Source organism: Pandoraea terrigena, from assembly GCF_902459705.1.
Lineage (GTDB): Bacteria > Pseudomonadota > Gammaproteobacteria > Burkholderiales > Burkholderiaceae > Pandoraea > Pandoraea terrigena.
The window spans coordinates 798,880-855,172 of sequence record NZ_CABPRU010000001.1 but is presented as its reverse complement, the minus strand read 5'-3'; the positions used below and the strand labels follow the sequence as shown (position 1 = coordinate 855,172).

55 protein-coding genes (2 of these 55 running past the window's edge) are annotated in these 56,293 nt (G+C 61.8%); 32 read left to right on the top strand and 23 right to left on the bottom strand.

Annotated features, from left to right (window positions below; genetic code table 11):
* The 3 genes from PTE31013_RS24710 to PTE31013_RS03910 all read right to left on the bottom strand — a co-directional run.
* Positions 1-307, bottom strand: partial view of a Spy/CpxP family protein refolding chaperone gene (locus PTE31013_RS24710; protein ID WP_174978413.1) — the start only. 380 nt of this gene lie to the left of the window's left edge; only the first 307 of its 687 coding nucleotides appear in the window; its start codon is at positions 305-307; its stop codon lies off the left edge, out of view.
* Between the two features lie 152 nt (positions 308-459).
* Positions 460-714: an SHOCT domain-containing protein gene (locus tag PTE31013_RS03915; RefSeq protein WP_246173877.1), complete on the bottom strand. Its 255-nt coding sequence runs from the start codon at positions 712-714 to the stop codon at positions 460-462.
* 354 nt (positions 715-1,068) lie between these two features.
* The gene (locus PTE31013_RS03910) at positions 1,069-1,926 is read right to left on the bottom strand and encodes an alpha/beta hydrolase (RefSeq protein ID WP_150611608.1); all 858 of its coding nucleotides are present in this window, start codon (positions 1,924-1,926) and stop codon (positions 1,069-1,071) included.
* Between the two features lie 125 nt (positions 1,927-2,051).
* Here PTE31013_RS03910 and PTE31013_RS03905 point away from each other — a divergent pair, with 125 nt between their 5' ends.
* From PTE31013_RS03905 to PTE31013_RS03880, 5 genes are all read left to right on the top strand, one after another.
* A complete protein-coding gene (locus PTE31013_RS03905) occupies positions 2,052-2,825 on the top strand; it encodes an AraC family transcriptional regulator (protein ID WP_150611473.1) in 774 nt (257 codons plus the stop codon).
* Positions 2,826-2,945: 120 nt separating this feature from the next.
* Positions 2,946-3,410 carry a RidA family protein gene (locus PTE31013_RS03900; RefSeq protein WP_150611472.1) on the top strand — a complete coding sequence of 155 codons (465 nt, stop codon included), beginning with the start codon at positions 2,946-2,948 and terminating at the stop codon, positions 3,408-3,410.
* Positions 3,411-3,656: 246 nt separating this feature from the next.
* Positions 3,657-4,277, top strand: coding sequence for a pyridoxamine 5'-phosphate oxidase family protein (locus PTE31013_RS03890; RefSeq protein WP_174978412.1), 621 nt, complete (start codon positions 3,657-3,659; stop codon positions 4,275-4,277).
* 204 nt (positions 4,278-4,481) lie between these two features.
* On the top strand, positions 4,482-5,855 hold the full coding sequence (locus tag PTE31013_RS03885; protein ID WP_150611471.1) for an MFS transporter: 1,374 nt from the start codon (positions 4,482-4,484) through the stop codon (positions 5,853-5,855).
* 352 nt (positions 5,856-6,207) lie between these two features.
* Positions 6,208-7,920: a SulP family inorganic anion transporter gene (locus PTE31013_RS03880; RefSeq protein ID WP_150611470.1), complete on the top strand. Its 1,713-nt coding sequence runs from the start codon at positions 6,208-6,210 to the stop codon at positions 7,918-7,920.
* 187 nt (positions 7,921-8,107) lie between these two features.
* Here PTE31013_RS03880 and PTE31013_RS03875 read toward each other — a convergent pair whose 3' ends face one another.
* Positions 8,108-8,746 (bottom strand): LysE family translocator, encoded by a 639-nt coding sequence (locus tag PTE31013_RS03875; protein ID WP_150611469.1) that lies wholly within the window; start codon positions 8,744-8,746, stop codon positions 8,108-8,110.
* A 266-nt stretch (positions 8,747-9,012) separates the two neighbouring features.
* On the bottom strand, positions 9,013-9,942 hold the full coding sequence (gene argC / locus PTE31013_RS03870; RefSeq protein WP_150611606.1) for an N-acetyl-gamma-glutamyl-phosphate reductase: 930 nt from the start codon (positions 9,940-9,942) through the stop codon (positions 9,013-9,015).
* Between the two features lie 136 nt (positions 9,943-10,078).
* Between argC and PTE31013_RS03865 the strand changes: the two genes are divergently transcribed.
* Positions 10,079-10,963, top strand: a complete 885-nt coding sequence (locus PTE31013_RS03865; RefSeq protein WP_150611468.1) for a LysR family transcriptional regulator — start codon at positions 10,079-10,081, stop codon at positions 10,961-10,963.
* Positions 10,964-11,084: 121 nt separating this feature from the next.
* Complete coding sequence (locus PTE31013_RS03860; RefSeq protein WP_246173876.1) at positions 11,085-11,408, top strand: GNAT family N-acetyltransferase; 324 nt, start codon at positions 11,085-11,087, stop codon at positions 11,406-11,408.
* A gap of 48 nt (positions 11,409-11,456) precedes the next feature.
* On the opposite strand, the gene PTE31013_RS03855 is transcribed toward PTE31013_RS03860, so the two are convergent.
* Positions 11,457-12,377, bottom strand: a complete 921-nt coding sequence (locus tag PTE31013_RS03855; RefSeq protein WP_150611466.1) for an alpha/beta fold hydrolase — start codon at positions 12,375-12,377, stop codon at positions 11,457-11,459.
* Between the two features lie 104 nt (positions 12,378-12,481).
* Here PTE31013_RS03855 and PTE31013_RS03850 point away from each other — a divergent pair, with 104 nt between their 5' ends.
* Positions 12,482-12,850, top strand: a complete 369-nt coding sequence (locus tag PTE31013_RS03850; protein ID WP_150611465.1) for a MerR family transcriptional regulator — start codon at positions 12,482-12,484, stop codon at positions 12,848-12,850.
* A gap of 335 nt (positions 12,851-13,185) precedes the next feature.
* Complete coding sequence (locus PTE31013_RS25230) at positions 13,186-13,320, top strand: hypothetical protein (RefSeq protein ID WP_281351786.1); 135 nt, start codon at positions 13,186-13,188, stop codon at positions 13,318-13,320.
* Between the two features lie 172 nt (positions 13,321-13,492).
* Here the strand turns inward: PTE31013_RS25230 and PTE31013_RS03845 are convergent, their stop codons facing one another.
* Positions 13,493-14,215, bottom strand: a complete 723-nt coding sequence (locus PTE31013_RS03845; RefSeq protein ID WP_150611464.1) for a carbonic anhydrase — start codon at positions 14,213-14,215, stop codon at positions 13,493-13,495.
* A 223-nt stretch (positions 14,216-14,438) separates the two neighbouring features.
* Here PTE31013_RS03845 and PTE31013_RS03840 point away from each other — a divergent pair, with 223 nt between their 5' ends.
* Positions 14,439-15,287 (top strand): hypothetical protein, encoded by an 849-nt coding sequence (locus tag PTE31013_RS03840; protein WP_150611463.1) that lies wholly within the window; start codon positions 14,439-14,441, stop codon positions 15,285-15,287.
* A 472-nt stretch (positions 15,288-15,759) separates the two neighbouring features.
* Positions 15,760-16,503, top strand: coding sequence for an SDR family NAD(P)-dependent oxidoreductase (locus PTE31013_RS03835; RefSeq protein WP_150611462.1), 744 nt, complete (start codon positions 15,760-15,762; stop codon positions 16,501-16,503).
* Positions 16,504-16,661: 158 nt separating this feature from the next.
* Here PTE31013_RS03835 and PTE31013_RS03830 read toward each other — a convergent pair whose 3' ends face one another.
* A complete protein-coding gene (locus tag PTE31013_RS03830) occupies positions 16,662-17,558 on the bottom strand; it encodes an oxidoreductase (protein WP_150611461.1) in 897 nt (298 codons plus the stop codon).
* Positions 17,559-17,598: 40 nt separating this feature from the next.
* On the bottom strand, positions 17,599-18,813 hold the full coding sequence (locus tag PTE31013_RS03825) for an MFS transporter (RefSeq protein WP_150611460.1): 1,215 nt from the start codon (positions 18,811-18,813) through the stop codon (positions 17,599-17,601).
* Between the two features lie 129 nt (positions 18,814-18,942).
* Here PTE31013_RS03825 and PTE31013_RS03820 point away from each other — a divergent pair, with 129 nt between their 5' ends.
* Positions 18,943-19,893 (top strand): LysR substrate-binding domain-containing protein, encoded by a 951-nt coding sequence (locus tag PTE31013_RS03820; protein WP_150611459.1) that lies wholly within the window; start codon positions 18,943-18,945, stop codon positions 19,891-19,893.
* Positions 19,894-20,176: 283 nt separating this feature from the next.
* Here the strand turns inward: PTE31013_RS03820 and PTE31013_RS03815 are convergent, their stop codons facing one another.
* The 4 genes from PTE31013_RS03815 to PTE31013_RS03800 form a co-directional block, all read right to left on the bottom strand.
* Positions 20,177-20,938 (bottom strand): MBL fold metallo-hydrolase, encoded by a 762-nt coding sequence (locus PTE31013_RS03815; protein WP_150611458.1) that lies wholly within the window; start codon positions 20,936-20,938, stop codon positions 20,177-20,179.
* A gap of 67 nt (positions 20,939-21,005) precedes the next feature.
* Positions 21,006-21,878 (bottom strand): alpha/beta fold hydrolase, encoded by an 873-nt coding sequence (locus tag PTE31013_RS03810; RefSeq protein ID WP_150611457.1) that lies wholly within the window; start codon positions 21,876-21,878, stop codon positions 21,006-21,008.
* A gap of 52 nt (positions 21,879-21,930) precedes the next feature.
* On the bottom strand, positions 21,931-22,626 hold the full coding sequence (locus tag PTE31013_RS03805; RefSeq protein WP_150611456.1) for an alpha/beta fold hydrolase: 696 nt from the start codon (positions 22,624-22,626) through the stop codon (positions 21,931-21,933).
* A 38-nt stretch (positions 22,627-22,664) separates the two neighbouring features.
* The gene (locus PTE31013_RS03800) at positions 22,665-23,324 is read right to left on the bottom strand and encodes an HD domain-containing protein (RefSeq protein ID WP_150611605.1); all 660 of its coding nucleotides are present in this window, start codon (positions 23,322-23,324) and stop codon (positions 22,665-22,667) included.
* Positions 23,325-23,597: 273 nt separating this feature from the next.
* Between PTE31013_RS03800 and PTE31013_RS03795 the strand changes: the two genes are divergently transcribed.
* Entirely contained in the window at positions 23,598-24,563 is a 966-nt protein-coding gene (locus tag PTE31013_RS03795) for a GlxA family transcriptional regulator (RefSeq protein ID WP_150611455.1), read from the top strand.
* A 725-nt stretch (positions 24,564-25,288) separates the two neighbouring features.
* Here PTE31013_RS03795 and PTE31013_RS03790 read toward each other — a convergent pair.
* A complete protein-coding gene (locus PTE31013_RS03790) occupies positions 25,289-26,212 on the bottom strand; it encodes an AraC family transcriptional regulator (protein ID WP_150611454.1) in 924 nt (307 codons plus the stop codon).
* A 191-nt stretch (positions 26,213-26,403) separates the two neighbouring features.
* Between PTE31013_RS03790 and PTE31013_RS03785 the strand changes: the two genes are divergently transcribed.
* Positions 26,404-27,168 carry an SDR family NAD(P)-dependent oxidoreductase gene (locus PTE31013_RS03785; protein ID WP_150611604.1) on the top strand — a complete coding sequence of 255 codons (765 nt, stop codon included), beginning with the start codon at positions 26,404-26,406 and terminating at the stop codon, positions 27,166-27,168.
* A 36-nt stretch (positions 27,169-27,204) separates the two neighbouring features.
* On the opposite strand, the gene PTE31013_RS03780 is transcribed toward PTE31013_RS03785, so the two are convergent.
* On the bottom strand, positions 27,205-27,990 hold the full coding sequence (locus tag PTE31013_RS03780; RefSeq protein WP_150611453.1) for an IclR family transcriptional regulator: 786 nt from the start codon (positions 27,988-27,990) through the stop codon (positions 27,205-27,207).
* A 287-nt stretch (positions 27,991-28,277) separates the two neighbouring features.
* Between PTE31013_RS03780 and PTE31013_RS03775 the strand changes: the two genes are divergently transcribed.
* Genes PTE31013_RS03775 through PTE31013_RS03765 form a run of 3 tightly spaced genes read left to right on the top strand, consistent with a single transcriptional unit; the run spans position 28,278 to position 31,796 of the window.
* On the top strand, positions 28,278-29,906 hold the full coding sequence (locus tag PTE31013_RS03775) for an AMP-binding protein (protein ID WP_150611452.1): 1,629 nt from the start codon (positions 28,278-28,280) through the stop codon (positions 29,904-29,906).
* Positions 29,899-30,678 (top strand): enoyl-CoA hydratase/isomerase family protein, encoded by a 780-nt coding sequence (locus tag PTE31013_RS03770; protein WP_150611451.1) that lies wholly within the window; start codon positions 29,899-29,901, stop codon positions 30,676-30,678. The genes PTE31013_RS03775 and PTE31013_RS03770 overlap by 8 nt, the downstream gene beginning before the upstream one ends.
* A gap of 53 nt (positions 30,679-30,731) precedes the next feature.
* Positions 30,732-31,796, top strand: coding sequence for an ABC transporter substrate-binding protein (locus PTE31013_RS03765; RefSeq protein ID WP_150611450.1), 1,065 nt, complete (start codon positions 30,732-30,734; stop codon positions 31,794-31,796).
* Positions 31,797-31,812: 16 nt separating this feature from the next.
* Here the strand turns inward: PTE31013_RS03765 and PTE31013_RS03760 are convergent, their stop codons facing one another.
* Positions 31,813-32,715 carry a LysR substrate-binding domain-containing protein gene (locus PTE31013_RS03760; protein WP_150611449.1) on the bottom strand — a complete coding sequence of 301 codons (903 nt, stop codon included), beginning with the start codon at positions 32,713-32,715 and terminating at the stop codon, positions 31,813-31,815.
* A 150-nt stretch (positions 32,716-32,865) separates the two neighbouring features.
* Between PTE31013_RS03760 and mdcA the strand changes: the two genes are divergently transcribed.
* The 9 genes from mdcA (at position 32,866) to mdcH (ending at position 40,384) form a co-directional block, all read left to right on the top strand.
* Complete coding sequence (mdcA, locus tag PTE31013_RS03755; RefSeq protein WP_150611448.1) at positions 32,866-34,527, top strand: malonate decarboxylase subunit alpha; 1,662 nt, start codon at positions 32,866-32,868, stop codon at positions 34,525-34,527.
* The gene (locus PTE31013_RS03750; protein WP_150611447.1) at positions 34,527-35,435 is read left to right on the top strand and encodes a triphosphoribosyl-dephospho-CoA synthase; all 909 of its coding nucleotides are present in this window, start codon (positions 34,527-34,529) and stop codon (positions 35,433-35,435) included. Before mdcA ends, PTE31013_RS03750 begins: the two co-directional genes overlap by 1 nt.
* Positions 35,436-35,446: 11 nt before the next feature.
* On the top strand, positions 35,447-35,749 hold the full coding sequence (locus PTE31013_RS03745; RefSeq protein WP_150611446.1) for a malonate decarboxylase subunit delta: 303 nt from the start codon (positions 35,447-35,449) through the stop codon (positions 35,747-35,749).
* Positions 35,750-35,761: 12 nt separating this feature from the next.
* Positions 35,762-36,619: a biotin-independent malonate decarboxylase subunit beta gene (locus PTE31013_RS03740; protein ID WP_150611445.1), complete on the top strand. Its 858-nt coding sequence runs from the start codon at positions 35,762-35,764 to the stop codon at positions 36,617-36,619.
* Entirely contained in the window at positions 36,616-37,485 is an 870-nt protein-coding gene (mdcE, locus tag PTE31013_RS03735; protein ID WP_150611444.1) for a biotin-independent malonate decarboxylase subunit gamma, read from the top strand. Before PTE31013_RS03740 ends, mdcE begins: the two co-directional genes overlap by 4 nt.
* Before the next feature lie 131 nt (positions 37,486-37,616).
* A complete protein-coding gene (madL, locus tag PTE31013_RS03730) occupies positions 37,617-38,015 on the top strand; it encodes a malonate transporter subunit MadL (protein ID WP_150611443.1) in 399 nt (132 codons plus the stop codon).
* A gap of 13 nt (positions 38,016-38,028) precedes the next feature.
* Positions 38,029-38,793, top strand: coding sequence for a malonate transporter subunit MadM (madM, locus tag PTE31013_RS03725; protein ID WP_150611442.1), 765 nt, complete (start codon positions 38,029-38,031; stop codon positions 38,791-38,793).
* Entirely contained in the window at positions 38,790-39,449 is a 660-nt protein-coding gene (locus tag PTE31013_RS03720) for a malonate decarboxylase holo-ACP synthase (RefSeq protein ID WP_150611441.1), read from the top strand. The genes madM and PTE31013_RS03720 overlap by 4 nt, the downstream gene beginning before the upstream one ends.
* On the top strand, positions 39,446-40,384 hold the full coding sequence (gene mdcH, locus PTE31013_RS03715; protein WP_150611440.1) for a malonate decarboxylase subunit epsilon: 939 nt from the start codon (positions 39,446-39,448) through the stop codon (positions 40,382-40,384). The genes PTE31013_RS03720 and mdcH overlap by 4 nt, the downstream gene beginning before the upstream one ends.
* 74 nt (positions 40,385-40,458) lie before the next feature.
* On the opposite strand, the gene pdxR (PTE31013_RS03710) is transcribed toward mdcH, so the two are convergent.
* The gene (gene pdxR / locus PTE31013_RS03710; protein WP_150611439.1) at positions 40,459-41,994 is read right to left on the bottom strand and encodes a MocR-like pyridoxine biosynthesis transcription factor PdxR; all 1,536 of its coding nucleotides are present in this window, start codon (positions 41,992-41,994) and stop codon (positions 40,459-40,461) included.
* Positions 41,995-42,292: 298 nt separating this feature from the next.
* Between pdxR (PTE31013_RS03710) and tauA the strand changes: the two genes are divergently transcribed.
* The 4 genes from tauA to PTE31013_RS03690 all read left to right on the top strand — a co-directional run bounded on the left by tauA (position 42,293) and on the right by PTE31013_RS03690 (position 46,861).
* Positions 42,293-43,351: a taurine ABC transporter substrate-binding protein gene (gene tauA / locus PTE31013_RS03705; protein WP_150611438.1), complete on the top strand. Its 1,059-nt coding sequence runs from the start codon at positions 42,293-42,295 to the stop codon at positions 43,349-43,351.
* An 81-nt stretch (positions 43,352-43,432) separates the two neighbouring features.
* Positions 43,433-44,257 (top strand): taurine ABC transporter ATP-binding protein, encoded by an 825-nt coding sequence (locus PTE31013_RS03700; protein ID WP_150611437.1) that lies wholly within the window; start codon positions 43,433-43,435, stop codon positions 44,255-44,257.
* A 140-nt stretch (positions 44,258-44,397) separates the two neighbouring features.
* Entirely contained in the window at positions 44,398-45,213 is an 816-nt protein-coding gene (locus PTE31013_RS03695) for an ABC transporter permease subunit (protein WP_150611603.1), read from the top strand.
* Between the two features lie 244 nt (positions 45,214-45,457).
* The gene (locus PTE31013_RS03690; RefSeq protein WP_150611436.1) at positions 45,458-46,861 is read left to right on the top strand and encodes an amino acid permease; all 1,404 of its coding nucleotides are present in this window, start codon (positions 45,458-45,460) and stop codon (positions 46,859-46,861) included.
* A 284-nt stretch (positions 46,862-47,145) separates the two neighbouring features.
* On the opposite strand, the gene PTE31013_RS03685 is transcribed toward PTE31013_RS03690, so the two are convergent.
* The 4 genes from PTE31013_RS03685 to PTE31013_RS03670 form a co-directional block, all read right to left on the bottom strand.
* The gene (locus PTE31013_RS03685) at positions 47,146-48,033 is read right to left on the bottom strand and encodes an ABC transporter permease (RefSeq protein ID WP_150611435.1); all 888 of its coding nucleotides are present in this window, start codon (positions 48,031-48,033) and stop codon (positions 47,146-47,148) included.
* Between the two features lie 3 nt (positions 48,034-48,036).
* Positions 48,037-49,299 (bottom strand): ABC transporter permease, encoded by a 1,263-nt coding sequence (locus PTE31013_RS03680; RefSeq protein WP_026132276.1) that lies wholly within the window; start codon positions 49,297-49,299, stop codon positions 48,037-48,039.
* A gap of 104 nt (positions 49,300-49,403) precedes the next feature.
* The gene (locus PTE31013_RS03675; protein ID WP_130024892.1) at positions 49,404-50,438 is read right to left on the bottom strand and encodes an ABC transporter substrate-binding protein; all 1,035 of its coding nucleotides are present in this window, start codon (positions 50,436-50,438) and stop codon (positions 49,404-49,406) included.
* 57 nt (positions 50,439-50,495) lie between these two features.
* The gene (locus PTE31013_RS03670; RefSeq protein ID WP_425495524.1) at positions 50,496-51,632 is read right to left on the bottom strand and encodes an ABC transporter ATP-binding protein; all 1,137 of its coding nucleotides are present in this window, start codon (positions 51,630-51,632) and stop codon (positions 50,496-50,498) included.
* A 168-nt stretch (positions 51,633-51,800) separates the two neighbouring features.
* Here PTE31013_RS03670 and pdxR (PTE31013_RS03665) point away from each other — a divergent pair, with 168 nt between their 5' ends.
* Both pdxR (PTE31013_RS03665) and gabT read left to right on the top strand, forming a co-directional pair.
* The gene (pdxR, locus tag PTE31013_RS03665; protein ID WP_150611434.1) at positions 51,801-53,309 is read left to right on the top strand and encodes a MocR-like pyridoxine biosynthesis transcription factor PdxR; all 1,509 of its coding nucleotides are present in this window, start codon (positions 51,801-51,803) and stop codon (positions 53,307-53,309) included.
* 233 nt (positions 53,310-53,542) lie between these two features.
* Positions 53,543-54,826: a 4-aminobutyrate--2-oxoglutarate transaminase gene (gene gabT, locus PTE31013_RS03660; RefSeq protein ID WP_150611433.1), complete on the top strand. Its 1,284-nt coding sequence runs from the start codon at positions 53,543-53,545 to the stop codon at positions 54,824-54,826.
* Between the two features lie 66 nt (positions 54,827-54,892).
* Here the strand turns inward: gabT and PTE31013_RS03655 are convergent, their stop codons facing one another.
* Both PTE31013_RS03655 and PTE31013_RS03650 read right to left on the bottom strand, forming a co-directional pair.
* Positions 54,893-55,870 carry a CobW family GTP-binding protein gene (locus PTE31013_RS03655; protein WP_246173875.1) on the bottom strand — a complete coding sequence of 326 codons (978 nt, stop codon included), beginning with the start codon at positions 55,868-55,870 and terminating at the stop codon, positions 54,893-54,895.
* Between the two features lie 5 nt (positions 55,871-55,875).
* On the bottom strand, positions 55,876-56,293 hold the final stretch of the coding sequence (locus PTE31013_RS03650; RefSeq protein WP_150611432.1) for an amidohydrolase. 1,250 nt of this gene lie beyond the right edge of the window; the window shows 418 of its 1,668 coding nt (coding positions 1,251-1,668); its start codon lies off the right edge, out of view; the stop codon is at positions 55,876-55,878.

The following is a 56,293-nucleotide window of genomic DNA, read 5'->3' as shown; positions in this document are numbered from 1 at the left end:
TCATCCCTGGGCCCATCCCGTAGCCGCCCCAACCGCCCATCATCCCTGGGCCCATTCCGTATCCGCCCCAGCCACCCGTCATCCCGGGTCCCATTCCCCACCCGCCGGGGCCGTAGTTGGGGCCGTCGCCAACGCCACCTTGCTGCCAGGCGCCCATACCGTTTCCGCCCATCATCCCTGGACCCATGCGATAACCGCGACCGGAGGCGGGCGGGCCTGCGTTGTCCGTGGTCTGCGCCGATGCCAGGGGGGCCGCGAGTGCAAGCATTGGGGCAACCACCAAGGCCAGCAGGATTCGTTTTTTCATGATCTTCTCCATTGTGTGAGAGAGACGAATGTCGTGGAACCGTGACGTCGTTCCACTCGAAAGTGGATTGATGGAAGTCACGGCGGGCTGAACCTTGTCCGGTCGCAACGGGGCAGATGGCGTGGGAGGACCAACGCCACGACCCGCGTTATTCAGCGCTCCAGGTCTGCACGCCGCTTCTTGTACTCTTCGCTGTCGATTTCACCGCGCGCATAGCGCGCATCAAGAATGTCGAGCGCGTCAATGCCTGGCGTTGATCGCTTGCGCCCATCATCCCGGGAGCGACCGCGCAGGACGACCACCAACGCGATCACGCCAACGACCACCAGGAACATGAAGAGCCAGCCGAAGCCCCCCATCATCCCGTAACCGTAGCCGAACCCACCAGGCTGGTTGAACCACATCATGATCGCTCCTCGGTACGCACTGCGCGATCCATCCGGAGCGAACGCTCCGGGTCTCGCCCCATTGGAAAGATTACTCGGTGCACCAGATAATCCTTTGCGCTGGATCAACGGCCGGCGGGATCGGTCGGCCAGGTGCCGGGCGGATCGTCGCCGCGTGCGTGGAACTGGTAGCAGACGCAACGGCTCGCAGCGTCTGCGACGTGCGGTGATCCCAACCGCGTTGCCTTGCTGATCAAGAAACGTGGCGTGTCGGTCGCGCAAGCCGCGACTGCGACCCATGCGCTGTCGCCGGCCAGCGTCGGTCCGTTGGGAATGGATCGCCACGCATGGCCGGACGTGCAATGACGGTGACGATTATCGGGCGTCGATCATCGCGAGAATCGCGCTCGAAAGGTCGCTCCCCGCTTCACCCACTCGGTCAACGGCATCGAAGTGATGGCCGTCACGCTGGCGCACGATCCGGACGTCCAGACCATGGTCGTTCAGTATCGTCTGGAACTGGGCCTGAAGCCGATGAAATTCATCCGACTCGTCTCCACCCACGCTGAGAATGTAAGACAGCGGCACTTTAGGGAGATGACGAATTGGGCTGAAGGCGATCACTTCATCTTCATCGAGCCGAACCGCCTTGTTCAGATAGCACAGGCGTATCGGCTCGAGATCGTACAGACCGCTGATCGCGCACGCGCCCTTGATCAGATCGGAGGGGGCGTCGTACGACGCCCAGTCAGTGCCTGCCAACGCAGCCGTCAAATGACCGCCAGCCGAGCTGCCGCAAACATAAATCGCATTGCGATCGATTCCGAGGTTCACGGAATTTCGGTACAGATGCAGGACGGCCCGGCGATTGTCCTCGACGATATCGCCCATCCGGACATCCGGCGCCAAGCGGTAGTTCACGACTGCAAAGTTGATGTCATTCGCCTGATAAAGACCGGCCAGCGCGCTGAAATCGGATTTGTCCAACGATTGCCAGTAACCGCCATGAATGAATACGAGCGTTGGCCGACCGTGCCCCTGCGCGGGAAACAGGTCGTAGGTCTGCTTCACATCGCTGCCGTACGCGACATCCTCCCTGAAGGTACTGGCGCGACGGAACGCTTCACCTGTGCGGGCCCAACGGGAAAAAACTTCGAGATGATCGGGAATGCCTGCGCGAACGTTGTACTGACGATCCAGCGCCTCTTGATCAAATGAACGGTAAACCGGCATGCTAGCCTCACTTATCGGAATGGAAGTCAATGTCGCGCCGTATCGTGACGGCGCAAATTCCGAATCTAAGAGACATACGACGCAGCGGCGCGCGGACAAGTGTCAAGCGATGACGAGGTTACGCCATGTTCGGAAAAAGTGAGGATCGAGACGATTACCAGCAGATCGCGCGGCCAGTGGGCGGTATGGCTCGCGACCTTCCGGATCGATTCTTTATCGATTATCACGAACACATCCGTGGTCAGTTGATCTATGCAAGCACGGGCGCCATTGTCGTCACCACCGCGAAAGGCAACTGGGTCGTACCCTCGCTTCGTGCCGTCTGGGTACCGCCGCGCGTCAGGCACTGCATGCAAGCGGTCGGCGCTATCGAAATGCGCACGCTCTATTTCGATGGCGACCATGCCCCGCTTCGCTCACCCGATTGCTGTGTGGTGTCGGTGTCGCCACTGCTGCGCGAACTCATTGACGCCGTCACTCGGATGCCCGTCGACTATGCGCTCAATAGCAGGGATGCCGCGGTCGTTGATCTGTTGTTTCATGAGATTCGGCCGCTGAGCGTCGAGCCGCTTCACCTCCCCATGCCGTCGGACGAACGCATCGCCCGCATTTGCCGATGGATTCTTTCGAATCCCGCGGAAGAGACATCCGTCGCGGCCTGGAGCAAAGTCGCCGGTGCAAGCGAGCGCACCATCATCCGGTTGTTTCCCGAGCAGACCGGCATGACCTTTACGCGCTGGCGACAACAGGCTCGATTGCTCGTGGCCGTGCAGATGCTGAGCGCACAACATTCCGTGACGGACATCGCCTCGTCCCTCGGCTATGACAGTACAAGCGCTTTCAGCGCGATGTTTCGCAAGGCGCTCGGTTGCACGCCGACGGAATTTTTCAAGCCCTGAGTCGCCTGACGGCGATTGGCGCAATCGCGATAAACGTCTGCGTGGCCGCTACATTTTCCTCGGCCTGGATCCTCCAGAATTGACAGGCCGCCGCAGCCGCGGCGTCATTCTGGAGATCTCATGAACATTTACGAGCGCATCACCGCGGCAGGGCTGGCATTGCCGAGCCTCACGGTGGCACCGGCACCTTTCAGGCCCTTCAAACTGCACGGCAACACGCTCATCGTGTCCGGGCAATTGCCAGTGCGAAACGGCGTGCCCGCTTGGGTGGGCAAGGTGCCCGCCGACGTTTCAGCCGATGACGCGAGAAGCGCGGCGAGGCTGTGCGTCATGAACCTTCTTGGTTGGGCTCAGGTTGCCACGGACGGACAACTCGATCGCGTTGAGAACGTGCTCCGGGTGGGCGGATTCGTCGCGACGTCGGAAGGATTTGCCGACGCCCCATCTATCGTGAACGCCGCATCAGAACTATTGACGCAACTTTTCGGCAAATCGGGAGAGCACGCCCGCATCGCTATTGGTGTGGCAAGTCTGCCATTCAATGCGCCCGTCGAGGTGGAAGCCACATTTGCTCTCGCCTCATGAACGCCTCCCCTGGATATGCCGATGTCCTTGTCGACGAAGCACGGGAGGGTCGTTGGGCACCCACGATCCGCCACTTCCCCGCCTTCGAGGCCCTCACGGATATCCCGCTCGCCTTCTCTCTCCTTCCCTTGTCGTTTCAACGGTTTGTCCTGGCGGTCCAGGAGATCACGGCGTGTCGTGTCGCAGGCACTGGGGCCGGGCCCGCGCGAGAGCAACGACTCATCATTTCAAAAGGAGACGTCGATCATGACGCCTGAGTACCTCGATAACGTCATGCGCCGGACCGACCTGGCGTGGACCGATTGGCCAGCCATCGAAGCGTTCTTGCGAGACGAGCTGATCTGTCGTGTAGCCGTGAATGACACGCCTTTTCCCTACGTGGTACCACAGAGTTTTACGTTCACTGGCGACGCCTTCCTGATTCACTGTTCGCGCTTCGGAAAATTTTCCCGACTGATCCAGGAAGATCCACACATCGTCATCGTGATCGATCGACCCATCGCGTTACTCAAAGCGCCCAAAGGGCAGAACACGAGTCTTGAGTACTACAGCGTTATCGCGCGATGCAAGGCTTCGACCCGCATGCAAACGCAGGACGTGATCGCACATCAGAACGAAGCGTTGGGAAAATTTCGCCCGGAGAACGACTACACCGCTATCGAACCGGGCGCAGCGAATCAGATCGTGGCCATTCGATGTCAGATCGAACGCCTCAGCGCGAAGAAGCGCATTCTCGCAGACGGGCAGTATTCGCCGCCGGGTCAGCCGCAAGCGCCTTACCTTCGCTATCCGTTCGAGCGAGGGGCGTCTGTGTCGGGCCTCCCTGACGGAGCGTTCGATCCTCATCGCTTCCGTCGCACGAAATGATCGCTAGGGAAGACGCATTGGCACGAGCGCCACCGCTTGCGTTGCGTCGCGTGATCCCGCCGCTTCCCATCTTGGCGTAACTCCGATTGCATGCGACATTTCCCCGCGCGCCTCACTAGTTTTGGCGGCCGACATTGGTGAATGTCAGTACCGACTCCCGGTACCGACATATTCAGCGGAATAGGTCAAAACGGAGGAGGTTGAATGAAAATGCAATCGATTGAAATCGGCCGCGTCACGGCAGCCCAACGCCTGGAGCGACTGCCCGTCTGCGGGTATCACCGATGGCTGTTTCTTGTCATAGCGCTGGCGTTCTTCTTCGACAACATCGATCTGGCCACGATGACGTTCGTGCTCGGGTCGATCAAGGCGGACTTCGCGCTCACCAATGTGCAGGCCGGGATGATCGGGAGTGCGAGCTTCGTCGGTATGGCGATCGGCGCAATCTGCTCGGGCATTGCTGCAGACCGATTCGGACGAAAGCCAGTGTTTCAGATCAGCATGGTGGTCTGGGGGCTGGGCAGCGTGCTGTGTGCCACCGCATCGGGGCCGGTCGAGTTGAGCGCCTTTCGGTTATTGCTCGGTATCGGCATGGGGATGGAGTTGCCGCTCGCGCAAACCTTGCTCTCGGAGTTCATTCCCACAGACAAGCGAGGCAAATATCTGGCTTTGATGGACGGGAATTGGCCAATCGCCTTCATCAGTGCCGGACTGCTTTCCTACTTTGTGCTGGCCCACCACGGCTGGCGCGTCCTGTTCGCCCTGGAGGCCGTTCCCGCGTTGTTCCTGTTTGTCGTTCGCCGCTATGTACCGGAGTCGCCGCGTTGGCTGGAGTCGCAGGCGCGGTATGCCGAGGCTGATGCCGTTGTGGCACGTGTAGAGCAGTCGGTAATGCGCCGCCTTCACTTGCATGCGTTGCCGTCGATTTCGCCGACCGCCGCGGAGGGTCCGCGTGAAGAACGCGGCATGCGTGTCATCTGGTCGGAAAGCTACCGCGTTCGCGCACTGGTCGTCGGCGCGCTCTGGTTCTTTGCGCTGCTTGGATTCTACGGTTTGAACACATGGCTTGGCGCGCTGCAGCAGGCGCGCGGGGTCGCGGTGACTCAGTCCGTTCTGTTCACGGTCTGCATTTCGCTCGGCGGCATTCCCGGCTTCCTTGTCGCGGCGTGGGCGGTCGAACGGCTCGGGCGAAAGCTAACATGTGTCAGCACCCTCGTTGGCGGCGCGTTCGCCACGTACGTTTTCGGCCAGGTGTTGCAGGCGGGAGCCGCCCAGTGGTCGAGTTATGCAGCGGGCGCGAGCATGCAATTCTTCGCATTCGGTATGTGGGCGGTCCTCTACGCGTATACGCCGGAACTGTTTCCCTCGAGAGCGCGCGCCACGGGATGCGGATACGCCTCGTTCTGCGGTCGGATCGGCGCGTTGCTGGGCCCGACCCTCGTGGGGGCAATCGTCACGTGGTCGACGAGCGACGCCGTGTTTCTGTTCGGAGCGATTTGTTTCGGCATTGCCGCCGCGTGCGTCTGGTTCTTCGGCATTGAAACGAGGGGGATTCAATTGGAGACTGTCTCGACCTGATCTGCTCGCCCGCGCGTGGGTGCCGGGCGTAATGCTTCGCCCCCCTCTCGTCACTGCGCCGTGGTGAAGGGGGGCGACTATCCGCCTGAACTCGTCGCGGATGCACGCGTTCGACGCGTGGCGTGCGACGTCTGCTATCGGGAAACTACGGCCGGTCGCAAGCACTCCGACACCGCCACTAGCGCGTCGGGTTCACTCAGCCGACGCACGCCTGCAATCCGGAAACCTAAACTCACGAGAGCCGTAATAAGCACGAGGAATCTCGTACCGAAAAAATCCAGAGATAATAGCGTCTCCGTTTGTGACGCCTCGACGGTTATCAACCGCCGTATATTCGATAACGCCTCTGGATATGACTATCGATACCGGACACGCCGCCGCCGTACAGCTTCAGAATCCGTCAAGTTACACGAGTTCGTCCGAGCCGCCTCCACCGCGAAAGGTTCGCATTGCGCGCGACATACTCGCAGGCGTTTCGATAGCAGGACTCTTGCTGCCTGAGGCCATTGCCTATGCGAATATCGCTGGGCTGCCACCGCAGGCGGGCCTGATTGCACTGCTCACAGGTCTTGTCGTCTATGCGTTGGCGGGCAGTAGTCGATTCGCGATCGTGTCGGGAACCTCCTCGTCAGCAGCGGTGCTTGCCGCCACCGTGGGGGCCAGCGCCGGGGGCGTCGGCGCGCAGGTCGCATACGCCGCCGCCCTCGTCGCCGCGACCGGCATCCTTTTCCTGTTGGCCGGCGCGGCACGATTGGGCGCTATGTCGGACTTTATCTCGAAGCCCGTCTTGCGCGGTTTTGCGTTCGGCCTGGCGCTGACAATTGCCATCAAACAACTGCCAACGATCCTCGGCGTGCAATCGCATTACAGCGATACGCTGCGAATCGCCTTCGATCTTGTCCACCAGGCCCCCAGTTGGAATTGGTATGGCGTCGCACTTGGCGTGTCCGCGCTGGGCATCCTTTTCGGGCTGGGGCGAAGTGCCCGCATGCCGGCGACGCTGGCTGTCATGGTGCTCGGGATCGCATCGGGGTACTGGGTCGACTGGCAGGGACATGGCGTTGGAACCGTCGGCCTGATCGATCTGCACAGTATGACTTTCGGCCTGCCCAGGTTCGACCGCTCACAGTGGCTGCAAACCGCAGAACTCGCATTTGCGCTGATGCTGATTCTCTATGCGGAATCGTATGGGTCGATCCGCAGCTTCGCGCTAAGGCATGGCGATATCGTCTCGGCGAACCGGGACCTGGTGGCGCTTGGCAGCGCGAATCTTGTCTCAGGATTACTGCACGGGATGCCGGTGGGTGCGGGCTACTCGGCCACGTCCGCCAATGAAGCCGCCGGCGCGCAGACCCGACTCGCGGGTTTGTGTGCGGCGGCGGTCATCGCGCTGATCGTCCTGATGATGCTCCAGCAGTTATCCCGCACGCCTGAGCCGGTGCTCGCTGCGATAGTCATTTACGCGGTCAGTCACTCACTGCACCCGAACATATTCAAGCCGTACTGGACGTGGCGACGCGACAGACTGGTCGTGATAGCGGCGCTGCTTGCCGTGCTCGTGTTTGGCGTGCTCCACGGCTTGCTGGTCTCCATCGGGGTGAGCCTTATCCTCGCGCTGCGCAATTTGTCGGAGCCGGCTGTCTCGGTGCTCGGGCGCCTAAGAGACAGCCACGATTTCGTCGATATCTCCGCACACATGGATGCGTCACCGATCCCCGGCATCACGATCGTGCGGCCGGAGGTACCGCTCTTCTTCGCCAATGCCGAACGCGTGCTCAGCAAGGTACGCTTGATGCTGCGAGGGCAGTCCACGCCAGTGCAGACGGTGATACTGAGCCTCGAGGAAACGCCCGATGTCGATAGTTCGGCAATCGAAGCACTGCGCATATTCTCTGCCGAATTGGCCTCACGTGGACAGCAGCTGCTTCTGGTGCGGCTTAAGCCGCGCGCGCTGACCGCGCTCGAGCGGGCGTCCGACGCGACGCTGCCGCGTAGCGCACTGTGGGAGTTGAGCGTCGATAAATGCGTGCAGTCGCTTGAACCTGAAATGAACGAGAAGCGCTGACGACAACACCGGAGGCGAGGTGCTTTCACGGCATCTTTTGCTGTAAGACGACGGCGCGCCCGCGAGGCTGCGACGCGGCAGGTCATACAGACCCGAATGCTGGTTTCAGCAACGACCGCGCTCATGCAACCTTGGATTCCGTTGATTCGCGCGGAAGCAAGTCGACGGCATATGCCATCAAACAATGTCAGATGCCAGACTTGGACGCGTTAAGAATTAATCGCAGTCCGAGCGCTGCAATGGCGACGGCAGCAACCCGATCGACCCATTTCTTTGCTCGCAGATACACTTCGCGTGGGCCCTTGCTCGAAAAGCAGAGCGCAACGATCGTGTACCAGCCGCATTCGACCGCAAACACCAGGGGCGGCAGCACGAAATAGCACCAGAGCGGCGGATGCTGCGGGAGCAATGCGGCAAAGATACTGCCGTACCAGATGGCTGTCTTGGGATTGCTCAGCTGAGTGCTCAGGCCAATCCAGAACGATTTGCGTACACTGCCAGACAGGGTTACAAAAGTGTCATCGACGGTGATCGGACTGCCAGCACCACGCCATATTTTCGACGCAACGTAAATTAGATACGCACCGCCCGCGAGTTTTAGGCCGATATAGAGCCATTCGACGGACTGCAAAAGGGTGTAGAGCCCGGCGAGTGCGACGCCGCCGAAGAAAATACCCCCCACGCCCATTCCTAGCGCAGTCGCCAGCCCATCACGACGAGACAGGCCGATGGCGTTGCGCGCGACGAGTACGAAACTTGGTCCCGGGATCATGGCGCCTAACCACAGCGCGACGAGAACGGCGAAAACGGCAGCCAATGCGGTCATCGTGGACTCCTTGGAACTGGAAATCGGACGTGCAAGCACGCATTTTGGCACAGTCGCGGGGGCCTCACGTCGCGGGAGGTCGCGCAGCTTGGCCTGCGCGAGCGCAGCGCGCTTCGTAGTTGACCATATGGCGAACGACGAGGCGGCGGATCAGCCCCCCTGCACATCGACCGATGACGGTTTGCCGTTGGACGGCCACAAACAGATGCGGCAACCATCGTTGGCACATCTGTTCGTGGCCGAACGTCATTCCAAGCCAGCGACAATTATTGCGACGCGAGCATCAGGTTCAGGTTCTGAACCGCAGCGCCGGATGCGCCTTTGCCAAGATTATCGAAAACGGCTGTTAGCAAGACTTGTCCGTCGTCCCCGTTATGAAACACGCTTAAGTGCATGTCGTTCGTACCGTTCAGGACTTGTGGATCCAGGTGTTCCACGGCGCTCGATTCGTGCAGCGGCAAGACGCGCACGTGAGTCGCGTCAGCATAGTGGCCTGCAAGCAAGGCGTGTAGCGCGGCGCCGCCCACACCGGGCGCCAGCAGCCGCACCGCCAGGGGCACCGTCAGCACGATGCCCTGACGGAACGCGCCGTATGCCGGAACAAAAATGGGACGCTGCGCGAGCCCGGCGTGCTGCTGGATCTCCGGCGCGTGCTTGTGCGCGAGTTTCAGGCCATAGACCTGGTACAAAGGCGCGTTGGCGGCTCCCGCCCCCTCGTATTCCTCCACGCCCGCCCGTCCGCGCCCGGAGTAGCCGGATACCGCATGAATGCTGATCGGGTAATCGCGCGGAATGAGCCCGGCCTGCACCAACGGGCCCAGCAAGCCAAGCGCACCGGTCGGGTAGCAACCGGGGTTGGTAACCCGGCGTGCGCTTGCAATTCGCTCGGCCTGCCCCGGCGCCATCTCCGGGAATCCGTAGATCCAGTCCGGATGAGTACGGTGCGCGGAGCTGGCGTCGATGACCCGAACCGCAGGATTGACAATTGCGGCCACGGCCTCGCGCGCCGCGGCATCCGGCAAACAGAGGATCGCGATGTCGCACGCGTTGATGAATTCTGCGCGACGCCGCAAATCTTTGCGCTCCGCACCAGCAAGCGTCGTCACTCTGATGTCGGTCCGGCTACGCAGCCGTTCCTGGATTAGCAACCCGGTGGTACCTTGATCGCCGTCGATGAATACAACGGGAGGGCTCATACGTGAAATACTCCGTTGACTTTGAATTGTAAGAAGCAAAAACGGGAACGAGCCCCTATATTCCGTGGACAGCTAGAATAACGAAAGTTGAATTTCACAACGTGATCATTCAGTTTTTTTGAATCCAGACATCGACATGCGAGAAATCAGCCTGGACCGCTTGCGCACCCTTGTAGCCATTGCAGATCGCGGCTCATTTGCCGACGCGGCACGTGCACTGCACTTGGCACCGCCAACGGTTAGCCTGCACATCAGTGAACTTGAAGACCGCATTGGGGCGCCACTGCTATCGCGAAAGCGCGGACATGTCAGGCCGTCGGCGATAGGAGAGGTGCTGGTGGAGCGCGCGCGTCGGCTGCTGGCCGATGCGGAGCAGGCGTTAGCGGACATTCAACGCCAGGTGCAAGGACTCGAAGGACGCGCGCGGCTGGGTGCATCGACTGGCGCGATCGCGCACCTACTACCGCAAGCGCTTGAGGTGCTGCGCCAGCACCACCCCGCCATCGACATCCAGGTTGCAGTGCTCACGTCACAGGAAACGTTGTCGGGACTGGTGGATGGGAGGCTGGACGTCGGGCTGGTCGCACTGCCTCAGCCCCCGGAGGCTGGACTCGTGATCACGCCTTGGAGGCGCGACCCCGTGATGGCCTTTGTGCCGGCACATTGGCAGTGCCCAGCCCGCGTCACACCTGAATGGCTCGCTGCCCAACCGCTCATCCTCAACGACGCAACAACGCGTCTTTCACACCTGACTGCGGAGTGGTTCGCAACCAAGGGGCATCAACCGGTGCCTCGCATCGAGCTTAACTACAACGACGCCATCAAGAGTCTGGTCGCGGCAGGATACGGCGCCGCGCTGTTACCCCATGAGGCAACTGCCCCATTACCGGACAAGCGCATTGTCATGCGCCCGCTGAAGCCGGCGTTGTGGCGTCGGCTCGGCATTGCCCATCGCGCGGGGTACATTGAGCGTTCCACGCAACACGTACTTGATGTGTTATGGAATCTTCGATTGGCATAGTCGTTGCCCTGCATGCTTCACACAACGACACAACATTAACGTGGCATGACCGGTGAACGTGGCCTTCACAAGCACTACGCACAGCGACGTTGAAGCGCGGGTTCAAATGCGCATTGACGCAATGAAGGAGAACTTGGAGCGCATCGGACGCTTCGACCCGAAAAGAGCTCGGGATCGCTTCCTTTCATCCTTCGATCCGGCGTTGTGCAAGTTCATTGTGGTCGACGGCGCCACAGTCGGGTTCGTACAAACGCGGCTGACTGACGACCATCTGATGCTTGAACATCTGTACGTTATTCCAGAACACCAGGGAAAGGGCATCGGGTCGGTCGTCGTTGCTGCGATCCTCTGCGTTGCTGACGCGCAATCCATCGCCACCTCCGTGGGCGCACTCCGCGATAGCGACGCTCAATCCGCGCCAGGCTGCGGGGAAAAATTGAAATGATCGACTCCGGACACACCAGGCCGGTTTTGCGGGCCGGCCAAGTGCGAGTTAGTGGGTCTTCATGAACGCGGCAATCAGTTCGGTGATCTCTTGCGGCGCATCCTCGAAGCTGTAATGGCCGACTCCGGCGAGTCGGTGAACCGGCGCCATGGGAAAGATCTCGCTGAACAGCGGAAGAAAGTGTTCAGCTGCCAGCGTCCGATCGGCCTCGCCCCAGATGGCAAGCGCTGGCTTTGAACGGATCGAGTCGAGTGCTAGCGCGTCTGGCACTTCGAAACGATGTGCCCCGATCGCGAAGCCCTTTGCCCAGCCAATCGCGCCGGCACTGTCGGTCGGCAGAGCGAAGCGCGAGCCGTAGGCGCGCAGCCACGTATCGTCGATACGCGCGTGGTTTTCGAAGCCGTTAAGCTTCAAGACACTCAGGATATTGAAGCCGAGTTCGTCCAGCACGGGTTCGAGACGGCCTTGCGAATCGGAGCGGAGAATCCACTGGAACCATGGCGAGACCGCGGCATTCGCATTCAGCCGGTCGAATAACGTGCTTTGACCAAACGGCGTCGGGCCGTTCGTGCTGACGACTCGGCGAATGCGGCCCGGATGGCGTGCGGCGAGTCCCATGCCAACGGGGCCGCCGAAGTCGTGCATGACGAGAGTGATGTCGTCTAAATCCAGCGCAAGCACGAGCTTTTCAAGGTTGTCGATATGATCCTGTAGCCAGTACGTGCGATGTTCCGGCGTCTCGCTCTTGCCGAATCCCATGTGGTCGGGCGCGATCACACGGTAGTCGCCCGCGAGCGCCTTGATCAGATCACGAAACAGGTAGCCCCACGTCGGTTCCCCGTGAATGCACAGGACGACCGCGCCGTCGGCAGGCCCTTCGTCAACGTAATGCATGCGAAAGCCGGCAACATCGCTGAAGCGCGGCGAAAATGGAAACGTTCCGTCAAACGTGTCATTGGATGGTGTCATATTGAGGGTCTCTTGACGAACGGACCGGCGGGAAATCCGCGCGGTCGAAAGAGGTTAAACTTTGACATCGCTGTCAAGGTCAAGCGTGTCTTTCGGGGGATGTCATGCGTATCGGAGAACTGGCTCGCCGCACCGGCGTCAGTGAGCGGATGCTGCGGTATTACGAGAACGAAGGTCTCCTCAATCCGAAGAGGACCGATTCGGGCTACCGCGATTACGGTTCCGACGAAGTGAACGCCGCACAGCGCATCCGCATGCTCACCGCGGCAGGTTTGAAGATCAGCAGTATCCGGCTTTTGCTGCCTTGTGTACTCGGTGAGAAACCGGTGTTTCATCCATGCGCAGAGGCGCGCGCGTTGCTGCGCGGTGAAGTCGAAAAGCTCGACGCTCGGCTGCGCGAACTCAGTGAAACGCGAGAAGTCGTTGCGAGACTGCTCAATGCGGTCGATACCAACGAGACATTGGCGCTCTAACAGTTGCGTGGGTTCGAGTATTGATGCACCGCCGCGGGGCGAGACCGATCAAGTTGACGTGTTTCGATCGAGGGTAGAAGCAAATACTTCGGATCACTGTCCAGAAAATGTCTCCACGAACGATCGTAATCGAGCGTGGTAGAGACGCTCGCAAATAACTGTCCGACGGCGGAGAAGGGTCGAAAACTGCCTCTCGAGCATGACCGTTTCCGGCCAGTTTCCGCCATTCGACATCGCCACGGGAACCGTTTTCAATCAACGACCTCGCCTGAGCTTCGGTAGGCGCGGCGGGCACTGTTTCCCGGGGCGCGTGTTCGCGCCGGATGGCACGGTCCATGAGTGCCGCCCTGTTGCGCACCGGTACCATGACGATCCTCAGACGATCGCGGACGCCGGTGCGGCCGGCGCTGGCCTGGCTGCCGTGCTGGCTGATGGCGCCCTATTTGCGCGGCGACGTCTCAAACTCGTGATGGACAGCGAAAGCTGCACTCGGTGCCGACGTACACGTGGTGCGCACGAAACCCTGTCACATCCCGTCAAAGGTCCGAGCTGCCATGAACGCGCCCGTCGAAGAAATACCGCGAGATGCTCGCGCGGATTTCATGCGGCTGCGACGGACGCGTTGCACGACGCATGCCGCCGTTACAAAATGCTGACCTTGCCGGTGGCCAGATCGTACATGGCGCCGACCACTTTCACCCGGCCGTCCTTCACGTAGTGCCCAAGGATCGGTTTGGAGACAGTCAAGCGACCGGCGTTGATGCGCACATTCTCAATCGTGGCCCTTGCCGCAAGATCCCGTTCCCCCCCGTCATGTCTGGCGGCCAGGACGGCCGGCTTGATGGACTGCACCATGTCGGCCAGATGGCCCGGCATGACAGCCTTCTCCTGAATCATCTTCACCGTGGCCGACACTGCGCCGCAGTTGGTATGTCCGAGAACCATGACCAGCGGTACACCAAGAAACTTGACGCCATACTCGAGGCTTGCCAGTCCATCGTCGTTGACGAAATTTCCAGCAACGCGCACGACGAAGAGGTCGCCGGGCCCCTGATCGAAAGCCAGTTCCGGAGCGACGCGCGCGTCCGCGCAGCTGACGATCGCGGCGATGGGGTATTGAGCCGTTACCCGTGCCGCGCGTCCGGCAGAGTAGTCCTTGTTCGAGGGCGCATTGGCGACGTAACGCGCATTGCCTTCCATCAGACGGGCGAGCGCCACATCGGGCGCAATCGCATTCGGCGCCGGGCCAGCCGACGGTTCTGCTGCAAAACCGTCCTCGGCGGTGACGCCGGCGAGAGTTATCGCGGCGGCGCCAGCGAAAAGCAACTGACGGCGGGACATCGAGGGAGCGTGGTGGTCGCACATAATCGTTTCCTTTGGTCTTGGACTACGTTGTTTTGAGCAAATGCTTTTGGCCCTGGCGATGTTGTCTGACGATCGGGACGCTGCAATCGTATCGAGGTCGGTATTGTTCGTGGAAGTCCAATTTTTGCATGTATATTTAGCACTATTCTTTAATGCACTTCGCCGCCGCAGAAAGAGGGAAAAACAGAAAGCAAATTGATGTAGCCAAACGGGGGAAATTCGGATGGGGCCGCCGGCATCACCTTATGAACAGCCCATGCATGATTACTGCGATTCGCTGTTGCATCTATTCTGTGGTGAGCGGCTGATCAACAAGCTGTTTGGGCGAGTGATGCAGTCGCATGCCTTGGGGCGTGTGATCGTCATGCATTACGAATATCTGGCAGGAACCGGTGAGCGCCCCACCTTGTCGCGACTGCAAAACCTGATTGGCTATTCGCGTACACTGGCGAGCTTTTTTGCGGTACTGCGGGTGGCCAGGCTCATTTCGGTCGAGCCCGATCAGGACGACCGGCGCCTCAAGTATCTGGTACCGGGTCCGCGGACCATCGACGGTTTGCGCCAATGGTTGATCAAGCATCTGGAATGCTGTGAATCGCTCGGGTTGATTGATCGGGGTGGTGCCGACCGCATGCGGCGCGACGACATTTTCTTTTCGCATTACGTACTGCATTCGCGGCTAATTCTCGACAACGTTACGACGCAGTTTCCACAATTTCCGTTGGTCAACTGGGCCCATCAAAACGAATGCGGGGACCGGATTGCATTCTTCCTGTTGCGCGAGCATTGTCGTTGCGTACTGGCGAGCACCGCATCGCACGATACGCGGCACTGGCTCAAGCTCAGCAGCAGCCAGATCGCATCGGATCTGGGCATTTCGAAATCTCACGTGCGCAATGTAATCAACGAAGCAGAGACGCGCGGGGTGCTGACGCACAACGAGACCCGTCGCGCCGTGACGCTTTCAGATGCGTTTGTTTCCCAGGCGCATGGGTGGTTTGTCAGCACCCTGTCGTATTTCGCCGAGACGGCGCGGCGAGCGCTGGCGGACATGGCCGCCAGCGTCGATTGATCTCGCCGCCAACCAGCGCCGCCCGCGAGATCAGTGAGGGCCGGCCTCGGTTTGCGCCAGGCGTTTCGCTCGGCGCACCACATCGGTCTGACGTAAAGCGGGGGATCAGCAGTGTCTTTGCATAGCCTTGCGCGACTTCCATTCACGTTGTTGAATCAGCGTACCTCAGAGTCTGCATAGCTAACGTTTCGGTTGATCAGGCCGTCGACGCTATCGCTCTTCGCCTGTCGATGTCGCCTCCAGAGAATCGAAGACTTTGGTGTTCGACAAGTTCGCCTTGAGACATCCATGGATAACGTGAGAGCCTAAGCGACTGCTTTGGAGCGGCGCATCTGTCGCTTGTGGGTCGGAATCGGCCCGGCGGACTGCGATGGCCGTTACCGGCCAGTAAGAGCCATTCGACACAGTCAACTGGATCGTCGACAATCGACGAATGAACATCAGATAACGACTTTCATCCACGTCAACAACCATGAAAATTGCGTCCCCTGTCGCGCTTGTTACCGGTTCGACTTCTGGCATCGGCGCCGCCATCGCCAGGCGGCTTTCAAGCGAAGGATTCTCAGTTGTCTTGCATTCGCGCAGTTCAGCAGAAACAGGTCAAGCATTGGCTCGCGAACTCGGTTCAGCCATCTACGTACAGGCTGACCTGGCTGACGATGCGGACAGGGTACGGCTTATCCGTGAAGCCGTCGCCACGTGGGGACGACTCGACGTTCTGGTCAACAATGCGGGGATCAGCCGGGTCATCCCGCATGCAGATCTGGCTGCAGCTACACCAGCGGTGTGGGCGGAACTGCACGAGGTCAATGTGGTGGCTCCGTTTCGTTTGATAGCCGAGGCGGAACCTGCATTACGTGACGCAGTTCAACGTGGCCGCCCAGGTTGCGTGATCAACATTAGCTCGCATGCGGGTGTTCGGCCAAAGGGCGCGTCAATCCCTTACGCGGCGACGAAGGCTGCACTAAACCACATGACTCGCCTGCTGGCGGTATCGCTCGCGCCCGATATTCGGGTAAATGCTGTTGCTCCCGGACTGGTGGATACACCATTGACCGCAGACTGGACGCAGGCACAGGCGCTTTGGAAGACGAGGGCCCCAATGCGGCGGTCAGCTAGTCCGGAAGACATTGCTCAGGCTGTCATGATGCTGGTCGCCTCAGACTATCTAACTGGAGAAATTCTGCTGTCGGATGGTGGGTTGAATCTCACGTAGCAAGGCGCATCCCAGCTTCGAGCTCCTGAATTCGGCTAGCTTCTGCCGTTCGCCTGAATCAAAGGCCGGACACTCGGACGGCCGGTTGACTTCGAAACCCGTCAACGTCCTATCCGGCTCCTGGATGCATGGATCGAACACAGACGGCCGTGCTGAGTCTAACCCGGTCCATCGCTCGCCGCCGTCAGCAGCGGCACGATTAGATCGCTGACCGGCGTGGCGATGCCACGCGCGCGGCCGCAACGCTGTATGACGCCGTTCCGGCTATCCCATTCGAGCGGCCGGCCTGCTTGCCGGTCGGCGAGGATCGATGTGCCGAGGTCGGCAGGTGCGCGCCGGAATCCATCGACGATTTCTCGCATGACTTCATCGCCTAGTGTCGCGCCTTCCGCACGAGCGACCTCGATGCACTCCTTCAGATACGCGAGCGACAGGTGTTCGATATCGGCGCGGGAATACATGCCGGCGCGGCGGCCCGTCAGAACCATCAATCCGGCGACTGCGTTCTGAAGCAGTTTGCGCCACGCGATGCTGGTGAAGTCCTCGGTCACATCCACGGAACAGCGGGTATCGCGCAACGCCGTCACGACGGCCTGCGCCGCCGGCGTGTCCGGCAATGTAAGTCTTGGTTTCGCACGCAGCCACACCGAGGCATCGGCTTCCCGTTGAGCAGGAAACCAGACCACCGAAGGCAGCACACGGTCTTTCGACACGTAAGGCGCGAATTGATCCCTTTGTTCCACGCCGTTCTGCAACACGCAAACCACGGTCTTCTCGCCGCACAACGCGGACAGCCACGTCGACGCTGTTTCGACCTGCGTCGTCTTCACCGCGACGAAGACGAGATCGAACGTCGTTTCGATGCCGACCGGACTTGTCCGCACGGGACCGGGCACGCGAATCTGGCCGCCGTCGAATCGCAAGTGCAGATGGTCGTGTGCGGTGCGCCCGAACAGCGCCGGTGTACGGCCTGCTTCGTGAAGCGCAGCGGCAACGGTGGTGCCGATTGCGCCGGGGCCCACCAGGGCGATCGTCGGAGTGTCATGCATTGTCATAGGCTTCCTGATTTGTTGAGCGTCGCGCGTACCTGACAACTCACGTCGTGCTCAGATGACGGCGAAGCGCAAGCGCTAATGGAAAGATGACAAGCGCGGTGGCGGCGGTCGCGATCGTCGCGCCGTGCACGCCGATCCGATCGCCCACCAGTCCGTACGCGACCGGCGCGAGTGCCCCCGATGCGATCGTGCCGGTGTAGAAGAGCGCGAACGCCCGCTCGGTGCGGCCGGCCGGCGTGAGTTCGGGCACCGTGCCATAAAGCACCGACGACGTGCCGTTGAGCATCACACCGAGCAGCGGCAGCAGGATCATCGCGGGCGCGAGCGGCAGCCAGATCACGGCGAGAATCAGCACCGCGGTGGCGCCTTCGGTAGTGAACACCGTTCCTATCACGCCGACCCGCGCGCCGAGCGCGCCGCAAGCAAACTTGCCCGCAGCGCCGCCGATGAAAACCAGCGCCAGCGCCGTACCCATCATCTGAGGCGAGATGCCTTTCGAGCGCAGGAGAAACGGCAGAAACGTGAGCAAGCCCATCCGCACAGCGGTATCGAGCACGCCGATCGCGAACAGCAGCGAGAATCCGCTTTGCGAACCTTGCGTGGCTTCGCTGGCCGTCGCTTCGGCTGACGACTCGATTCCGCGCACCGAAGGGAGGAAAAGTGCGATGACCAGCGCGACCAGAATGCCGATGGCCGACATCGCCCACAGCGCATGACGCCACGGCATGAAGTTAATCAGCAGCGAAACGGCCGCGGGCAGCGCGGATTTGCCGAGATCGCCTGCAAAATTATAGACACTGAGCGGAGCACGCGCGTTGCGTCCGTATGCACGCGACACGGAGCCCGACGCGAGCGGATGCTGCGTGCTCGATCCGCAACCCGACACAGTGAGCGCAACGCATAGCCCCAGCAAAGAACCCGACATGCCCGCGAGGGCATAGCCTAGCGCGGCGAGTAGCGTGCCGATTGCGAGCGTCGCGCGCGTGCCAAGCAAGCGTGCCAGGCTGCCAGCAGGCACTTGCAGCGTCGCCATGGTGCCCGCGTAGATGCCGCGCAACAGCGCGAGCGCGCCGTAGCCGAGGCCGAAATCCGCCTGCCATGTAGGCAACAGCGCGTAGATCATGTCAGTGTAGCCGTCGTGCAACGCGTGCGCCGTGCACGAGAGCCATAAAACGCGTTTGCGTTGCGCGGAGCGGGTCGGATCGGGGCACTCGGCTGTGTTCGTCGCCGGCGCGGAAAGGAAGAAAAGTCGCATTCGTTGAACCAGGGCGCGCAAGTGCGAGTCACGTCGCGCATATCGTTGCAAGCCAGACCGAAGTGTACGGTCGCTCCACCCGTGCAACAACTGACATAAAATTGAGTCGGACGGGAGAAAAAGTCACCTATGAGTACCAGGAAGCGCGTGGCCTCGGATACCGAAAAATTACCTCCATTGAATGCCTTGCGGTACTTCGAGGCGGTGGCCCGTCTCGGCAGCTTCGCGGGTGCGGCGAACGAGCTTCACGTGACGCATTGGGCCGTGGGCAAGCAAATCCGCATGCTGGAAGACTGGTTCGGCGTTCCGTTGTTCGAGCGTCGCGCGCGCGGCGTCGTGCCCACCGACGAGGGAACCACATTGCTCGGCGATGTCAACGGCGCGTTCGCGCAGCTGGGCAGTTCGGTGGGCCTGTTGCGACGGGAATCGATCACGCGTCGAATCAGGGGTGTGGTGCGCGTGAATGCGCTGGCGAGCTTCGCGCTGTGCTGGCTTATTCCCAGGCTGGCAGATTTCCAGGCGCTGTATCCGGACGTCGATGTGAGGCTTTCGACCACTTCGCGCCGGCTCCGCTATGTCAGCGATGCATTCGACGTCGGCGTGCGCTCCGGCCCCGAGGACACGGCCGGCCTCAAGTCATCGATCCTGATGCCCGACCTGCGCTTGCCCGCATGCAGTCCAAAGGCTTTGGTCAGTCGTCCGCTCCGCGCCGTCGCCGATTTGCGCAACCACACATGGCTGCATTCGACGAGCACGCGCACAGCATGGTCTGAGTGGGTACGGGAGGCGGGCGAGCCGACCATGCAGGGTGTACGCCATCTCAATTTCGATCACGTGTTTCTGCAATTGGCCGCAGCGACGGAAGGCCTCGGCGTGACCCTGGCGTCGCTGCCCCTCATCGAGCGCGAGATCGCCACGGGGCGGCTCGTGTGTCCGTTGCAAGGACCGGTTTGGCGCGGGCCCGATTACACCATGGTCGTCAATGTGGATCGTGCGGACGACGAAGCCGTCAGAGCGTTCAGGAAGTGGATCGTCGCTGCGGCAAAAGCCAGCGTCCCATCGAGCATGAAGTCTTCCTAGCACGGACTGTTGACGCTGATGGTTAATGCTCATTGAGGGACGAGGGGCATGCTCGTGCTGTTGCAGAGAATGGCCGATCGCGGCCGCCCACCTTCGTCAGGTGATGTGCATTCGGATGACCGCCGATCTCCGACAAGAGACATTTAAGGCAGCCGACAAAAACGTCCGAGAAGGGTCGGAATCGGCCCCGGGGAACTGACGACCGTTTCCGGCCAGAGACTGACATTGGAACGCGTGACAAGAGCTCATTTTTGACGAGCACGAGTCGCTGATTCACGAAGGTTTAGTGATGCAGGTGTTCGCATTCGCCAGAGACGCATGGATTGCTCTCCAGCTTCGCAAGAGCTTGGGCATGGCGCAGCACCTCGCGGACCTCCAAAGGCCCACCGTGCCCCATGTGGAACCGCTTGCCGCCGCTCTCCACCATCCGGATCAGTTCACGCGACACCGTGGCGGGATTATCTTCGAACGGCGGTCGAATCGCTCGCCCCTTTCGGATCATCCCCCCTATCAGGATGCCTGAGGCGATCAGGTCGCCGACCATCATGTCATCGGACGACAACTCGACGGCAATCGAGCCGGGCGTATGGCCGCCAGTATGCCGCACGACGCCATCAACGCCGAAGTCGAGCAGGTTCACCGTGTGACCGTTGGTCATCATGATGTCCGGGGCAAAGCCTTCGTATGGTTCGTGCGGCACTGGTGTCTTGAGAAACAGCTTGCCGACCCAACTCGTCGTGCAATAAGTCATCGGCTCCTTGCGGCTGTAAAAATCCGCGTCATTCTGGTGCGCCAGAATGGGCGCGCCAGACAATGCGCGCACACGTGCCGCGCTGCCGGCGTGATCGGTATGGGCATGCGTGACAACGATCAACTTGATGTCGCGAAACGTCAGCCTGTGTTCGGCCAGAACCTTGCCGATCTTGAGTTCCGATCCGGGAATGCCGGTGTCAATGAGTACACAACCGGCCTCGCTGCGGATGAGATGGGCGTTGACCATACCAAAAGGCAAGATCGGAATGGTGATGATCTGGATCTGAAACATGGGGTTATCCTTGGATATGCAGGGGCACGGCTACATGCGGTCTATTGTGTAAATGAAGAAGTCTTCATCATCGCTGCGATGCCGCGCGTTCACCGGTGCCCGCGATCATGTTAAGACCGGCAAGAGGCCCTTCCGCAGGCTCGATCTGTGAGGGCATAGCGCCCACTAACGGCGCGGCAAAGCCCCGGATCAGGTCTGACAGGTCACCCGGTGCTTCCAGGGGCGAGAGATGGCCAATGCCCGACAGAATATGCAAAGTGGCGTACGGTATGCGTGTCATCAACTCCCGCTGCAGCACTGCAGGTGGATCGACCTGATCTTTTTCGCCCGAAATGACGAGGGTGGGGACGCGAATCAGTGCGGCTTGCGCGCTGATGTCTTCCTGGCTGGCGGCCAGCGGCCATGCCACTTTCGCAGCGGGCGCGCCTTGCAGGCTGTCCTCCATGACTATTTCCAGATCGTCCGGCTGAAGAGAACTGGCCGCCAGCACCTGCCGGACGGTGGCCAAGATGCTTTCCCGGCTGTCGTAGGCGTTGACCATGCCTTGCCTGACTGCAAGCGGCACGTTCATCGGAGATGGCGGCGATGGCGCCACCAGCACCAGCCCTGCCAATCCCGCCGGGTGGCGCGATGCCAGCAGCTGCGCGACTTTGCCGCCCATTGAATGCCCCACCAGGATGTAACGATCGAGGCCGAGACTTTCGATCAGCCGTTGGGCATCATCGGCCAGAGCCGCTAGCGTGTAACCGCCAGGTGGCTTGTCCGACTGGCCCCAGCCTCGCTGATCGATCGCGATGGTACGAAAAGCGGGCCTTAGGCTCTGGGTGACATGCCGCCACGTGCGCGAGGAACCTCCCCAGTAATGCAGGAACACAAGCGCCGGAGCGTTGATCCCGAGATCCTCGACATGCAGTTTGACGGTGTCCGAACAGGTGTTCATGCGACGGCTCCTGAAACAGGCTGGCAGCACGGATACTGCGGCTGTGGTGATCTCAGGCGGCGGCCTGGAGGATGAAGTCAGCGACGACCACGGGATGTGACAGCATCGGCACATGGCTGGAAGCGACGCGCTTGATCGTTGCATTCATGCGCGCGGCCATGCGTTCCTGCTCCACGCGCAGGATGGCCTGATCGTCTTCGCCGATCAGGTAGAAGGTGGGACGACTGTGCCATGCGGCCTGTGTCAGTGTGCCGCCGAGCGCGGCACCGTTGATCGGGCCTTGCGTGGCGTGGACTACCTTCTGCTCGGCGGGTTCAAGGTCCTGTGCGAACAGGGTGGCGACGCCCCTGGAGGTGAGCGACAGAAACCCTTCCGCGTCGGGTCTGATTTCGTCGTTTAGCGGCGCTGCTTCGAACTGAGCGAAGAGAGAGCCCGCAGATTCCCCCGCATCCGGCGCAAAGGCGTCGATGTACACGAGCCGTTTGACCTTGGGATCGTTACCTGCCTGTCCGATCACGGCGCCCGCATAGCTGTGACCGACCAGGACCACATCTCCCTGCGCCCGCGCGATGGCACGGCCAACCGCCGCGACATCGGCCTCGAAACTGGTGAGCGGGAGCTGGACGGCAGTCAAGGTCATGCCGCTGGCGGCCAGCAGAGGAATGATCTTGGCCCAGCTGGAGCCATCAGCCCAGGCGCCATGAACGAGGATCACGTTAGAGACAGAGTGAGATGCTGCGCCAGTCATGGTATTTATCCTTGAGTAAAGGGTTTGGGGGAAGATGCTTAGCCGTGCCAGTGCGAGCGGCGGATCGCGGAGCAGAAATTACCGCGATGGAAATGCGGCTCCTTGTCGGCGATTACGTCTGCCTTGACGTTGCCGAATGTGGTGTCGGGCTTATGCCTGATGCCGTCGTAGAAGGCCTGGATAATGTCTTCCTTGAAGGCGGGTGTGCGTGGAAAGGCTGCGACCACGGCCTCACGGATGTCAGCGGGATACCGGTCATAGGTCAGTCCCAGCACGTCCATCTCAACGCCTGCAGTGGTAAGGGCGATCACCGGATGCATGAATTCCGGTACGCCCGGCGTGGTGTGCAGCGCAATGCCGGTCCACACCTTTTCAATGTCGGCGGGGTCGAGCTTGTAGCTTTGCAGGAAGTCGCGGGCCGCGTTTGCCCCGTCCACTTCGAAGCGCAGGTCGGCGCTGCTGTGCGACGGCATCAGACCAACATCGTGGAACATCGTCGCCGCGTAAAGCAACTCCGGGTTGAAGCTCAGGCCGCGTTGCTGTCCAGCGATGGCGCCGAAGAAAAAGACCCGGCTCGAATGGTTGAAGAGCAGCTCGGTCTCCGTATCGCGCACAAATTCGGTGATGGCTCGGGCCAAGGCGCTGTCGGGAATGACGATGCCATTGATGGCCGGCGTTGCATGATGACCGTAGGTCAAGATTGTTCTCCGTAGGTAGCGGACATGGCGGGTATCTGATGATTGCGCCAGCGGCTTGTGCTGACGGCCATTGCCGTGGGTTGAATGGATGGTTTGGCTGGTGCCCGACGAGGACCTTGTATCCGCCCCAATCATCATCGCGACAATTCGGCCCGGCAGCAATTGCATTGATCCCCCGAAAACTGCCAAGCGTGGGTGATAAACTGCCAGCGGCGTTTCGGGCAAACTGGCGTCCGGAAACGGTTCATTCCTGGCACAAGGACACGGGTACCGATGGCAAAGAGAGAAGTTGCAGTCGTCATTTTCGACGGCGTTCAAGCGCTTGACGTAGCCGGCCCACTTGATGTCTTCACCGCAGCGAATGGCTTCTTGCCGGAACAGGACCATTACCAATGCGTCCTGGTGGCGGGCAGCACACAGCGCCTTCGCAGTTCCAACGGAATGTGGATGGTCGCTGATCTCAGCTTCGATCAGGCGGACCGCGCTTTTCACACGGTGCTGGTGGCAGGCGGCCCGCACCTTCCCGCAAGTCCACCCGACGATGCCTTGTCGGCATGGCTGAGGCGATGGGGTGTCGCGGCCCAGCGATATGGCTCGATTTGCACGGGCGCTTTTGCGCTAGGCCATGCCGGACTGCTCGATGGGCGAACCGTCACGACGCATTGGATTTGTTCGAAGCAGCTCGCAACGCAGTTCCCTGCCGCGCGGGTGGAGCATGACCGGATCTATTCTCGTGATGATCGCTTGGTGACCTCCGCCGGCGTGACGGCCGGCATCGACCTCAGTCTCTCTCTGGTTGGAGAAGATCACGGACCTGCGCTTTCTCTCGCATGCGCCAAGGCGCTCGTTGTTGTCGCGCAGCGCCAGGGAGGCCAATCTCAGTTCAGCCCCCTGCTGATCTCGGTCCGCGACCCGGAAACCCCGCTGGGCAAGGTACAAACCTATGTAATGGAACATATCCGGGAGGCCTTCCCGGTTGAGCGGCTCGCTGATATTGGCGGTGTAAGCCCGCGTAGCATTGCGCGGCTTTTCGTTAGTGAACTGAGCGTAACCCCGCATGAATTCGTGGAAGGGGTTCGCCTGGATCAAGCTCGCAAACTTCTGGAATCCACAGAGGTGGCCCTCAAGACCATCGCATTCGACTGTGGCTTTAGCAGTCCTGACCAGATGCGGAGCGCGTTTCAGCGGCGACTCAACGTCACACCTCAGCAATATCGAGGGAGCTTCAGAACCGCGTAAGAGAATTTGTTTCGAGGAAATTGGCCCGTCGTTGTTAAACGGCTGACTATGAGCGCGGTTAAGTGCTGCGATGAAGACGCGGTATGCCGGAGAGCACGTGGGCACCCGCTCTGAATTGGCACCTTGCTTCGCTCATTTGAACGACATCGATCTGGTGCCTTGCACACCCTGACCACCAGGTGCATGAGCTTGCCGCATGAAAGTGCATGAGTCCGCAGCATGCCGAATCCTCCTCCGGCCCCAATGGCGGCGGGCCTTGCCGCTCGGCGCAGACGTGCCAAAATAGGTTGCATCAAGCGGGCAGGCGTGGCGGGGTCATGACCGCGCGCGCCGGGGGCTGGGCCGCGGGGTGCTTCCCATCAAGAAGGTCGCTTCCCGATGGGCCCTGCGCCGCCCCCTAGCCTGCTCTATTGAGCCGTCGCTGAGTGCTTTACGACGACTGGCGGCATTGGATCGGTAACGGTCGGATGACTGACGACCGTTACCGGCCATGAGCCGCCGTTCAGGGCATGCAAGATACCGACGTTCAAACGTCTCAAACCCTCCGGTAAGAGACGTTCGATGACTGCACGGAACTTGCAGCAGCGGCCTCTTAACCAGTGCAACGCTGTGCCGCGCAACCTCGCCGGGCTGCTGACCGCGATATTCACCAGCTCGAGACCCGCCCGGTCCCATTTGACTTATTGCCCAGTATCCCGCTGCCGCCGATTGCGATAGCGCACCTGCTAGTTCAGCAGTCCAGTTTCGAGCATCGACTCGGACCAAGCAAACGCCGCCTTCATCTGTTCGACTTCTTCCTTCGGTGACCGGCCGAACACGCGCTTGAATTCCCGGCTGAACTGCGAGGGGCTTTCATAGCCGACGGTTGCCGACGCGGCGGCTGCCGTCAACCCGGTGCGGATCATCAGCAGGCGAGCCTGGTGCAGCCGCGTCGATTTGAGATATTGAATTGGCGTTGTATGGGTCACAGCCTTGAAATGGCGGTGAAACGTCGGGACACTCATACCGCTTTCGTTGCACAGGATATCCACGTCGATACGCTTGTCATAGTCGGCGTGGATACGGCGAAGCGCCCGCGCGATCTGCGAGAAATGTCCGGTGGCAGCGAGCGACGCGCGCATTGCATCGCCTTGTTCGCCGCTCAGCACCAGGAAGAATATCTCGCGCACCACGAGCGGCGCGACGATCCGGGCCTCTAGCGATGAACCGAGCGCCGCCAGTAGGCGAAGCAGCGTGTTCGAAAGCCGATCGTTGAACGGGGTGGAATAGATGCCTCTCGGCGCCGCGGATGGTTTATTGCCAGTGGTATCGACGGCAAGCATCAGGTCAGCGGTAATCCCCGGATCGAGCCGAAGAGTGACCGCGAGCAGCGGCTCCTCAGGCGTGGCATCGGTCTCCGTAGTAAACGGCAACGGCACCGAGAGCACCAGATAGTGATTCGCATCGTAAAGAAAAATCTCGTCCCCCAGGAAACCTCGTTTGCAGCCTTGGCAGACGAGTACGATGCTCGGTTCGTACAGCACCGGCGTGCGACCCAGCGAGCGGTTCGAGCGCATGAAGCTGACGCCTGCCAGCATGGATGCCGTGTATCCCTCGTTTGGCGCAAGCCGCTTGATCAACCCAACTATCCGTCTTTGCCTCGCAAGCATTCCCCTTCCTCTGGCGTAGTTACATCGCAGTAGCGAATATAGTCGATACGCGGGATCCGCGCGTTCATTTGATACTTATAGGCAAGAGTGCGAGAACAGTAGCCATGGCTCGGCATGCCCGGCAGATGTACATTGATTCACACGATTTCGAGCCGGTCGTCAGCTCGCTCTGCAAATCAACTTTTGAGGAAATGAACATGCAAGGTATCAATGAAGTCGAAGGCAAGGTCGCCATCGTCACCGGCGCAGCAAGTGGCATCGGACGCGCGATAGCGGACCTGCTCGTAGCACGTGGTGCACGTGTGGTAGCCGAGGATATCGATCCCGCTGTAGAGGCACTGGCAGGACCCAACGTTGTGCCGCTCGTCGCCGATATTTCCGTGGACGGCAGCGCGGAAAAGGCGGTGGCGCTCGCCATTGAACGTTTTTCGCGATTAGATCTGCTCGTGAACAACGCCGGCATTATTATGAACAAACTTGTGGTGGACATGTCGCGAGCCGATTGGGAGCGGATCATCAATGTCAACCTGACTGGTGCTTTCCTGCACTCGCGCGAAGCCATGAAAGCAATGATCCCGCAACGTTCAGGCGCGATCGTCAACGTGGCTTCTTATGCGTCGTACTTTGCGTTCCCTACGATCGCCGCTTACACCGCGTCCAAAGGGGCGCTAGCGCAGCTTACGCGAACGCTTGCGCTGGAAGCGATTGAGCACGGGATCCGGGTCAATGCTGTTGGCTCCGGCGACGTGCTCACCAATATCCTCAACACGGTGGCAGCAGACGGCAACGGCGTCGCTGCGTTAGCAGCCCACGGGAAAAGCGCACCGATCGGGCGGGCAGCCGATCCGAAGGAAATTGCGGAAGTTGTCCTATTTCTCGCCTCTGCAAGAGCCAGTTTCATGGTCGGATCGGTCGTGATGGCTGACGGCGGAATGAGTGTGAAGGTTGGCTCTTAACAAGGGATGACTAGCGTCGCCATGAACGTCAACTGGTCACCCCGCCGACGCCCCCTTCGCCGCAGCGACTACAAGCGGCACAAGGTCCGCAAGCGCCGCCTTCTCCGAATACCGAGATGCCAGAGTCGAGAGATTGATCGCGGCGATGGCGCGACCCGAAAAATCGAAAACAGGTGCAGAGATCGACAGGCTGTCTTCATCGAAGCTTTTCGCCGTCAATGAATATCCCGCGCTGGCCACCTTCGCCAGCATCGCAACGATATCGTCGTCACGCTTGCCCGCGAATCGCTCGCGCGCGGCGTCGGGCATGTGCGCGATGAGGGATCGCACCTCTGCTTCGCTGCGTTGGCACAGCAACACCTGACCGGATGACGACGAGAGCGCCGCAAAGCGGCTGCCCACCGACAACGTGATCGACGCCAGATGCACGCTCGGCACATTGCCGATGACCACGATCTCGTCGCCGTCGAGTTCCACCCACGAGACCGTCTCGCGTGTGTCTTTCGCCAATTGCGACAGCAATGGATAGCTACGCTCGAGCGCGGCATTCGCGCCGATCATGCTGTGTACGAACCGGAACACCTTGGCGGAAACGGAATAGAGCTTCGACGCGGGATCGCGTCGCAAATAGCCCAGGCGGTGCAACGTGTAGACGAAGCGTTGCGTTGCGCTTCGCCCAAGGCCACTCATCTCGGTGATGTCGGCAATCGACAGTTGCTGGCTCGACTGATCGAACGTCTCCATCACACGCATCGCCTTGGCGACCGAGGCAACGTAAAGACGCTCGTCCAGCTCGGCGTCTTCGGGCAGGGGCAAATTCAAGATCGCGCATCCTCGAAAGGATCAAAAGGATCGCGAGAACTTTCATCGGGCGGCACGGCCGTCTCCCCCACTGGCGAGACGCGTCGCGCTCATAGGCGCTCACACGCGCCCAAGCACAGCCAAGGGTAAACCACACCTTTGCGATGAATATTCTCGCGACTAGGATTCAGTTAAATTGGAATGCAATTTCGATAATTACATCCCAATTATACAAATTCCGACGTCAAACACAAGCGATGTCGACATTCCTGTTCATCCACTCGCGACATCGTTCCTATCACCGCCCCATGAGCCAGCCCACCGCCGTCTTGCACACCCATGTCGACATCGCTTCGGTGCCGGACGAAACCATCGCGGCCACCCTCGCCCGCCGCGCCGAGACAACCCCCGACGCGGTGTATTGCCGATTCAACGACGACGTTATGACGCTGGGAGACTTGGCACGACGCGTCGATCGCCTGGCCGACATCCTGAGCGCGCAAGGGCTGCGTCATGGCGATCGGGTCGCTCTCATGCTGCCAAGCCACCCCGATCATCTCGTGGCGATCTTCGCGCTCACCAAGCTGGGGCTGGTACGTGTGCCCGTCAATGTCCACCTCATCGGCGCGTCCCTCTCGCATCTGTTCGACTATCTGGCGCCCAAGGCCTTGTTGGCCGACCGCCAATATGCGGAAGCTCTCGGGCACGACATCGACAAGGTCGATCAGATACTCTGGCGCGATCAGGTCTTCGCGAACCGTACGAACAAGGATACCGATGCGGGCACGGACAAGCGCAGCGACGCCAAACATTCCGTCGTTGTCGCCGACGACATTCTTGCCCTCACGCCCAGCTCCGGAACCACGGGCGCCCCCAAGGGCGTCCTCAAATCGGATCGCACGCTTCGCGCTGGCGCGATGGCCATCCTGCGACTGACGGGTGCGCAACCGGGCGACACGTTTCTGCTCTGGGAGGCGTTGCACCACGGCGCCGGGGTTGCGGTTGCGATTTCCGCGCTGCTCGGCGGCACACAACTCGCGATGGTGGAGCGCTTCAGCGCCTCGCGCTTCTGGGACGACGCGCGGCGTTACGGCGTCACGCACATCCACTATCTAGGTAGCGTCCTACCGATGTTGCTCAACCAGCCACCGCGAAGCGATGACCGGCAGCACAGCGTGCGTATCGCCTGGGGCGGCGGTTGCCCCGCCGAACGATGGACGTCGTTTGCGCAGCGCTTCGGCGTCGAGATGCGAGAGGGTTACGGCCTCTCGGAACTGACCACCTTCGTGACGGTGAATCTTGATGGATTGGTGGGTTCCATCGGCAAGCCACTCACCTATTTCGACGTCGCGCTCGCTGACGAGAGCGGCCACCCCGTGGCACCGGGCGAGATCGGCGAGATCACCGTGCGCGGGCGTGTCCCCGGGCTGGGTTTTCTCGGCTACTTCCGCAATGTCGACGCCGAATCGTCAGCGCGACGCGGCGAGTGGTTTCTGACCGGAGATCTCGCACGCCAGGATGCGCATGGCTACCTGTATTTCGCGGGGCGGCGCAAGGATATGGTGCGTCGTCGCGGCATCAATATCGCCGCGTGGGAAGTCGAGCGCGTTTTCGCGGAACATCCCGCCATCGAAGAAACCGCGCTTGTCGGCGTGCCGTCCGCGTTGGGGGAGGACGAGCTGAAGTTGTTCGTGCGACTCCGGGCCGGACACGCCGTTGCGCCGCTCGACTTGATCCAGTGGTGCGAGTCACGAATGCCTTATTTCCAGATTCCGCGCTACGTCAGTTTTATCGACGAGTTCCCCAAAACCCCGACGCAACGTATCCGCAAGAACGATCTCGAGCGCTCGGTCGACGGGGTTTGGGATCTCGAGTCGTCCGGTTACACGCTGGCGAAAACTCGCATCAGTGCTCGCGACAGAGGCCGCCATGCCTGAGCTGATCATAGAAGCGATCTGTCCTGGTGTCACCACCGTGCGCATTAATCGCCCCGAAAAGCGCAATGCCTGCAACCGGGCGGTGTGGCAGGGCATTGCCGACGCCGTCAATCGACTCGCACAGCGCGACGACACACGAGCCGTCATCCTGACCGGCACGGGAGAGCACTTCTGCGCCGGGGACGACATCGTTGCCTACAACGCCTCGAAATCGTCGCCGAGCGCCGCGCAGCAGCACCGCGACGCCATCGATGCGGCGTACAAGGCCCTGCTCGACGCACCGTTCCCCGTGCTCGCAGCGATCCGGGGTGCCTGTGTAGGCGGCGCGGTCAGCCTCGCGATGTGCTGCGACTTCCGGATCGCCCATACGTCAGCGCGCTTGTCGATCCCTGCGGCAAAACTGAGCCTTGTCTACCCCACGGCGCATGTTCAGCGTCTCGTGCACCTCGTTGGCCTGTCGGCCGCGCGGCGCTGGTTGTACACCGCCGAATTCGTCCATGCCCAGCGGGCGACGCATGCCGGCTTCTTCGATCTTATGACCGACGGCGACGCCGTCGAAGCGGCGCTAGTGTTTGCGGGCCCCATGCTCGACAAGGCGCCGCTGTCGTTAATTGGAAGCAAGATGCAACTCAACGCGATCAGCACAGATACCCTTGGCGACGTACGAGCCGCCGTGGACGCGCAGATCGCCACGATTGAAAACTCCGAGGATTATCGCGAAGCCGTGCGGTCGTTCCGCGCCAAGTCCATGCCTCGATTCACGGGACGCTGACCCATCTGTGCCCCTTTGTCCCTATCCAGCGCCTCATCCATAGGAGAGTCAATATGAGCAGCACCCACAGTGTTAAGCGCCGCGCCATCATCAAGTCGATTGGCGGACTTGTCGCGACCGGCGCGCTCTCGCCATTGGCGCGGGCGGACAACGAAAAGCGCATCGTCGTCAGCGACCCCGGGGGGCCATATGCCCTCGCCTATCGCAAGGCCTTTTACGATCCTTTCGAGAAAGCCACCGGCATTCAAGTCATCAACATTGCACGAGACTCGCAGCCACTCGCGCAGTTCTCCGCGATGGTGAAGACAAGGAACTTCATGTGGGATGTCACGACGCTCACACTGTCAGCCGATGTGTTGCCCCTCGAAGAGCAGGGCTTTCTTGAATCGATTGGTCTGGACAGCAAGCAATTCCCCGGCTTGCTGCCCGACGCGGTGCGTCCCGATTGGCTCGGCGTCAACGTGTATGGCACGGTTCTCGCGTATCGCAAGGACAAGTACGGTGCCAAGGGTCCGTCGAGTCTTCGCGATATGTGGGACGTGGCCCGTTTCCCCGGCCGGAGATCCCTGCGCAGAAGCCCGGTCGACTCGCTCGAACAGGCCTTGATGGCCGACGGCGTGCCGCGCGACAAGCTCTACCCGCTCGACGTCGACCGCGCCTTTCGCAGCCTCGACAAGATCAAGCCCCATGTCGCAGTCTGGTGGAGCACCGGCGCACAGGCCTCTCAACTCCTGCAAAACGGCGACGTGGACCAGATCATCACCTGGACGTCACGCGCGCAAGCGTCCATCGACAGTGGCGCCCCGGTCGCCATCGTCTGGAACGACGCCACTTACGCGATCGAGGGATGGGGGATTCCGAAAGGCTCGCCGCGCGCCGAATTGGCAAAGGCCTTTGTCAGGTTCTGTGCCGACCCGGTACGCCAATCCGTCATGCCCCAATACGTCGCTACCGGGCCGACGAACCGCGATGCCTTCAAGTTCATCGATCCGGCGCGTGCGGCCCTGCTGCCAACCGCGCCTGACAACGTCAAGCTCGCGGTCAATCAAAACGCAGCATGGTGGGACAAGAATCGCAGGGCCGTCACAGAGCGCTTCAACAACTGGTTGATTACCTGATCACACGACGCAACGCCTACGCCCTGAGCATGCGGCATTCGGCGCTCAGGGCGAGCAGATTCGGATCGCGCTCACGGTTTTGGGGAAGCACCAGCACAATATTCTGGCTGCGCGCGTAGCGTTCGGCGAGCGGGATCAACTGCACCTTCGGGCTGAAATCCGCAACGCGTCGCGGCAGCAGTGCGTACCCAATGCCGCCGCTCACGAGATTGATCAGCGAAAAGATGTCGCCCACTTGCATCGCAATGTCCGGCGCGAATCCCGCCAGATCAAACGCCGATTTGAAATCATGGTACGTCGCGAATTCGTCGCCGAGCGACACAAACTTCTCATGACGCACGGCCCTGAGGTCGATGGCCGTCTCTTTCGCATACGGCGAGCCCAGCGGCGCCGCGAAAAGGATGTCGTCTTCGAACATGGGCACGACCAACAGGTCCGGACTCTTTGGCGGCGCCCCCAGGGCAATCACGATCGCGTCCAGCAGACCGTCATCGAGCTTCGACATCAGATCTCGATTGGACCCGAGCGTGAGATCGATATCCAAAGCGGGTCGGCGCATTTTCAACCCGACCAATAATCGCGGGATCGTCCCGACCGTCATCGAATACAGCCCGCCGATCTTGAGTCGTGTCGACGTGAATCCAGCCGCCTCGCGCGTGCGCTGCACACCCGTCTCGCACTCGCTCAGCATTCGCGCCGCGTGCTCGGAGAACACATACGCGGTCGCCAACGGAATCAGCTTTCGACCGTCCTTCTTGAACAGCGGGCACCGGAGTCCGGCCTCCAGCGAATGGAGCGCCCGGTGCACGCTCACCGTACTCTGCCCCAGCACTTCCGACACCCGGGCCATATTCCCCAGCGCCATGAACGCCTGAAACACTTCCAGCTTCTTCAGGGTGATGCCGTCGTCAATTGCCATGCTCGCGCCTCGTTTCGGTTCAACACGTCCACTTCGAATCCACCAATTATTACCATAAAGCTAATGAACCGACACCTAAGTTGATTGAAATGGGACGTTTGGACGCATACGTTAGAGGCTACTGACGACTCAATGGCTGGAGCCCCCAACATGCAAGAGATGCCCGCAATCCCGGCGAAATGGCGTCGCCGGCGCGACGAGAAGGCGCGCCGCCTCACCGCCGCCCGCAGGATCGCCCATGGCAAGGTGATCGAGACCGGCGACATCGTGGCGGCCCTGGAAGCGCTGATCGCACCCGGCGACCGCGTGGTGCTCGAAGGCAACAATCAGAAGCAGGCGGACTTCCTCTCGCGCTCGCTGGTGCAAGTCGATCCAGGCGTCGTGCATGACCTGCACATGATCATGCCCAGCGTTGGCCGCGCGGAACACCTTGATCTCTTTGAAGTCGGCATCGCCAGGAAACTGGACTTCTCCTTTGCCGGCCCCCAGAGCCTTCGCATCAGCCAGTTGCTCGCCGACGGGCAGTTGGAAGTCGGTGCCATCCACACCTACATTGAGCTTTACGCGCGGCTAGTCGTCGACTTGATACCCAATGTCGCCCTGGTGGCGGGCTTCAAGGCCGACCGCGACGGCAACATCTACACCGGCCCCAGCACCGAAGACACACCGGCGCTCGTGGAGCCCGCGGCGTTCTCGGACGGCATCGTGATTGTCCAGGTCAATGAAATCGTCGACGACGTGACCGACCTGCCCCGGGTCGACATTCCCGCCTCGTGGGTGGATTTCGTCGTCGTGGCCGACAAGCCCTTCTTCATCGAGCCGCTGTTCACACGCGATCCGCGGCTGGTCAAACCCGTTCATGTCCTGATGGCGATGATGGCCATCCGTGGCATCTACGAGCGTCACAACGTCCAGTCGCTCAACCACGGCATCGGATTCAACACCGCAGCCATCGAACTCATTCTGCCGACCTACGGCGAGCGCCTCGGACTCAAACGCAAGATCTGCCGGAACTGGACGCTCAATCCCCACCCGACCCTGATCCCCGCCATCGAATCGGGATGGGTGGAAAGCGTGCATTGCTTCGGCACCGAACTCGGCATGGAGCGCTATGTGGCCGCGCGCCCGGATGTCTTCTTCACCGGTCGCGACGGGTCGCTTCGCTCCAACCGGATGCTCTGCCAACTGGCCGGTCAGTACGCGGTCGATCTCTTTATCGGTGCCACGCTGCAAGTCGACGGCGACGGGCATTCGTCCACGGTGACACGCGGTCGGCTTGCCGGCTTCGGCGGCGCGCCGAACATGGGACACGATCCGCGCGGGCGCCGTCATGCCACGCCGGCCTGGCTCGACATGACGCAGCCCGACACCCTGCTCGAGCGCGGCAAGAAGCTGGTCGTCCAGATGGTGGAGACGTTCCAGGAAGGCGGCAAGCCAACCTTCGTCGAAACGCTGGACGCCGTCTCCGTCGCCAAACAATGCGGCATGCCGCTCGCCCCTGTGATGATCTACGGTGACGACGTCACCCATCTGCTCACCGAGGACGGCATCGCTTATCTCTACAAGGCACGCTCACTGGAAGAACGACGGGCCATGATCTCCGCGGTGGCCGGCGTCACCGCGATCGGGCTGAAGCACGACCCGGCCAGGATGGCGAAGATGCGCAGCGACGGTCTCATCGCCTTGCCGGAGGATCTCGGCATCCGTCGCACAGATGCAAGCCGCGAGTTGCTCGCCGCCAAGAGCATCGGCGATCTGGTGGAGTGGTCGGGGGGACTCTACGACCCGCCCGCGCGCTTCCGGAGCTGGTAATGGACAAGACCCTGATTCGACGGATCGAGTCTCCGTCCCAGCCGATCGAACTGGCGACGACGCTCGCCACGCTCGTCGAGTCCGCGCTGATCGACGAAGTAACGCTCTCTCCCAAGCCGGGCCTCGTCGACGTCCGCGGCTGCGGCGCGCATCACGACCTCACGTGGGGCCTGATGGTGCAGTCCGCCAATGTCTTGCGGCCCACTTTCGAGGCCATGGCCAAGGCGGGGGTGTTGATCGACAACCCGATGCGCCTGCGCGAACAGATCGGCCGTCTCGGACGCCTGGGCGAGGCGGCAATGCTCGCGGCGACCGGCGGCGTGAACACCCACCGAGGTGCCATCTGGGCACTCGGCCTCTTGGTCACGGCCGCTGCGCAAGCGCCCAACGCGCTGAGCGCCAATGCCATCGCGCGCCGCGCCGCAGCGCTCGCGCGCCTGCCCGACCGCTTTGCGCCGTGCGCCACCGGACACAAGGGAGAACGTGCCTGCCTCGACTACGGCGTGGGCGGCGCCCGGGGGCAGGCATGGGCAGGCTTTCCTCACGTGACGAAAGTTGCGCTGCCGGCGCTCAGGCGAGCCCGCGCGGCAGGCATGCGCGAGGACCATGCCCGCATCGACGCCCTGCTCTCGGTCATGGCCACGCTCGACGACACGTGCGTGCTCGCCCGAGGCGGCCCCGACGCCCTGCATGCAATGCAGGCCGGCGCCGGTGCCGTGCGCGCGAGCGGCGGCCTGTCGACACCGGATGGCCGGCGCAAATTTCGAAAGCTCGAGTCCGACATGCTGGCTCGACACATCTCGCCGGGCGGAGCGGCCGACATGCTGGCGGCCGCCCTGTTCCTCGACCGGCTAGGCGCGAAGGGATCGCCTTCGCGGCTTAACGATTCACCGTTTTTGAGTCTTTAGGAAGCACGTCCATGGAAAGGCTTCAATTTCATTTCTCCGGCGGCGCACCGGGTGCGGGCCGAACCTGCGTGGGTGTCGTCGGTTCGGGCGACCTGGAAGTCCTGCTGTCTCCCGGCGAGTCAGGACGCATCCACGTCGAGCTTACGACCTCGGTCAATGGCATGTCGGCGATCTGGCAAGCGCAGCTCGAGCGCATCTTCGCTTCGCACGCCTGGCCTGCGCTGAACGTAGAAATCAACGATTTCGGCGCGACCCCGGCTGTCGTTCGTCTTCGCCTGGAACAAGCGCGCGAAGCCCTCGAATCCCTCCAGTAAGGGCACAACGAGATGACGAATACTCCAATACAACGAGACAGCTTCATCGAACGCGACGCGCGTCGTCGTGCCCTCGCCCTGCTCGACCCCGGCACCTTCCGCGAACTTGTCGATCCGTTCGATCGATTGTCTTCGCCCTGGCTGCCCCGACAAGGCATCGTTGCGCAGGCGGACGACGGCGTCGTTGTCGCTCGCGGGACACTGGATTCGCAGCCGGCGGTCGTCCTCGCCATCGAGGGCGCATTCCAGGGGGGAAGCATGGGGGAAGTCTCCGGCGCCAAAATCGCGGGCGCCCTTGAGCTGGCCGTCGACGACAACCGCCGAGGCATCCCGACGCGCGCCGTCATCGTCTTCGAGACAGGTGGCGTACGTCTGCAGGAAGCCAATCTCGGCCTCGCCGCCATCGCGGAAATACATGCGTCCATCCATGCACTCAGAACCTTCGGGCCGGTCATCGGCATCTCCGCCGGGGTGGTCGGCTGCTTCGGTGGCATGAGTATCGCCGCCGGCATGTGCAGCTATCTGCTCGTCACGCGAGAGGCACGGCTTGGGCTGAACGGACCCTCCGTCATCGAGCAGGAGGCCGGTGTCGAGGAATACGACTCACGCGATCGACCGTTCATCTGGGGCCTGACAGGCGGGCAGCAACGCAAGGCGACAGGGCTTGTCGACGCCTGCCTCGACGACGACACCACGGCGATTCGCGCGCAGGTGCTCGCGTGGCTGCGCGCCGATGCCCCAACGCCGCAGCGCAGCGAACAGATCGAGTACTACCTTGAACGACTGATGCACGTCGATGTGACGAACCAGCCCTCGCCCGAAGACGTACGCGTTCTTTATGCCGCCGCCCGCGCAGGAGACCCCTCATGAGCCTTTCCGAACATGCCTCGCGGGGTGCCGTGTGGTTGCACGCATTGACGTCCGACGCCGCGTACCGCACCGAAGCCGATGACTACGGCAGCACGGTGCGGGTCGTGGATGCCTCGCTTGCCGATGCCCCCGCGCGCTTCGTCGCCGTGGTTCCGGACGCGAACAATCGCTTTCCCCGTGCGCGACATGGCGAAGTCGGGCTGATCGAAGGATGGCAACTGGCGCGCGCCGTACGGGACGTGATCGCCCGCGACCGGGACAGCGAGCGCAAATCCACCATCGTCGCCATCGTCGATGTCGCCAGCCAAGCCTATGGACGCCGCGAAGAAGCCTACGGCATCCACCTCGCACTGGCGGCGGCGGCCGACGCCTATGCGGCAGCGCGTCTGGCCGGGCACCCGGTGATCGGCCTCATCGTCGGGCGAGCGATGTCAGGCGCGTTTCTCGCGCATGGCTATCAGGCAAATCGTCTGGTCGCGCTCGACGATGTGGACGTCATGGTCCACGCCATGGGCAAAGCGGCCGCCGCGCGCATCACGCAGCGCTCGGTCGACGAACTCGAGGCGCTGGCCGAGACCATTCCGCCAATGGCATACGACATCGCCAACTTTGCGTCGCTAGGCATCCTCTGGCGTCTGCTGAAGGTCGGTTCCGCCCAACATCCCGATCCCAAGGACGTCGGTGACGTTCGCGACGTACTGGTGCAAGCACTGGCGGATATCCGGAGCGATCCGTCGCAGGGCCTTTCCAGCCGGCTCGGCGCCCCTTCGCGACAGGCTTCCTCAACCGTTCGCGAGCGACTGAAGGCACTTTGGTCGCTCGCCCCTGACCGCCCGGCGAGTGTGCCGGGCCAACGTACTGACTGACCGCCGCACGCCTGGAGAACGATTGCCGGCCCAGAAATCCGCTTCACGTTTCGCCCCTAAACCCGACGACTCGACGCTTGCCATAAGACCAGAAAAGACGATTCGTCGTTGCCTCAACCAGGAGACAGTAAGTGATTATTTACGGTACGACCCTGCTCGCGATTTGCCATCTCGCAGGCATCTTGCTCGGCGACCTGCTCGGACAGGCGATCGGCGTGAAAGCCAATGTCGGCGGCGTTGGCATTGCCATGCTGCTATTGATCTTCGCTCGGCTCTATCTGCATCGGCGCGGCCTCATGCCCGCCGCGACCGAAGCCGGCGTTTCCTTCTGGGGAGCGATGTACATCCCCGTCGTGGTCGCCATGGCAGCGCAGCAAGATGTCGTCACCGCCTTGCGAGGTGGGCCGGTCGCGCTGCTTGCCGCCGTCGGCGCGGTGCTCGTCTGTGGCTTCGCCATTGCCGTGATCAACCGAACGGGCAACGCGCAGCCGCTACCGCCGCTGTCCGAGTCGGCACAAAGCAACGCTTGAGAGGCGGTCAATCATGCTATCCATGTTCGAAAAAGTCTTGCATCACAACGGATTGGTCACCGCGTTCGCACTCGTCGGCATCATCATGGGGCTTTCCATGTGGTTGTCTCGGCGGCTGACGTTCGGGCGCGTGCACGGCTCGGCCATCGCCATCATGATCGGCCTTGTGCTGGCCTATTGGGGCGGTTTGGCCTCTGGAGGACAAAAAGGCCTTGCCGATGTCTCGCTGTTCAGCGGTATCGGGTTGATGGGCGGCGCAATGCTGCGCGACTTCGCGATCGTTGCCACCGCGTTCGAAGTACAGGTGTCGGAGGCACGCAAGGCAGGTCTGATTGGCGTCGTGTCCCTGTTGCTCGGCACCGTGCTGCCCTTTATCGTCGGGGCAACGCTGGCCCACGCGTTCGGCTACACGGACGCCGTGAGCATGACCACCATCGGCGCAGGCGCCGTGACCTACATCGTCGGCCCGGTGACAGGCGCTGCGATCGGCGCCAGCTCCGACGTCATGGCCTTGTCGATTGCCGCTGGGCTCATCAAGGCCATCATCGTCATGGTCGGCACGCCATTTGCCGCCCGCTGGCTGGCACTGGACAACCCGCGCGCCGCCATGGTGTTCGGCGGTCTGGCCGGGACCGTGAGCGGTGTGTCGGCAGGGCTCGCCGCCACGGATCGCCGCCTCGTGCCCTATGGCGCGCTCGTTGCGACCTTCCATACGGGCTTGGGATGTCTGCTCGGACCGTCGGTCTTGTATCTTGCGACGAAGGCCATTGTGCAATGACGCCTGCCAGCGCTGCGCAACGGTCACCGCTGCGGCCCCACGATCTTCTCTGGTGTGACGATGTCGCGCTCCCGGAGGGGATGGCGGTGCCCGGGTGGGTGAGTGGCGCGCTGGCCACCGGTGCGCCTGCCGTCGTGCGGCGGGCACCGCTCGCGCAAGCCGACCTTGTACCGGTCGGCTTGCGTGGAACGTCCCGCGACCAGCGCATCGCGGCTCACGTGCCGCGCCGTTCGGTGCGCCGCATTGTCTCGCCGGAGTCGCTGCTCGAGCGCATCGCGGAGATCGAACCCACAACACCACTGCCGTGCCTGAAAGCACTTCGTGATCTTGCCCCTGCGCTCAATGCCCTGGGATTGCCTTGGGGACCGACCGGCGGCGTCGGCTTCGCACTGGCGAGCGGATTGCCCGCCCTGCATCCGCAAAGCGATCTTGATGTCCTCATTCGCGTGCCGTTTCCGCCATCCGACACGCAGTGCCACGCGCTCGCCTGGGTCGCGCGCGACAGAACCTGCCGACTCGACATCCAGATCGATACCGGGCGCGGCGGCTTCTCGCTTCGCGAATGGCTACGCTCGCCGCCTCGCACGCTGGTGAAGACCGATCGAGGTCCGACGCTGGTCGCGGATCCCTGGGGCGACCCCGGAGACACGACATGAGCGTTCTGTTCACCTATCCCGGTCAGGGCGCGCAGCGCGCTGGCATGCTGGGGGCATTGCCGGACACGCCGGAGGTCGAATCGACGCTCGCCGAAGCGCGCGATGCGCTCGGCATAGATCCGATGGCGCTTTGCAGTGCCGAGTCGCTTCGCTCGACAACCGCCGTGCAGTTGAGTCTGCTGATCGCGGGTGTGGCCATGACACGTGCGCTCGCCGCGCAAGGGGCAGCGCCGGACCTTGTGGCAGGCCACTCGATAGGGGCATGGACGGCCGCAGTCGCGGCAGGGACGCTGGACTTCAGGGATGCGCTCGGTCTCGTCCACTTGCGAGGACGTTTGATGGAGACGGCCTATCCGAGCGGCTATGGAATGACGGTCGTTACCGGATTGTCTGCTGTGACCGTGGCGGACATTGTGCAGACAGTGCACGCCGACGACTCGCCAGCCTATGTGGCGAATCTGAACGCCGAACGTCAGGTCGTGGTCGCGGGCAGCGATGCCGCGCTGAGGCTCGTGCAGGCGCTTGCCACGAAGGCGGGTGCTTCGCAGGTGGTTCGCCTGGCAATGTCCGTACCGTCGCATTGCGCGTTGCTCTCTGCCCAGGCGAGCACGTTGGCAGACGCCACGGCGAAAGTGCGCTTCCAGCGGCCACGGATGACCTACGTCAGTTGCTGCCGGGCGCGCGCGCTTTTTCATCCCGACGACATTGCGGAGGATCTCGCCTGGAACATGGCCCGTCAGGTCAATTGGTACGACACCGCTCGTCATGCGTATGAACGGGGAGCGCGACTCGCCGTGGAAATGCCGACGGGCGGGGTTCTGACGCGATTGACACGCCCGATATTCGGACAGGACTGCGCCATCGATAGTGCCAACGACAAGGTGAGTTCCACGGTAACGAGAATCCTTCGATGCCGGAGGACGGATCGCGCTTGAACGTCGGCCACGGATCGTTGACCATGCCGGCTTCGTTCGCCCTGCTGCGCAGGATTCGTGTGCCCGCCCTACCCCTACCCCTGCGCCATCGTCTCTCGCAGCACCTCGGCAAGCGCAATGATGCCCGACTCGATGTGTTCGAGCCGTATCGACGAAAAGCCGAGCCGGAACCGGTTGAGCGGCGGCGTATCGCCCATGAAGAAAATGTCGCCGGTCTCGATGAGAATGCCGCGTGCCTTCGCGCGTTCCGCCAGCACGTTCGCGTTCAGCGTCGGCGGTCCTTGCACCCAGCACGATGCCCCACCCTTGATCTGCACGAACGACACCTCCGGCAGATACGTGGTGAGCGCGGCGCTCAACACCTCGGCTCGCTTCGCATAGGTGTCCGCCAGGCGGCGCAGCAAGGCGTCGTGATGACCAAGCGCGAGGAACATTGAAAACGAGCGTTGAATGAACGCCGACGGATGGCGAATCATCAGGCGGCGCAGCGCACGCAACTCTGCCACCAGCGCCGCCGGCGCCACGATGTACCCGAGTCGCAGCCCCGGGGCAAACGACTTGGACAAGCTTCCGATATAGATCACACGGTCGCTGCGATCCAGACTCTTGAGCGCCGGGATCGGAATGTCCGAATAGCTGTTCTCGCTCTCGTAGTCGTCTTCGATCAACACGAAGTCATCGGCTTCCGCCCGACGCAGCAACGCCTCGCGATTCGCCAGCGGCATCGTCGTCGTTGTTGGGCATTGGTGCGATGGCGTGACGTATACGTAATCACATTGCGACAAGCGATCGTCGACCGGCAACCCCGATCCGTCGACGGGCAAGCCAACGAGCTTCGGGGTTCGAATCGCGAAAATGTTGCGCGCGTCCGGATAGCCCGGGTCTTCGATCCCCACCGTGGTGTGCGCCCCCACCAGCAAGTCCGCCAGCAAATAGAGCGCCTGTTGGGCACCGTTGGTGAGCACGATCTCGTCGGCGTCGGCCCACACGCCGCGTCGCGGCAGCACGCGCGTGCGAATCTGCTGGATCAGCGTCTCGTCGTCGCGCGCGATCATGTCCGGCGCCCAATCACGAATCTCCATGACCGTGAGCGCCTTGTGGCAACACTCGCGCCAGTCCGCCGTCGGGAACATGGTCGGATCGAACTGGCCGTAAATGAACGGGTACTGATACTTCTGCCAGTCGATCGGCTTGACGATGTTGCGCTGCCCCGACGGGCGCACCACATAGCGCCCCTCCCAGTCCGGTGTCGCCGGATCCCGAGGCGCGAGGGTGCCGGCCACCCGTTCCGGCACGTCACGCGCCGGCATGCTCTGTGATCCCACTCGGGGCGCCAGGATATCGCCGTTGACGAAGTACCCGCGCCGCTCACGCGCAATCAGGTAGCCCTCGTCGACCAGTTGCTGGTAGGCCAGCACCACCGTGTTGCGCGCCACGCCCAGCCCTTCGGCCAACTCGCGCGACGACGGCACGGCAGCGCCACGCATCAGCCGCTCGTCGAGAATCGCCGACACCAGCATCTGGCGAATCTGGCTCTGCAAGCTCATGCCAGCGTGCGCCGACATCTGAAACAACTGGTTCCACATTGCCGCAGAAATCCGGCTCGACATCTTGCCCCCCTCTCGACTATCCCTTCCAGAACGTCAATTATTACTCAAGTGACGATGACATCCATTCCAGGCTGGGGTTTATCCGCAGTCGCGCGGAATCTCGGCGGATTCCAGCATTCATGCGGCTTACAAGCCGATACCGGGTTCGCTGGACCAGTTGGCATCATCAAATGCAGCCAACTGGCTCTAACGAACAAAAATGCTGGCGGCAATGATGCAATCACTTGGCGCCGATTCTTAACACCATTTGCGTCAAACCCGAGTGTTCTACCGAAAACTTCCCCATTAGAGGTGAACCATGAATGGACTTCCGAACCGGCTGCGACGGGTGTTCGCCGCCACCGCGCTGGCAGCAGTCACGCTCCCCGCTGCCCTGACGCTCGGGCTTACGCTGCCCTCGACGGCGCAGGCGCAGGAAAAAGAGGTAACGATCGCGTACCAGCAGATCGTTGATCCATGGCTGGTCGCCATTGCCGGGGGCGAGTTCGAGAAGGCCACCGGCTACAAGATCCACTGGCGTCAGTTCGAGTCGGGCGCGAAGGTCGCCACGGCCCTCGCCTCGGGCGACATCAAGGTCGGCGTACTCGGCTCCAGCCCGATGGCCGCCGCCGTCTCGCAAGGGCTGGACCTGCAACTGTTCTGGATTCTCGATGACATCAACCAGGCCGAGGCGATGGTCGTGCGCAACGCCTCGAACATCAAGTCACCGGCCGACCTGAAGGGCAAGAAGATCGGGGTGCCGTTCGTCTCGACCACGCACTACCACACGATGTTCGCGCTGCAACAATGGGGCATCAAGCCGACCGAGGTGAAGGTGCTCAACATGCAGCCGAACCAGATCGTGGCGGCATGGGAGCGCGGCGACATCGATGCGGCCTACGTCTGGGATCCGGCGCTCGCGCAGATCAAGAAAAGCGGTCATGTGCTGATCACCTCCGGCGAGTTGTCGAAACAGGGCAAGCCGACGTTTGACGGCATCGCCGTCGACCGCAAGTGGGGCGAGGCGAACGCCGACTTCATGGCGAAGTTCGTCAAGGTGATCGCCGACGCCGACGCGGCATATCGCAAGAACCAGGCCGCCTGGACGGCCACCTCACCGCAGGTCAAGGCCATCGTGAAGATGATCGGCGGCAAGCCGGAAGACATCCCCGGCGCGCTCTCGCTCTACGCCTTCCCGTCGGCCCAGCAACAGGCATCCGCCGAATGGCTGGGCGGTGGCAAGGACAGCCGCGCCGCCAAAGCCCTCAAGGATACGTCCGAGTTCCTGAAGAGCCAGCAGAAGATCGATGCCGTCAAGGCCGACTACACACCGTATGTCACGTCGCACTATGTCGACGCCGCGCTTAAACTGAAATAAGCCGTGCCGGGGCCGTCATGCCGAAAGTCTTCCGGCATGACGGCCCGTCCCCGATCACTCGATCGACAGGAGAAGGGCCTCATGGAACAACTCATCGTCAACGACGTCAGCGTCGTCTATCCCGGCCGGCGTCCCGGCGAGCAGGTGCAGGCGCTCGCACACGTCGATCTGACCATCGCACCCGGCGATCTTGTCGTGGCGCTCGGCGCCTCGGGTTGCGGCAAGACCACGCTGCTCAGCCTGATGGCGGGCTTCATCGCCCCCACATCCGGCGAATTGCTGCTCGGCGATGCCCCCATCGAAGGCCCCGGCGCCGACCGTGGCGTGGTGTTCCAGAAGCACGCGCTGCTGCCGTGGCTCAATGTGATGGAAAACACCGAGTTCGGGCTGAAGCTGCAAGGCGTGCCAAAGACGGAACGACGGGCCATCGCAGCGCGCAATCTCGCACTGGTCGGGCTGCAGGACTTCCACAATCACATGATTTACCAGCTCTCGGGCGGCATGCAGCAGCGGGTGGGCATTGCCCGCGCGCTCACGTGCAATCCGTCGATGCTGCTCATGGACGAGCCGATGGCCGCACTCGACGCGCTCACGCGCGAAACCATCCAGGAGTTGCTGCTCGACGTGTGGCGCGAGACCGGCAAGATGATCTTCTTCATCACGCACAGCGTCGAAGAAGCCCTGTTTCTCGCCAGCCGCCTGATCGTGATGTCGCCGCGTCCCGGCCGCATCACGCACACCTACGAACTCGACTTCAACAAGCGCTATCTCGAATGCCGTGACGCGCGCACCATCAAGTCCAGCCCAGATTTCATCGCCATGCGCGAGACTGTGCTCAGCATCATCTACGGCGACGAACGTGCGGGCCAGACGGCGACGTCGGGTGCCAATGCCGTCGCCGCCTGATCGTCGCAGGAGAGAACACCATGATGACCAAACCCGTCGCCCCTCACCCCACGCCGCCCGCCGCTGCCGCCAACGCCCCCGGCGCGCGCCGCCCGGCTGTCTCGCCCCGTGCGCCGCGCCGGCGCGGATTCTTCGCTCGCATGTTTGCCCCGCGCCCGGTCAAGGCCGGTGAATCGTTCGGTGCGCCCGGCCAAGGCCCCAGCCTCGCGATCAGCGTGGTGACCGTGGGTGTCCTGTTGCTGATCTGGATCGCCATTACGTCGTCGGGCATGATCAAGCCGCTGTTCCTGCCGGGACCGCGCGCCATCATCGAGAAGTTCATGCAGGTGGCCACGGAAGGCTTTGCCGGCTCGACGCTGTGGGAGCACACGCTCGCGAGTCTCTATCGCGTCTTCGGCGCCTTTGCGCTGGCGTGTGTGACCGCCATCCCGGTGGGCATTCTGATGGGCGTGTCGCGCATCGGCCGCGGCGTATTCGATCCGCCGATCGAGTTCTACCGCCCGCTGCCGCCGCTGGCCTACCTGCCGCTCGTCATCATCTGGTTCGGCATCGGTGAATTCTCGAAAGTGTTCCTGATTTACCTGGCCATCTTTGCCCCGCTTGCCATCGCGGCCCGCGCCGGCGTGCGCTCTGTCTCGATGGAGCAGATTCACGCGGCGTATTCGATGGGCGCCTCGCCGCGCCAGATCGTCATGCACGTCATCGTGAAGTCGGCGCTGCCGGAAATCTTCACCGGCATGCGCATCGGCATCGGCGTGGGCTGGACGACGCTGGTCGCCGCCGAAATGGTGGCGGCATCGAGCGGACTCGGTTTCATGGTGCTCAACGCGGCGGAATTCCTCGCGTCGGACATCGTGATCATGGGGATCATCGTGATCGGCTTTTTCGCCTTCGGTTTCGATCTGATCATGCGCTACCTCGAGCGCGTGCTGGTGCCCTGGAAAGGCAAGGTCTGACAAGACGTAAGCAGGTCCGTTGGTCATTACAAGAGACGCAGGGCGGCCCCCCCCCGCCGCACCTGCCGTCAAACAAGGTTTTCAGGAGGTTGTGTGGTAGTCGAGATATTGCAGGTCGGGCGCCTTGCCCGTGAGCGGCACGTCGTCGCATTGAACGTTTCCCCCCGGTTCCCCCGCCCCCCCAGTTCCGCCAGCGTCCCCGGCAGCGCCGCGCTCGTCGGTCGTTCATTCATGGGAGGTCATCATGGCCAATCGTGAACCCGGCACGCATCTGCAATCGAGCCTCAAGCAACGGCATATGAGCATGATCGCGCTGGGTGGCGTGATCGGCGCGGGCCTCTTCGTCGGCAGCGGCGTGGTCGTGCATGCCGCCGGCCCGGCAGCCGTGCTGTCGTTCCTGATTACCGGCGCACTCGTGGTGCTCGTGATGCGCATGCTCGGCGAGATGGCCTGTGCGCTTCCCGCCGTGGGATCGTTCTACGAGTACGCGCGACTCGCCTGGAACGACAAGCCGGTCGGCGGCGAACTGGCCGGCTTCCTGACCGGCTGGATGTATTGGTACTTCTGGGTGATCGTGGTCGCGGTCGAAGCGGTCGCGGGCGCCAACCTGATCCAGTTCTGGCTACCCGGCATCCCGGCCTGGGCCATCAGTCTCACGTTACTGGTCGTGCTGACATTGACGAACCTGGTGTCGGTGGCCTCCTATGGCGAGTTCGAGTTCTGGTTCGCGTCGATCAAGGTCGCGGCCATTGTCGTGTTCCTGTTTCTCGGCGGGCTCTTCGTGTTCGGCCTGTGGCCGGGCGCGGTGGCAAGCACCGGGCACCTGCTCTCGCATGGCGGCTTCATGCCCAACGGCATTGGCCCCGTGATGGCGGGCGCAGTCGCGGCGACCGGCTTCTACTTCGGCGCGGAGATCGTGACGATTGCCGCCGCCGAAGCCGCCGAGCCGCAGCAAGCCGTGGCACGCGCCACCAACTCGGTCATCGGCCGCGTGCTGTTCTTCTACATCGGCTCGATCCTGCTGGTGGTGATGCTGGTGCCCTGGAACGCCGCCAGCATGGCCACGCCGTATGTGAGCGCGCTCGAAGCGATGCACATTCCGGCCGCCGCGCACATCATGAACGCCGTGGTGCTGACCGCCGTGCTCTCGGCACTGAACTCGGGCTTGTACGCCTCGTCGCGCATGCTCTTCGCGTTGACGCGCCGCGGCGATGCGCCGCGCTCGCTCGCCAAGCTCAACGCCCGTGGCGTGCCGGTTCGCGCGATTCTCATCGGCACGCTGTTCGGCTATGCGGCCGTGGTGATGTCCTACGTGTCGCCCGATACGGTGTTCGCCTTTCTCGTGAACTCCTACGGCACGGTGGCGATCTTCGTGTACGTGCTCATCGCCTTCTCGCAACTGAAGCTGCGCAAGCGGCTGGAGCGCGAGGCGCCGGGCAAGCTCAAGATTCGGATGTGGGGCTACCCGTACCTGACCTGGGTTGCGATTCTCGGCATGCTGTCGATTGTCGGGGCGATGGCCTTCATTCCCGACCAGCGCGAACCGCTCGCCCTGGGGGTGGCCAGCCTGACGGTCCTGCTCGTGGCGTTCACCGTCCGGTCGATCTGGCGCAAGCTGCGCTCGCCGGACCCGAGCTTCGACATCTGAGCTAGGTCGGTGTGACAAGGCCGGCGGCAGAGATTCTGCCGCCGGCCTTTGTTTTGGTTCATCGGGGATGGCGGCTTCAACCGGTCGTCGCAACCGCTTCTTGCCGTCCGAGAACGCATCCGGGCCTGCCTGAAGTACCTGCTTTCGCCGCACCTCGATGGTCAACTGATCAACGTCGATGGGCGAACGTTCAAATTCCGACGACCGCTTGTCACCGCCCTCATTCGCGGACTACCGCTGGCATCGGGACGATGCGGCATGCCTTCGGACGGACCAACGTGCGCTTATGTAGCGTTACGCTTGGCGCCTCGCCCCCGCAGCCACTCGAGCACAAGTAGCAGACAAGTGGAAAAGACGATCAGGATGGTCGCAAGCGCAGCGATGGTCGGGCTGATGTTTTCTCGAATCCCGGTAAACATCTGACGCGGCAGCGTCGCCTGCCCCGGTCCGGCGAGAAACAGCGTCACGATCACATCGTCAAACGAGGTCGCGAAGGCGAACAGCGCCCCCGATATCACCCCTGGCGCAATCACCGGCAGCGTGACGCGAAAAAAGGTTTCCAGTGGGCCTGCGCCCAGCGACAGGCTCGCACGCACCAAATTCTGGTTGAAACCCCGCAAGGTGGCCAACACCGTGGTGACCACAAACGGTGCGCCCAGCGCGGCGTGCGCTAGCACCATGCCCAGGTAAGTGCCAGCCAGCCCCAACGGCGCGAAGCACAGATACATGCCGACGCCGACCACGATCACCGGCACGATCATCGGTGACATCAGCACCGCCATCAGGATCGCCTTGCCGCGAAATTGCACCTGGTTCAGCCCCGTTGCAGCCAGCGTGCCCAGTATCGTCGCCAGCAAGGTGGCCAACGGCGCAATAATGAAGCTATTGCGTGCCGCCGACATCCACTCGTCGGAGTTAAACAGGTTGTGATACCAGCGCAGCGAGTACGCCGGGATCGGATACGCGAGGAAGGTGCTGTCCGAGAACGACAGCGGCACCATCACCAGAACCGGCAGCACGAGGAACAACAGCGTAAGCGCATTGCCCGCGCGCAGCAGGTAGTACCAGAGCCGCTCGACCAGGGAAACATAAGGCGGAAAGCGCGATGGACGACCAACGGTTGCCGGCGGTTCCTGATACGCGTCATGAGGATTGATTGCTTGTTGACTCATCGCTCACCCCATGCCCAATTCCGCGCGTGTCAGGCGCCCATAGACCACATACAGCACGAGCGTGGCGGCAAGCAACAGGCCGCCCAATGCACACGCCATACCCCAATTGATGGAAACGTTTGTGAAATAGGCCACGTAGTAGCTGATCATCTGGTCGTTGGGTCCGCCCAGCAACGCTGGTGTGATGTAGTAGCCGATCGACAGGATGAACACCAGCAGCGCGCCAGCGCCAACGCCCGGATAGGTTTGCGGCAAATAGACGCGCCAAAACGCCGCGAACGGATGACTCCCCAGCGAGACGGCCGCGCGCTGATACGTCGGGGGAATCGATTTCATCACGCTATACAGCGGCAAGATCATGAAGGGCAACAAGATATGGGTCATCGAGATGTACACGCCGACCCGATTGAAAAGCAGCTCGAGTGGTGCGCGTGTCATGCCGCTCGCCATCAGTGCCTTGTTGACCAAGCCTTGCCCTTGCAGCAACACGATCCATGCGGCGACACGCACGAGAATGGACGTCCAGAATGGGATCAACACCAGGATCATCATCAAGTTCGCGCGCCGCCCCGGCAGCGTCGAAATCCAATAGGCAAGCGGAAAGCCGATCAACAAGGCGAAGCATGTCACCACGGCGCTGATGCCGAAAGTGCGCGCAAAGATGTTCAGGTAGATCGACGCGTCCGGGTCGGCCGGCACCACTTCGCCGAACGCATTCTGCCGATGGTCCAGCGCCGCGAGCACATAGAACGCAGAGTAGCGGCTGCTGTTCTTGGCGATCGCCTGCCAATAGGGCAGTTCGCCCCATCGCGCATCAAAATTCACCAGCCGCTCGCGCGCCTGTGTGAGCGGCACTGTCTTGCCGTCGTCATCGGTAAACGGCAACGCCCGCGCCGTCTTCATCACTAGTGTGTGAAATCCAGGCAATTCCGTGTTGAGGCGTCGCGCGAGGCCGCCAAGGCTATCACCGTCCTGTAGCGCCGTCAGATCACTCATCAGTGCGACGTACGCGGCGTCGCCGGGCAACTGCTTGCGATCCCAGCCGTGCAGCGTGCGGCTTGTCGTGGGCAAGGCGCCGACGACCTCGGGATTCTCGACCGCGCGAGTGAGTAGCATCGCAATCGGCACGACAAAGATCAGGAGCAGAAAAATCGCCAGCGGTGCAACCAAGGCCAGCGCCTTGATCCGCTTTCGATTCCGGGTCTGACGCAACTCGTCTTTAACGAGTCGCATGTTCTCGGCAACGGCCAGTGTTGCGGTTTGCATGTAGGAGATCTCTTTTCTCGACGTCGAATCTTGCGATTCCACTACCGTTTCGGGTTCGCTCGTCGGTGCCGCGCGAACCCGAAGCATAGGCTTGCTACATCGTCTTATTTCGAGGCCCATGCCGCAAAGCGTTGCTCGAGTTCATCGCCGCGATCCGTCCAGAAGTCGATGTTCTGAAGCACAGCAGTCGTCACGTTAGCCGGCGAGTTAGGCAAGTCTTTCAGGGTGGAGGCATCGAGCGACTTGACCGCCTCATTGTTGACCGGGCCGTAGGCTATGTGCTTGGCATAGGCGCTCTGCGCGGGTGTCGACAGCGAATATGCGATGTATTGCAGTGCCAGGTCCTTCTTCGGCGATCCCTTCGGAATCGCCCAGTAGTCGAGATCGTAGATACTGCCGTTCCAGACCACCTTCAGGTTCTTTCCCTCGCGCTGCGCCGCATCGATGCGGCCGTTGAACGCCGTCGACATGACAACGTCACCGGCCACCAGGAATTGCGGTGGCTGAGCGCCCGCTTCCCACCACTGAATCGACGGCTTGAGTTCGCTCAGCTTCTTGAAGGCTCGATCGACACCCTCCTTGGTCGACAACACGCGATAGACATCCTTGGGCGCAACGCCGTCGGCCATCAGCGCAAATTCAAGATTGCCGCGTGCGCCCTTGCGCATCGCGCGCTTGCCCGGGAATTTCTTGGTATCCCAGAAATCAGCCCAACCCGTCGGCGCAGTCTTGAGCGCGCTGGCGTTGTATGCCAAAACCGTCGACCAGATGAAAATGCCTGCGCCACAGGTCTGCACCGCGGCGGGCGTGAATCCATTCTTCGGCCCGATCTTGCTCCAGTCGAGCTTTTCGTACAGTCCCTCGTCGCAGCCACGGCCAAGGTCACCGGACTCGACTTCGACCAAGTCCCAATTCACATGCTTGGCTTCGACCATGGCCTTGACCTTGGCCTGCTCGCCGTTGTATTCGACGCTCGTCACATGATGACCGGTGGCCTTCTCGAACGGCTGCACGAAGGCCGCTTTCTGGGCGTCGCCGTTGGCACCGCCGAAGTTGACAACGGTCACGTCGGCGGCTTGGGCAACGCCGAACAGCATTGCGCTGGCAACGACGAATACTGTGTTCACAACCTTCTTCATTTTCAACTCCTGTTGATGGTCAGACGGACAACTAGCCAAGGAAACTGGATATCTTTATCAAGTGAATACGCGCAGATGTTCCGGCTCGAATGCGAGCGCGACCGGTACGCCTGGCACAAAGTGCTCGAGCGCCGGCGTTCCCAGCGGCACCTTCACGAAGCATTCGTCCTGCTGCGGCAATTGGCACCGCATGCGCACGTGGTCGCCGAAATAGATCAGGCCGGCTGCACGTCCCACCACGCCATTAACGCCGCCGTCGACCGACGAAGCGGGGTCAATCAGGCGCATGCGTTCGGGGCGGATGCATGCGCTCACCACTTCGCCAATCTGGGCGCGACGGCCCGTACTGCTGACGTCGCGAGCCGCCAGCGCGTGAACGCTCATGCCGCGAACCTCGCTTCCGTCCGCGAGCCGCAACGTACAGTAGTCGTCCCCGAGTTGCGAGACCACACCGCGCAGGCGGTTACTGTCGCCAATGAAGTTCGCAACGAATTGATTGCACGGCGACTCATACAAGCGGTCCACGGTATCGAGCTGCTGTACATAACCTTGATCGAACACGGCGACACGATCGGACATCGTCAACGCTTCGCCCTGATCGTGCGTCACATACACGAAAGTCACGCCCAACCTCTCGTGCAACGCCTTGAGCTCCAGTTGCATGTGTTCGCGCAGTTGCTTATCGAGCGCACCTAGCGGCTCGTCCATCAACACTAGACGCGGCTCGAACACCAGTGCGCGTGCCAACGCGATACGCTGCTGCTGCCCCCCCGACAACTGCGCCGGATAGCGCTTGCCAAAACTCCCCATCTGCACCATGTCCAGCGCCGCTGCGACTCTCCTCGCACGGTCGGCGCCAGGCACACGGCGCACCTTCAGCGGGTATTCGACGTTCTGCGCCACACTCAAGTGTGGAAAAAGCGCGTAGTTCTGAAAAACCATGCCGATATTGCGTTGATGCGGCGGCACTGTGTTGAGCAGCACACCGTCGAGCCAGATCTCTCCGCCAGTGGGGTACTCGAACCCGGCCAGCATCATCAGGCAAGTGGTCTTGCCCGATCCCGACGGTCCCAGCAAGGTCAGGAATTCGCCTTGGTAGATGTCGAGGTCGAGTTGTTTGACCACCAACGTTTCGCCATCGTAGGTCTTGCTCACGCGACGAAAACTCACCAGTACCTGTTTGCTGTTCACCATCGCGGGCCTCTTCATCCCTGGTTGATATGCGCGCACCAAAGCGCCACAAGCCCAATGCGCTTAGGTCGTTACGACGTTTGCGACGCCGTGGAACTTAACTTGAATCTGAATATAGACTGACTTGGCCCTACAATAGAGAACCATTTCTTTATTCGTGATGGGACCACTTTGGATGCAATCATTCTGTCGGACTGGCTGATCCAGCATCTCGACAAGGCGGGCGGCGAGCCGGCATATCGCCAGATCAATAGCCTGCTCCAGCAGGCCATCCTGAGCGGCCAGTTGCCGCCCGGCACGAAGCTGCCCTCCTCGCGAACGCTCGCCGCCGATTTGCAGGTGGCGCGCAATACCGTGCTGCACGTCTATGACCAACTGACTGCCGAGGGCTATGTCACTTCGTCCACGGGCAGCGGCACCTACGTGGCGGATACGCGGCCCGCGCGCGGTGTCGATACGGCCGCCTCAGAGATGACATCGCACGAGCAGCCGCACAAGCGCTTGTCGACGCGGGGGCAGCAAATGATCGATCAGGCGGGCGTATCAAAGCGACAATGGGGCGCTTTCATGCCCGGCGTACCGGACACCTCCGAGTTCCCGAGCAAGACATGGAACCGCCTCCAAGCCAAGCTCTGGCGCCAACCCAGCCATGAACTGCTGACGTATGCATCGGGAAGCGGCTACCGTCCGTTACGACGGGCCCTGTCGGATTATCTGCGCGTGGCACGTTCGGTCAATTGCAATCCTGATCAAATCATCATCACGACCGGCGTGCATCAGTCGGTCGACCTGGCGGTCAAGCTGCTGAGCGATATTGGCGACGTCGCGTGGCTGGAAGAGCCGTGCTATTGGGGTGTCCGCAGCGTGTTCCGGATGTCGGGCCTCGAACTGAAGCCGATCCCGATCGATACCGAAGGCCTCAACCCGAGCGTGGAGGACATGCAGGGCCCGCCACCGCGCTTGATTCTCGTCACGCCGTCGCACCAGTATCCGATGGGGATGGTAATGAGCCTGTCGCGCCGCCGAATGCTGCTGGATTTCGCGAGCAAGCATCGTACTTGGGTGATCGAGGACGACTACGACAGCGAATTTCGCTATGGCAGCCGGCCGATCTCCTCGCTACAAGGACTGGATACGGCAGGTCAGGTCATCTATGTCGGCAGCTTCGGCAAGACCATGTTCCCCGGTTTGCGCATGGGCTATATGGTCGTGCCCGAGAACCTGATCGAACACTTTCGCACCGGCCTGTCGGAGCTGTATCGTGAAGGCCAACTGATGCAGCAAGCGCTGCTGACCGACTTCATCATCGATGGCTACCTGACCTCGCACATCCGACATATGCGCGCGCTTTACGGCGAGCGGCGCACCTTGCTGATCGATACGATTCGCGCCAACTTCGGCGATGCGCTGCCGGTGATGGGCGATGAAGCCGGATTGCACCTGGTGCTTGGCCTGCATGGGCAGTCAAGAGACCCGCGCGATAACCCCATTTCGGATGAGCGAATTACCGACGAAGCGCTGGAAGCGGGCATCGTCGTGCGGCCTCTGACGCGCTATTACATCGACCCAGCCTCGGCACAATCGGGCCTGTTGCTCGGCTATGCGTGCGTGCCCAACAACCGTATTGAGCCCGCCTTCGACAGCCTCGCCCGCGTCATCGAAAAGCACCTGAAGCCGTAGACGAGCGCTGCCGAAAATACCAATGCTCAGCCATTCGTGTCGGCGGGCGCGCTTCCCCCTCGGCGACTGCCAATCTCCGTCCGAGGTGAAGCCGCACTTCATTCGCGAACAAAGCGGCTCCACTAAAGATAATGAAATGGCTCTTTTTTAAGAACCAGACCTGAGTATATTCCGAACTATCAGCCAGATCGTGTCGAACCTCGGCGCGGCAACCGGACCACTCAGGAGTCGAAATGTCGAATGCGGAATTTCACGCGCGCAAAAATGCCGCCACCCCACGCGGGATTGGAGTCATGTGCGATTTCTATGCGGAACGAGCGAAAAATGCCGAGCTCTGGGATGTCGAAGGACGGCGTTTCATCGACTTCGCCAGCGGCATCGCCGTGCTCAACACAGGGCATCGTCACCCCAAGATCGTAGCGGCGATTCGCGAGCAACTGGATCGCTTCACGCACACGGCCTACCAGATCGTGCCGTATGAATCGTATGTGACGTTGGCCGAGCGCTTGAATGCCTGCACGCCGGGTGACCATTCGAAGAAGACTGCCTTCTTCACCACCGGCGCCGAGGCTGTCGAGAACGCGATCAAGATCGCACGTGCCGCCACGGGACGTACGGGTGTGATCGCATTCGGCGGGGCATTCCACGGTCGGACAATGATGACCATGGCGCTGACGGGTAAGGTCGTGCCATACAAGAAGGGGTTCGGGCCGTTCCCTGGCGAGGTGTACCACGTGCCGTTCCCATCGGCACTGCACGAGATCGACTCGGCGCAGAGCCTGAAGGCGATCGAACAGCTGTTCAAGAGCGATATCGACCCACAGCGGGTAGCCGCGATCATCTTCGAGCCGGTACAGGGTGAAGGTGGCTTCTACCAGGCGCCACTGGAGTTCGTGCGCGCCATGCGAGCGTTATGCACGCAGCACGGCATCCTGCTGATCGCGGACGAGGTGCAAAGCGGCTTTTCCCGTACAGGCAAGCTTTTCGCGATGCAACACTACGACGTGATACCCGACCTGATGACCGTAGCCAAGAGTTTGGCAGGTGGCATGCCACTTTCGGCAGTCGTCGGTCGCACGGAGATCATGGATGCAGCCGCGCCGGGGGGGCTGGGCGGGACATACGCGGGGAATCCGCTGGCCGTTGCGGCAGCGCATGCGGTACTCGATGTGATCGAGGAAGAGCAGCTTTCATCGCGCGCCGAGATCTTGGGCAACCAATTGAAGGCGCGCCTGCGCAAGCTACAGGCTTCGGTGCCGCAGCTTGTCGAGGTGCGCGGACCGGGCGCAATGGTAGCGGCGGAATTCCACGATCCCCAGACCGGAGCGCCGGCACCGGAAGTGGTGAAACAGATCCAGGCCCGCGCACTGGAACAGGGCCTGCTGCTGTTGAGTTGCGGTGCCTATGGCAACGTGATTCGCTTCCTGTTTCCGCTGACCATCGAACAAGCGGTGTTCGACGAAGCACTCGGCATTCTGGAGACGGCCTTGCTCGAACTTAGCGACGTAACGGTCTGACCATGCCTCGTTTCCAGGCACAGCAATTCACGCCGCCTATCGCATAGCCTCGTCGTCGCAAGCGCCTCAGAGAATGGCGGCTTCGAGCGCCTGCGTGAGCCGACGCTCGTCTTCGTCCGACACGATGCCGATGAACACGATGACCGACGACGCTGAAGAGAGATCCGCACGACGTGTGAGCATCGAACGACGCCCGACGACATGCAGCTCGCTCATCTGACCGGCCTGCAGCACCACGAAGCCCTTCGCACGCAGCAGTTTGTCGCCCAAAAGGGCAAGCGCCGCCTTCAATCGCGACCTGTCGAACACACCCCCGGTCTCGACGCTGAAACTGCGCAGTCCACGCGGCAACGCGCGTGATGCCGCCCCCATCGGGCGCGGGCTCAGCAACCCGGGCAAGGTCATCACATCATCGGGAAAGAGAATGGCGGGTGGCACGACGCCTTGGTTCGCCGTGACAACGACCTGCGTTGCCCCCAGCGATGCCAGCCGTTCTTTGACGGCCTGCAACCTGGTGTCGCTCACCAGATCGGTCTTGGTCAGCACGAGCGTGCTGGCCACTGCAATCTGACGCCGGACGATGTCGCCGACATAGCGATCGTCCAGCACGGCGTCGATGCCATCGACGCCCACCGCCACGACAATGCCGTGCAGGCGGAACGCCTTGTCGAGCAAGCCCACCTGCGCGATGCGCAGGGGATCGGACACGCCGCTCGCCTCGATCACGAGCAAGTCGGGACGCTGCGCGCGCTCGCCCAGCGAGATCAGCGTCTCGACCAGGTGTCCGCCAATGGTGCAGCACACGCAGCCGTTCTCGAGTCCGATCACGTCGTCGCCGCGCTCACGAATGAGCGATGCGTCGATATTGATCGAACCGAAGTCGTTGACGAGCACAGTAACGCGCAAACCCTCGGCACTTTGCAGCAGCGCGTTGACGAGCGTAGTCTTGCCCGCACCGAGATAGCCGCCCAGGACGACCATCGGGATCGGCGGCCTGGGCGCCGCAGCGACCGCTGCCGGTGCGAGTGGTTGGCTGCCTTGCATGGTCGTCACGCAGGGGCACGGAACACCTCGCCGCCGAGCACCGTGCCCCATACCGGCATCTCATGCAGGTCGTCGACAGGTACTTCGAACGGATCGGCCTCAAGAACGGCGAAGTCGGCATACTTGCCGACTTCGATACTGCCGACAAGATGATCCATCCCCAACGAGAACGCGGCGCCCAGCGTGATGGCGTGCAAGGCATCCGCCACCGGCAAGCGCAGCGACTCGCCCAACACGCGTCCCGACGACGTCTCCCGTTTGGCTGCGCACCAGGCGGTGAACAGCGGATTGAGCTGGGTGATCGGCGCATCTGAATGCAAGGCGAACGGCAGGCCGATCTGACGTGTAATCTCGGCGGCGTCCATCCGATTGGCGCGATCCGGGCCCATCGTCTGCTGATAGTGCGCGTCGCCCCAGTAGTAG

Bases quoted from the DNA above. Each gene is read 5' to 3' on its own strand.
- PTE31013_RS03915 (WP_246173877.1), bottom strand. From the start codon at position 714: ATGATGTGGTTCAACCAGCCTGGTGGGTTCGGCTACGGTTACGGGATG.
- PTE31013_RS03910 (WP_150611608.1), bottom strand. From the start codon at position 1,926: ATGCCGGTTTACCGTTCATTTGATCAAGAGGCGCTGGATCGTCAGTAC.
- PTE31013_RS03905 (WP_150611473.1), top strand. From the start codon at position 2,052: ATGTTCGGAAAAAGTGAGGATCGAGACGATTACCAGCAGATCGCGCGG.
- PTE31013_RS03900 (WP_150611472.1), top strand. From the start codon at position 2,946: ATGAACATTTACGAGCGCATCACCGCGGCAGGGCTGGCATTGCCGAGC.
- PTE31013_RS03890 (WP_174978412.1), top strand. From the start codon at position 3,657: ATGACGCCTGAGTACCTCGATAACGTCATGCGCCGGACCGACCTGGCG.
- PTE31013_RS03885 (WP_150611471.1), top strand. From the start codon at position 4,482: ATGAAAATGCAATCGATTGAAATCGGCCGCGTCACGGCAGCCCAACGC.
- PTE31013_RS03880 (WP_150611470.1), top strand. From the start codon at position 6,208: ATGACTATCGATACCGGACACGCCGCCGCCGTACAGCTTCAGAATCCG.
- PTE31013_RS03875 (WP_150611469.1), bottom strand. From the start codon at position 8,746: ATGACCGCATTGGCTGCCGTTTTCGCCGTTCTCGTCGCGCTGTGGTTA.
- argC (WP_150611606.1), bottom strand. From the start codon at position 9,942: ATGAGCCCTCCCGTTGTATTCATCGACGGCGATCAAGGTACCACCGGG.
- PTE31013_RS03865 (WP_150611468.1), top strand. From the start codon at position 10,079: ATGCGAGAAATCAGCCTGGACCGCTTGCGCACCCTTGTAGCCATTGCA.
- PTE31013_RS03860 (WP_246173876.1), top strand. From the start codon at position 11,085: ATGAAGGAGAACTTGGAGCGCATCGGACGCTTCGACCCGAAAAGAGCT.
- PTE31013_RS03855 (WP_150611466.1), bottom strand. From the start codon at position 12,377: ATGACACCATCCAATGACACGTTTGACGGAACGTTTCCATTTTCGCCG.
- PTE31013_RS03850 (WP_150611465.1), top strand. From the start codon at position 12,482: ATGCGTATCGGAGAACTGGCTCGCCGCACCGGCGTCAGTGAGCGGATG.
- PTE31013_RS25230 (WP_281351786.1), top strand. From the start codon at position 13,186: ATGAGTGCCGCCCTGTTGCGCACCGGTACCATGACGATCCTCAGACGA.
- PTE31013_RS03845 (WP_150611464.1), bottom strand. From the start codon at position 14,215: ATGTGCGACCACCACGCTCCCTCGATGTCCCGCCGTCAGTTGCTTTTC.
- PTE31013_RS03840 (WP_150611463.1), top strand. From the start codon at position 14,439: ATGGGGCCGCCGGCATCACCTTATGAACAGCCCATGCATGATTACTGC.
- PTE31013_RS03835 (WP_150611462.1), top strand. From the start codon at position 15,760: ATGAAAATTGCGTCCCCTGTCGCGCTTGTTACCGGTTCGACTTCTGGC.
- PTE31013_RS03830 (WP_150611461.1), bottom strand. From the start codon at position 17,558: ATGACAATGCATGACACTCCGACGATCGCCCTGGTGGGCCCCGGCGCA.
- PTE31013_RS03825 (WP_150611460.1), bottom strand. From the start codon at position 18,813: ATGCGACTTTTCTTCCTTTCCGCGCCGGCGACGAACACAGCCGAGTGC.
- PTE31013_RS03820 (WP_150611459.1), top strand. From the start codon at position 18,943: ATGAGTACCAGGAAGCGCGTGGCCTCGGATACCGAAAAATTACCTCCA.
- PTE31013_RS03815 (WP_150611458.1), bottom strand. From the start codon at position 20,938: ATGTTTCAGATCCAGATCATCACCATTCCGATCTTGCCTTTTGGTATG.
- PTE31013_RS03810 (WP_150611457.1), bottom strand. From the start codon at position 21,878: ATGAACACCTGTTCGGACACCGTCAAACTGCATGTCGAGGATCTCGGG.
- PTE31013_RS03805 (WP_150611456.1), bottom strand. From the start codon at position 22,626: ATGACTGGCGCAGCATCTCACTCTGTCTCTAACGTGATCCTCGTTCAT.
- PTE31013_RS03795 (WP_150611455.1), top strand. From the start codon at position 23,598: ATGGCAAAGAGAGAAGTTGCAGTCGTCATTTTCGACGGCGTTCAAGCG.
- PTE31013_RS03790 (WP_150611454.1), bottom strand. From the start codon at position 26,212: ATGCTTGCGAGGCAAAGACGGATAGTTGGGTTGATCAAGCGGCTTGCG.
- PTE31013_RS03785 (WP_150611604.1), top strand. From the start codon at position 26,404: ATGAACATGCAAGGTATCAATGAAGTCGAAGGCAAGGTCGCCATCGTC.
- PTE31013_RS03775 (WP_150611452.1), top strand. From the start codon at position 28,278: ATGAGCCAGCCCACCGCCGTCTTGCACACCCATGTCGACATCGCTTCG.
- PTE31013_RS03770 (WP_150611451.1), top strand. From the start codon at position 29,899: ATGCCTGAGCTGATCATAGAAGCGATCTGTCCTGGTGTCACCACCGTG.
- PTE31013_RS03765 (WP_150611450.1), top strand. From the start codon at position 30,732: ATGAGCAGCACCCACAGTGTTAAGCGCCGCGCCATCATCAAGTCGATT.
- PTE31013_RS03760 (WP_150611449.1), bottom strand. From the start codon at position 32,715: ATGGCAATTGACGACGGCATCACCCTGAAGAAGCTGGAAGTGTTTCAG.
- mdcA (WP_150611448.1), top strand. From the start codon at position 32,866: ATGCAAGAGATGCCCGCAATCCCGGCGAAATGGCGTCGCCGGCGCGAC.
- PTE31013_RS03750 (WP_150611447.1), top strand. From the start codon at position 34,527: ATGGACAAGACCCTGATTCGACGGATCGAGTCTCCGTCCCAGCCGATC.
- PTE31013_RS03745 (WP_150611446.1), top strand. From the start codon at position 35,447: ATGGAAAGGCTTCAATTTCATTTCTCCGGCGGCGCACCGGGTGCGGGC.
- PTE31013_RS03740 (WP_150611445.1), top strand. From the start codon at position 35,762: ATGACGAATACTCCAATACAACGAGACAGCTTCATCGAACGCGACGCG.
- mdcE (WP_150611444.1), top strand. From the start codon at position 36,616: ATGAGCCTTTCCGAACATGCCTCGCGGGGTGCCGTGTGGTTGCACGCA.
- madM (WP_150611442.1), top strand. From the start codon at position 38,029: ATGCTATCCATGTTCGAAAAAGTCTTGCATCACAACGGATTGGTCACC.
- PTE31013_RS03720 (WP_150611441.1), top strand. From the start codon at position 38,790: ATGACGCCTGCCAGCGCTGCGCAACGGTCACCGCTGCGGCCCCACGAT.
- mdcH (WP_150611440.1), top strand. From the start codon at position 39,446: ATGAGCGTTCTGTTCACCTATCCCGGTCAGGGCGCGCAGCGCGCTGGC.
- pdxR (WP_150611439.1), bottom strand. From the start codon at position 41,994: ATGTCGAGCCGGATTTCTGCGGCAATGTGGAACCAGTTGTTTCAGATG.
- tauA (WP_150611438.1), top strand. From the start codon at position 42,293: ATGAATGGACTTCCGAACCGGCTGCGACGGGTGTTCGCCGCCACCGCG.
- PTE31013_RS03700 (WP_150611437.1), top strand. From the start codon at position 43,433: ATGGAACAACTCATCGTCAACGACGTCAGCGTCGTCTATCCCGGCCGG.
- PTE31013_RS03695 (WP_150611603.1), top strand. From the start codon at position 44,398: ATGTTTGCCCCGCGCCCGGTCAAGGCCGGTGAATCGTTCGGTGCGCCC.
- PTE31013_RS03690 (WP_150611436.1), top strand. From the start codon at position 45,458: ATGGCCAATCGTGAACCCGGCACGCATCTGCAATCGAGCCTCAAGCAA.
- PTE31013_RS03685 (WP_150611435.1), bottom strand. From the start codon at position 48,033: ATGAGTCAACAAGCAATCAATCCTCATGACGCGTATCAGGAACCGCCG.
- PTE31013_RS03680 (WP_026132276.1), bottom strand. From the start codon at position 49,299: ATGCAAACCGCAACACTGGCCGTTGCCGAGAACATGCGACTCGTTAAA.
- PTE31013_RS03675 (WP_130024892.1), bottom strand. From the start codon at position 50,438: ATGAAGAAGGTTGTGAACACAGTATTCGTCGTTGCCAGCGCAATGCTG.
- PTE31013_RS03670 (WP_425495524.1), bottom strand. From the start codon at position 51,632: ATGGTGAACAGCAAACAGGTACTGGTGAGTTTTCGTCGCGTGAGCAAG.
- gabT (WP_150611433.1), top strand. From the start codon at position 53,543: ATGTCGAATGCGGAATTTCACGCGCGCAAAAATGCCGCCACCCCACGC.
- PTE31013_RS03655 (WP_246173875.1), bottom strand. From the start codon at position 55,870: ATGCAAGGCAGCCAACCACTCGCACCGGCAGCGGTCGCTGCGGCGCCC.